Source organism: Niallia sp. XMNu-256, assembly GCF_036670015.1.
GTDB lineage: Bacteria > Bacillota > Bacilli > Bacillales > Cytobacillaceae > Bacillus_BD.
On the sequence record NZ_CP137636.1, the window covers coordinates 1,826,480 to 1,884,150 of the forward strand.

The 57,671-nt window shown below is 37.9% G+C and carries 49 protein-coding genes (1 of these 49 cut by a window edge); 35 read left to right on the forward strand and 14 right to left on the reverse strand.

From position 1 onward, the window contains the following. From R4Z10_RS09270 to R4Z10_RS09300, 7 genes are all read left to right on the forward strand, one after another. A protein-coding gene (locus R4Z10_RS09270) for an aldo/keto reductase (protein WP_338473204.1) crosses the window boundary here: on the forward strand, window positions 1–105 show its end. 678 nt of this gene lie to the left of the window's left edge; 105 of the gene's 783 nt are visible here — the last part of the coding sequence; its start codon lies beyond the left edge, outside the window; its stop codon occupies window positions 103–105. A 575-nt stretch (window positions 106–680) separates the two neighbouring features. Further along, on the forward strand, window positions 681–2,219 hold the full coding sequence (locus R4Z10_RS09275) for a GNAT family N-acetyltransferase (protein ID WP_338472888.1): 1,539 nt from the start codon (window positions 681–683) through the stop codon (window positions 2,217–2,219). Between the two features lie 357 nt (window positions 2,220–2,576). Next, window positions 2,577–2,726: a hypothetical protein gene (locus tag R4Z10_RS09280; protein ID WP_338472889.1), complete on the forward strand. Its 150-nt coding sequence runs from the start codon at window positions 2,577–2,579 to the stop codon at window positions 2,724–2,726. A gap of 139 nt (window positions 2,727–2,865) precedes the next feature. Further along, window positions 2,866–4,254: a class II fumarate hydratase gene (fumC, locus tag R4Z10_RS09285; protein ID WP_338472890.1), complete on the forward strand. Its 1,389-nt coding sequence runs from the start codon at window positions 2,866–2,868 to the stop codon at window positions 4,252–4,254. Between the two features lie 201 nt (window positions 4,255–4,455). Beyond that, window positions 4,456–4,668: a hypothetical protein gene (locus R4Z10_RS09290; RefSeq protein ID WP_338472891.1), complete on the forward strand. Its 213-nt coding sequence runs from the start codon at window positions 4,456–4,458 to the stop codon at window positions 4,666–4,668. Window positions 4,669–4,767: 99 nt separating this feature from the next. Next, window positions 4,768–5,223, forward strand: a complete 456-nt coding sequence (locus R4Z10_RS09295; protein WP_338472892.1) for a hypothetical protein — start codon at window positions 4,768–4,770, stop codon at window positions 5,221–5,223. A gap of 539 nt (window positions 5,224–5,762) precedes the next feature. Beyond that, complete coding sequence (locus R4Z10_RS09300) at window positions 5,763–5,975, forward strand: hypothetical protein (RefSeq protein WP_338472893.1); 213 nt, start codon at window positions 5,763–5,765, stop codon at window positions 5,973–5,975. A 328-nt stretch (window positions 5,976–6,303) separates the two neighbouring features. Here the strand turns inward: R4Z10_RS09300 and R4Z10_RS09305 are convergent, their stop codons facing one another. Continuing rightward, window positions 6,304–7,218, reverse strand: coding sequence for a VOC family protein (locus R4Z10_RS09305; RefSeq protein WP_338472894.1), 915 nt, complete (start codon window positions 7,216–7,218; stop codon window positions 6,304–6,306). A 204-nt stretch (window positions 7,219–7,422) separates the two neighbouring features. Here R4Z10_RS09305 and R4Z10_RS09310 point away from each other — a divergent pair, with 204 nt between their 5' ends. The 4 genes from R4Z10_RS09310 to R4Z10_RS09325 all read left to right on the forward strand — a co-directional run bounded on the left by R4Z10_RS09310 (window position 7,423) and on the right by R4Z10_RS09325 (window position 11,363). Next, entirely contained in the window at window positions 7,423–8,337 is a 915-nt protein-coding gene (locus tag R4Z10_RS09310; protein WP_338472895.1) for a LysR family transcriptional regulator, read from the forward strand. A gap of 72 nt (window positions 8,338–8,409) precedes the next feature. Continuing rightward, window positions 8,410–8,919: a GNAT family N-acetyltransferase gene (locus R4Z10_RS09315; RefSeq protein ID WP_338472896.1), complete on the forward strand. Its 510-nt coding sequence runs from the start codon at window positions 8,410–8,412 to the stop codon at window positions 8,917–8,919. Between the two features lie 711 nt (window positions 8,920–9,630). Further along, window positions 9,631–9,963 carry a 2Fe-2S iron-sulfur cluster-binding protein gene (locus R4Z10_RS09320; RefSeq protein ID WP_338472897.1) on the forward strand — a complete coding sequence of 111 codons (333 nt, stop codon included), beginning with the start codon at window positions 9,631–9,633 and terminating at the stop codon, window positions 9,961–9,963. Window positions 9,964–10,100: 137 nt separating this feature from the next. Further along, window positions 10,101–11,363 carry a glycoside hydrolase family 18 protein gene (locus tag R4Z10_RS09325; RefSeq protein ID WP_338472898.1) on the forward strand — a complete coding sequence of 421 codons (1,263 nt, stop codon included), beginning with the start codon at window positions 10,101–10,103 and terminating at the stop codon, window positions 11,361–11,363. A 434-nt stretch (window positions 11,364–11,797) separates the two neighbouring features. Here the strand turns inward: R4Z10_RS09325 and R4Z10_RS09330 are convergent, their stop codons facing one another. Then, on the reverse strand, window positions 11,798–11,923 hold the full coding sequence (locus R4Z10_RS09330) for a hypothetical protein (RefSeq protein WP_338472899.1): 126 nt from the start codon (window positions 11,921–11,923) through the stop codon (window positions 11,798–11,800). 1,016 nt (window positions 11,924–12,939) lie between these two features. Here R4Z10_RS09330 and R4Z10_RS09335 point away from each other — a divergent pair. Beyond that, on the forward strand, window positions 12,940–14,808 hold the full coding sequence (locus R4Z10_RS09335) for a GMC family oxidoreductase (RefSeq protein WP_338472900.1): 1,869 nt from the start codon (window positions 12,940–12,942) through the stop codon (window positions 14,806–14,808). Between the two features lie 933 nt (window positions 14,809–15,741). Here R4Z10_RS09335 and R4Z10_RS09340 read toward each other — a convergent pair. After that, complete coding sequence (locus R4Z10_RS09340; protein WP_338472901.1) at window positions 15,742–16,248, reverse strand: hypothetical protein; 507 nt, start codon at window positions 16,246–16,248, stop codon at window positions 15,742–15,744. 448 nt (window positions 16,249–16,696) lie between these two features. Here R4Z10_RS09340 and R4Z10_RS09345 point away from each other — a divergent pair, with 448 nt between their 5' ends. From R4Z10_RS09345 to R4Z10_RS09360, 4 genes are all read left to right on the forward strand, one after another. After that, window positions 16,697–17,545 carry an HNH endonuclease signature motif containing protein gene (locus R4Z10_RS09345; protein WP_338472902.1) on the forward strand — a complete coding sequence of 283 codons (849 nt, stop codon included), beginning with the start codon at window positions 16,697–16,699 and terminating at the stop codon, window positions 17,543–17,545. After that, window positions 17,545–19,317 carry a DNA/RNA helicase domain-containing protein gene (locus R4Z10_RS09350; protein ID WP_338472903.1) on the forward strand — a complete coding sequence of 591 codons (1,773 nt, stop codon included), beginning with the start codon at window positions 17,545–17,547 and terminating at the stop codon, window positions 19,315–19,317. Before R4Z10_RS09345 ends, R4Z10_RS09350 begins: the two co-directional genes overlap by 1 nt. Continuing rightward, on the forward strand, window positions 19,302–19,580 hold the full coding sequence (locus R4Z10_RS09355; RefSeq protein ID WP_338472904.1) for a hypothetical protein: 279 nt from the start codon (window positions 19,302–19,304) through the stop codon (window positions 19,578–19,580). Before R4Z10_RS09350 ends, R4Z10_RS09355 begins: the two co-directional genes overlap by 16 nt. Window positions 19,581–19,851: 271 nt before the next feature. Then, window positions 19,852–20,538 (forward strand): Ltp family lipoprotein, encoded by a 687-nt coding sequence (locus tag R4Z10_RS09360; RefSeq protein WP_338472905.1) that lies wholly within the window; start codon window positions 19,852–19,854, stop codon window positions 20,536–20,538. A gap of 350 nt (window positions 20,539–20,888) precedes the next feature. Here R4Z10_RS09360 and R4Z10_RS09365 read toward each other — a convergent pair whose 3' ends face one another. Beyond that, window positions 20,889–21,287: a (deoxy)nucleoside triphosphate pyrophosphohydrolase gene (locus tag R4Z10_RS09365; RefSeq protein WP_338472906.1), complete on the reverse strand. Its 399-nt coding sequence runs from the start codon at window positions 21,285–21,287 to the stop codon at window positions 20,889–20,891. 506 nt (window positions 21,288–21,793) lie between these two features. Between R4Z10_RS09365 and R4Z10_RS09370 the strand changes: the two genes are divergently transcribed. The 3 genes from R4Z10_RS09370 to opuFB all read left to right on the forward strand — a co-directional run bounded on the left by R4Z10_RS09370 (window position 21,794) and on the right by opuFB (window position 26,882). After that, entirely contained in the window at window positions 21,794–24,073 is a 2,280-nt protein-coding gene (locus tag R4Z10_RS09370) for an ATP-dependent DNA helicase (RefSeq protein WP_338472907.1), read from the forward strand. Between the two features lie 344 nt (window positions 24,074–24,417). Continuing rightward, on the forward strand, window positions 24,418–25,374 hold the full coding sequence (locus tag R4Z10_RS09375) for an ABC transporter ATP-binding protein (protein ID WP_338472908.1): 957 nt from the start codon (window positions 24,418–24,420) through the stop codon (window positions 25,372–25,374). Continuing rightward, window positions 25,371–26,882: an osmoprotectant update ABC transporter permease/substrate-binding subunit OpuFB gene (opuFB, locus tag R4Z10_RS09380; protein ID WP_338472909.1), complete on the forward strand. Its 1,512-nt coding sequence runs from the start codon at window positions 25,371–25,373 to the stop codon at window positions 26,880–26,882. The genes R4Z10_RS09375 and opuFB overlap by 4 nt, the downstream gene beginning before the upstream one ends. A 277-nt stretch (window positions 26,883–27,159) precedes the next feature. Here the strand turns inward: opuFB and R4Z10_RS09385 are convergent, their stop codons facing one another. Further along, window positions 27,160–27,519 carry a spore germination protein gene (locus R4Z10_RS09385; protein ID WP_338472910.1) on the reverse strand — a complete coding sequence of 120 codons (360 nt, stop codon included), beginning with the start codon at window positions 27,517–27,519 and terminating at the stop codon, window positions 27,160–27,162. Between the two features lie 1,429 nt (window positions 27,520–28,948). On the opposite strand from R4Z10_RS09385, the gene R4Z10_RS09390 reads away from it, so the two are divergent. The 4 genes from R4Z10_RS09390 to R4Z10_RS09405 are packed head-to-tail and all read left to right on the forward strand — an operon-like array spanning window position 28,949 to window position 32,018. Further along, a complete protein-coding gene (locus R4Z10_RS09390) occupies window positions 28,949–29,215 on the forward strand; it encodes a (2Fe-2S)-binding protein (RefSeq protein ID WP_338472911.1) in 267 nt (88 codons plus the stop codon). Next, window positions 29,212–29,613: a (2Fe-2S)-binding protein gene (locus R4Z10_RS09395; protein ID WP_338472912.1), complete on the forward strand. Its 402-nt coding sequence runs from the start codon at window positions 29,212–29,214 to the stop codon at window positions 29,611–29,613. The genes R4Z10_RS09390 and R4Z10_RS09395 overlap by 4 nt, the downstream gene beginning before the upstream one ends. Next, window positions 29,606–30,796: an FAD-dependent oxidoreductase gene (locus tag R4Z10_RS09400; RefSeq protein WP_338473205.1), complete on the forward strand. Its 1,191-nt coding sequence runs from the start codon at window positions 29,606–29,608 to the stop codon at window positions 30,794–30,796. Before R4Z10_RS09395 ends, R4Z10_RS09400 begins: the two co-directional genes overlap by 8 nt. Window positions 30,797–30,836: 40 nt before the next feature. Then, window positions 30,837–32,018, forward strand: coding sequence for an FAD-dependent oxidoreductase (locus R4Z10_RS09405; RefSeq protein ID WP_338472913.1), 1,182 nt, complete (start codon window positions 30,837–30,839; stop codon window positions 32,016–32,018). Between the two features lie 404 nt (window positions 32,019–32,422). Here R4Z10_RS09405 and R4Z10_RS09410 read toward each other — a convergent pair whose 3' ends face one another. Continuing rightward, complete coding sequence (locus R4Z10_RS09410) at window positions 32,423–32,650, reverse strand: hypothetical protein (protein WP_338472914.1); 228 nt, start codon at window positions 32,648–32,650, stop codon at window positions 32,423–32,425. A gap of 342 nt (window positions 32,651–32,992) precedes the next feature. Between R4Z10_RS09410 and R4Z10_RS09415 the strand changes: the two genes are divergently transcribed. After that, a complete protein-coding gene (locus R4Z10_RS09415; RefSeq protein WP_338472915.1) occupies window positions 32,993–33,433 on the forward strand; it encodes an SRPBCC family protein in 441 nt (146 codons plus the stop codon). Between the two features lie 297 nt (window positions 33,434–33,730). On the opposite strand, the gene R4Z10_RS09420 is transcribed toward R4Z10_RS09415, so the two are convergent. The 6 genes from R4Z10_RS09420 to R4Z10_RS09445 form a co-directional block, all read right to left on the reverse strand. Then, window positions 33,731–34,144: a hypothetical protein gene (locus R4Z10_RS09420; protein ID WP_338472916.1), complete on the reverse strand. Its 414-nt coding sequence runs from the start codon at window positions 34,142–34,144 to the stop codon at window positions 33,731–33,733. 199 nt (window positions 34,145–34,343) lie between these two features. Next, a complete protein-coding gene (locus tag R4Z10_RS09425; RefSeq protein WP_338472917.1) occupies window positions 34,344–35,432 on the reverse strand; it encodes an endospore germination permease in 1,089 nt (362 codons plus the stop codon). A 224-nt stretch (window positions 35,433–35,656) separates the two neighbouring features. Then, on the reverse strand, window positions 35,657–35,875 hold the full coding sequence (locus tag R4Z10_RS09430) for a hypothetical protein (protein ID WP_338472918.1): 219 nt from the start codon (window positions 35,873–35,875) through the stop codon (window positions 35,657–35,659). Further along, window positions 35,875–37,065, reverse strand: a complete 1,191-nt coding sequence (locus R4Z10_RS09435; RefSeq protein WP_338473206.1) for a Ger(x)C family spore germination protein — start codon at window positions 37,063–37,065, stop codon at window positions 35,875–35,877. The genes R4Z10_RS09430 and R4Z10_RS09435 overlap by 1 nt, the downstream gene beginning before the upstream one ends. A 5-nt stretch (window positions 37,066–37,070) precedes the next feature. Continuing rightward, window positions 37,071–38,648, reverse strand: coding sequence for a spore germination protein (locus R4Z10_RS09440; RefSeq protein WP_338472919.1), 1,578 nt, complete (start codon window positions 38,646–38,648; stop codon window positions 37,071–37,073). Window positions 38,649–38,919: 271 nt separating this feature from the next. Continuing rightward, a complete protein-coding gene (locus R4Z10_RS09445; RefSeq protein WP_338472920.1) occupies window positions 38,920–39,963 on the reverse strand; it encodes a C45 family peptidase in 1,044 nt (347 codons plus the stop codon). A gap of 446 nt (window positions 39,964–40,409) precedes the next feature. Here R4Z10_RS09445 and R4Z10_RS09450 point away from each other — a divergent pair, with 446 nt between their 5' ends. Then, entirely contained in the window at window positions 40,410–41,504 is a 1,095-nt protein-coding gene (locus tag R4Z10_RS09450; RefSeq protein ID WP_338472921.1) for a hypothetical protein, read from the forward strand. Between the two features lie 147 nt (window positions 41,505–41,651). Beyond that, window positions 41,652–42,821: an MFS transporter gene (locus R4Z10_RS09455; protein WP_338472922.1), complete on the forward strand. Its 1,170-nt coding sequence runs from the start codon at window positions 41,652–41,654 to the stop codon at window positions 42,819–42,821. Window positions 42,822–43,179: 358 nt separating this feature from the next. Here the strand turns inward: R4Z10_RS09455 and R4Z10_RS09460 are convergent, their stop codons facing one another. Continuing rightward, a complete protein-coding gene (locus R4Z10_RS09460; RefSeq protein ID WP_338473207.1) occupies window positions 43,180–43,896 on the reverse strand; it encodes a GntR family transcriptional regulator in 717 nt (238 codons plus the stop codon). A 351-nt stretch (window positions 43,897–44,247) separates the two neighbouring features. On the opposite strand from R4Z10_RS09460, the gene R4Z10_RS09465 reads away from it, so the two are divergent. From R4Z10_RS09465 to R4Z10_RS09500, 8 genes are all read left to right on the forward strand, one after another. Next, on the forward strand, window positions 44,248–45,420 hold the full coding sequence (locus R4Z10_RS09465) for a Xaa-Pro peptidase family protein (RefSeq protein ID WP_338472923.1): 1,173 nt from the start codon (window positions 44,248–44,250) through the stop codon (window positions 45,418–45,420). Next, window positions 45,413–47,542 (forward strand): hydantoinase/oxoprolinase family protein, encoded by a 2,130-nt coding sequence (locus R4Z10_RS09470; RefSeq protein WP_338472924.1) that lies wholly within the window; start codon window positions 45,413–45,415, stop codon window positions 47,540–47,542. Before R4Z10_RS09465 ends, R4Z10_RS09470 begins: the two co-directional genes overlap by 8 nt. Before the next feature lie 12 nt (window positions 47,543–47,554). Then, a complete protein-coding gene (locus tag R4Z10_RS09475; RefSeq protein WP_338472925.1) occupies window positions 47,555–49,267 on the forward strand; it encodes a hydantoinase B/oxoprolinase family protein in 1,713 nt (570 codons plus the stop codon). 192 nt (window positions 49,268–49,459) lie between these two features. Next, window positions 49,460–50,776: a Rieske 2Fe-2S domain-containing protein gene (locus R4Z10_RS09480; protein WP_338472926.1), complete on the forward strand. Its 1,317-nt coding sequence runs from the start codon at window positions 49,460–49,462 to the stop codon at window positions 50,774–50,776. Beyond that, window positions 50,773–51,369, forward strand: coding sequence for an aromatic-ring-hydroxylating dioxygenase subunit beta (locus R4Z10_RS09485; RefSeq protein ID WP_338472927.1), 597 nt, complete (start codon window positions 50,773–50,775; stop codon window positions 51,367–51,369). The genes R4Z10_RS09480 and R4Z10_RS09485 overlap by 4 nt, the downstream gene beginning before the upstream one ends. A 45-nt stretch (window positions 51,370–51,414) precedes the next feature. Then, a complete protein-coding gene (locus R4Z10_RS09490; RefSeq protein ID WP_338472928.1) occupies window positions 51,415–51,681 on the forward strand; it encodes a hypothetical protein in 267 nt (88 codons plus the stop codon). 30 nt (window positions 51,682–51,711) lie between these two features. Then, window positions 51,712–52,491 carry a gamma-glutamyl-gamma-aminobutyrate hydrolase family protein gene (locus R4Z10_RS09495; protein ID WP_338472929.1) on the forward strand — a complete coding sequence of 260 codons (780 nt, stop codon included), beginning with the start codon at window positions 51,712–51,714 and terminating at the stop codon, window positions 52,489–52,491. Next, entirely contained in the window at window positions 52,488–53,996 is a 1,509-nt protein-coding gene (locus R4Z10_RS09500) for a glutamine synthetase family protein (protein WP_338472930.1), read from the forward strand. Before R4Z10_RS09495 ends, R4Z10_RS09500 begins: the two co-directional genes overlap by 4 nt. 176 nt (window positions 53,997–54,172) lie before the next feature. Here the strand turns inward: R4Z10_RS09500 and R4Z10_RS09505 are convergent, their stop codons facing one another. Next, a complete protein-coding gene (locus tag R4Z10_RS09505) occupies window positions 54,173–55,216 on the reverse strand; it encodes a C45 family peptidase (RefSeq protein WP_338472931.1) in 1,044 nt (347 codons plus the stop codon). Between the two features lie 316 nt (window positions 55,217–55,532). On the opposite strand from R4Z10_RS09505, the gene R4Z10_RS09510 reads away from it, so the two are divergent. Beyond that, complete coding sequence (locus R4Z10_RS09510) at window positions 55,533–57,149, forward strand: thiamine pyrophosphate-binding protein (RefSeq protein WP_338472932.1); 1,617 nt, start codon at window positions 55,533–55,535, stop codon at window positions 57,147–57,149. Window positions 57,150–57,671: the final 522 nt, after the last annotated feature.

Genomic DNA, 57,671 nt, shown 5'->3' on the forward strand with positions numbered 1-57,671 from the left:
GCAGATATCTTTGATTTTGAACTAACGAAAGAAGATATGAACACAATCGATTCCATGAATACTAACCACAGAAATGGTCCAGACCCAGATAATTTCAATTTATAATGAAACATAGGGCTGGTTCTGGCCAAGTGTCAATGAAACATGGGGACGGTTCTCGCGTTTCACTTGTTGCCCAATCGTGATATGGGTGAAACATCAGAACCGAACGAGGCCGCTGAAAACTTTATATAAAGAGCGGTTTTAAAATGTATTCAATGAAAGAGTAGCTTATATAACTACTTACTCGATATGTAAATAGTTATATGAGCTTATTGACTTGGTGAATAAACAAATCAAGGACTACAGAATATATTGTACAGTCTTGAAATCATTGAAATGTTTACAGCCAAAACAGCGGACCGTCGCTGAAATGGTTTTGACCGTTGAATGACGAAAAATATAATTTACCAAAAAATGACAGGTTGTTTACCAAATCAAACTTTTGATGAAAAGATAAAAAGCATAGTTTTGAAAACGAAAATGTTCAAGTTGTTATAAACATTTGATTGATTTTCAATAAGGTTCGTCTTCCACAAACGGACCCTTAGAATCAACGGTACCTTGCATTGAACAGCTTTCTGATAAGGTTTGGTACCTTGTAATTCGGGTATAAAGGAATTATTAAAGGAGTGTACATAATGTCAGATAAACTAGATCTTTCTAAATTCGAGAAGAAAATTGAGATACGAAGTATTGAGTATAAAGATATTGATGACATCATCCAGTTACAATCGCTTTGTTTTCCCGGGATGGTTCCTTGGAATAGAGAGCATTTAGAAAGTCACCTTGAGCATTTTCCAGAAGGACAGATTTGTGCTGAATTTGAAGGGAAGATTATTGGCTCTTGTTCAAGTTTAATTGTCAATTTTGATGAGTACGATGATCGACATACTTGGGATGATATTACCGACAATGGATATATCACAAATCATAATCCTGATGGTTATAATTTATACGGAATTGAGGTTATGGTCCATCCGGATTATAGAAGCCTGAAAATAGGTCATCGACTGTATGAAGCACGAAGAGAGCTAGCAAGATTGTTAAATCTAAAAAGCATTATTATTGGTGGGCGTATCCCTAACTATCATAAATATGCAGATGAGATGTCACCCCGCCAATATGTAGACCAAGTGAGACTTCATAAAATTTATGATCCTGTCTTATCCTTTCAGTTATTAAATGAGTTTACCCTTATGAGAATTAATCCAAATTATTTACCGGATGATAAGGCCTCTCGCAAATATGCGACCTTAATGGAATGGAATAATGTTGATTTTCAATCGAAAACAAAGCGGTACTTCAAAACATCCTTCCCCGTTAGAATATGTGTGGTTCAATATAAAATGAAAAAGATTTCATCATTTGAAGAGTTTGCAAAACAGGTGGAGTATTACACAGACGTGGCTTCTGATGCAGGATCTGATTTTGCTGTCTTTCCGGAATTATTTACAACACAACTAATGTCGATTTCAAATGAAAAGATTCCAAGTAAAGCTGTACAGAGCTTGACACTATTTACAGAGGAATATATTAATTTGTTTACCGAGTTAGCGGTGAAATATAATGTAAATATTATTGGTGGTTCGCATTTTGTAGAAGAAAAAGAAAAAATCTATAATATTGCGTATTTATTCCGCAGAGATGGAACAATTGAAAAGCAATATAAGCTTCATATTACACCGAATGAAAGAAAATGGTGGGGCATTAGTCAAGGAGAGACGGTTAAGGTATTTGATACAGATTGCGGGAAAATTGCGATTCAGATTTGTTATGATATCGAATTTCCTGAACTTGCGCGAATTGCAACCGATAAAGGAGCAAATATTATTTTTACGCCGTTTAATACGGAAGATCGCCAAGGCTACCTAAGGGTCCGATATTGTGCACAAGCGAGAGCAGTTGAAAATCAAATTTATACGGTCATTGCCGGAACAGTTGGAAATTTACCAGAAACCGAAAATATGGATATTCAATATGCTCAATCAGCGATTTTTGCACCGTCAGATTTTGAATTTGCTAGGGACGGAATTGTTGGACAATGTAACCCCAATATTGAAATGGTGGTCATTGGCGATGTTGATTTAGAAATTTTACGAAGACAACGCCAAAATGGGACCGTTCGTCAATTAAAGGACCGACGTAAAGATGTTTATACCATTCAATATAAAAAATAAGCATAAGACAGGGTTAGACAGCAAATAAACAAGGGGACGATTCTTAAATGTTTTCCAAATTTTTTATGGTAAATATTAAGGGAACTAGAGATCCGTCCTAATCATTTCATAATGTGGTTGAACGACAAATTTAAGGGATCTGTTCCTAGTGTAGTGTACCCCCAAATCCCATTCGATATTCAATTAGGGGGCGCTATCCTCAAAAAAGGATAGCGCTCATTTTTCATTTAAGGGCCATTTAACGGAGGAAAAATACCAAGGAAAATTGAATACTTTAATTAACTAGATACTAGCTTTGTTTTTGGAGGATAAAAGGTGTAGAAATAAGCGATAAGGATATAAAAGGAGAAAATTATTGTGCCATGGATTGAATTCGCCGCAAAGAAATGTGGTAAGTTCGTATTTGTTCAAAGAAAAAATATGATTGAGGACGAAAAGATAGCAATGGAATACCACAATCAATTAGTCAAGGACATTAAAAGTTCATTCATTGAAGAAAATCAATAGTTTTAAGTGGCTATATTGTAAAGGCATCCTTACTATTAAATGGAATAACTTTATTTAAACTACCATCCATTAGCACGATAGGGGTATGCATGTTTTAGTAAAGTGAGAATGGACAATAGCGGGTGAAGGAGGAAGTGGAATGAACCATAGAATTGAAAAAGATACGCTTGGTGAAATCAAAGTTCCAGTGGATAAGCTATGGGGAGCGCAAACACAGCGCAGCAAAGAAAACTTTCCGATTGGTACTGAAATGATGCCGATTGAAGTCGTTCGGGCATTTGCTATTTTAAAGAAAAGTGCTGCGATCAGCAATCAGAAGCTTGGCAAATTATCAAAAGCGAAAGCGGAGGCGATTGTTCAAGCGGCAGACGAAATAATAGAAGGGAAATGGGATGAACATTTCCCCCTTGTTGTATGGCAAACAGGAAGCGGCACACAATCAAATATGAATGTGAATGAAGTCATTGCAAACCGGGGCAATCAAATCCTTGAAGGCGCAGGAAATAAAGATCGTCTTCATCCTAATGACGATGTCAATATGTCACAAAGCTCCAACGACACCTTTCCAACAGCCCTTCATATTGCAGGGGTTATTGCGATTGAAGACGAGTTGTTGCCTGCGTTAGGAAAATTAAAAGAAACGTTCAAACAAAAAGCCGAACAATTCAAGGATATTATTAAAATTGGCCGTACCCACTTACAAGATGCGACACCGTTAACTTTAGGACAGGAAATAAGCGGGTGGCAGCGTATGCTTGAAAAGGATGGTCAAATGATTCAGGAAAGTGTTCAATATATGAAGGAAATTGCCATCGGCGGCACGGCTGTCGGCACAGGGATTAACGCTCATCCAAAGTTCGGCGATTTAACAGCACAAGAAATTAGCCAGTTTACTGGAAAAATATTTACGTCAGCACCCAACAAATTTCATGCCTTAACCAGCCATGACGAAGTGGTATATACACACGGTGCATTAAAAGCACTTGCGGCAGATTTGATGAAAATTGCCAACGATGTTCGCTGGCTTTCAAGCGGTCCGCGCAGCGGTCTTGGTGAAATTTCGATTCCGGCAAATGAACCGGGAAGCTCAATCATGCCAGGGAAGGTAAATCCAACACAAAGTGAAGCATTAACAATGGTTGTCACCCAAGTCATGGGCAATGATGCAACAATCGGCTTTGCCGCAAGTCAGGGAAATTTTGAGTTAAATGTATTTAAGCCGGTGATCATTTATAATCTTCTCCAGTCAACAAGACTATTGGCAGATTCGATAACCGCCTTTAATGATAAATGCGCTGTCGGCATTGAGCCAATTCATGAAAAAATACAATATAACCTGCAAAATTCGTTAATGCTGGTAACCGCATTAAATCCCCATATCGGCTATGAAAATGCGGCTAAAATTGCGAAACTCGCGCATAAAGAAGGCCTTACATTAAAAGAAGCAGCGTTGAAAACAGGCTTACTGACAGAAGAGCAATTCGATCAATTTGTGGATCCGGCGAAAATGATTGAACCGAAAGAGTAGAACAGAAGTGAAAAACTATATATCCATCTTTAAACAGTCAAAGTGACCACTGTATCGACATTTCTAAGTCTTCGGAGAGGATACAGGGATGTCGAGTTATCAAGTGGGACTTAAATAGAACCATAAAAAGCTGCAACCGCAGCTTTTTATAATTATGGGATTAAAGTGGGCAGGTTGATGTAAGAAGGTTATTATGTATTAATGAATAATAAATTAGTAAAAGCAACAAGTGTTGATGCACATCTTAATTATAAATATGCAGGCTCAGGCCTGTGTACATTGTTGGAAAAATATAAAGAGTACAATACAAACACAGCAATTTGTGGTCATAAACACATCGTATATCGCTTATTATTAAATAAAGTGGGCTACAAAGTTCATTCTGCCTTGGATACTATTGTATTAGCTAATTAGACTGGTTAGAAATTTAGGAAAAAATAAAGTGCCATACGGAAATTATTGTTAAACAAGATTTTAATCCTGTTTCTGTTAAAAGTGCTAAGGAGGATTCATTTGAAAAGAACAATAAAAATAATTATTGTTATCCTAATTGCTATTCTTATATTTTTGGGCGGTTATTTTACTGGTATCAATAATAGGGAGGCCTTAGGGGAAATAAGAATAGGGTATCAAAATAGTGTTAATCCAAATGAAATTGATTACCCTACTATTTTCACAGATACGAAAAATCCAACCATTGTTCACAACTTCATAATGATATACTTACAGAAAGAGAAGATAGAGAAGATGGAGAACGTGGTTATTGATGTGGAAAATCCAGATATTTTTATTTTGGTGCTGAACCCAAAGCTATCGGTTGGGTTAATCGATTCTAGAGTATGGTTCACTAATGAAGGTGCCATAATTGCTGAACGTAGTGGAGAAAGCTGGGACCAAGTAGAATATTTTAAAATTGATGAAATGGACACTAACTATATCAAGGAAATGATTGATTACAAAGAAGGATGACATTCTTTAGACCAAGTAGGGTTAACGGACTTTTGTGGAATTGGTTTGATATTCTTAAGCATTGTCATTGATTATGAATTGTTTAATTTAGTTTACTATTATTAGAATAGTGAAATATTACACTTGAATTTTAAGGTGCGTTGATCCAGGCAGTCAACCGCCTTTCTTGTTAAATTCCTTATTGAACAAACGGGGCAGAATACTTTAACAAAGTGTTTGGGTTTTATGGTATGTTTATATAGTGCGTAGTTTATAAAGGGGAAGAATAAAATTGAGAAAAATGATTAAGTTTTTGCTCTTATCACTATTGGTAATGCTTTTTTAAAATGGGTGTAATTCATTTGACACAAATATAAAGAATGATATTTTTCAATTTAAAGATTCGTTCGTTGGTGATAACAGTACAATAGGAAACATTGCTAATCAAAATATCAGGTGCAGAGCATTTAAACGGTTTTGAACTTAAAACAAATGAAGAACCGTATTGAATAACCTTAATTTATGATTGGATAGGATCAGAGCAAGAGTACAAAAAAACAGTGATATCCAATGCAACAATTTTATTTACATTAGTTAAAAATGTTGATTGGGTAACATTTGATTCCGATATCCGTGAATATACAATTAAGAGAGAAAATCTACAAGAATGGTATGGTAAAGAATTAAGCAAGGTCCAAAACGAGGATGAACTTAGAAAACTTATACAAGAATATTTAGAAGACGAAAACAAAGTTAATCAGTTATTAAAATAACGGGTAATTAAATTTCACAAAAAGCCTGTCTAGTAATCTTTGGCAGCCATTTTATATTTTTACAATCATTAACTGTTTATCTTGTTATTTTATAAGGTACTTGAGTGGTTTCGTATCCCTTTACTACCATTAATCAGGCTTAACAGGCAGGAAGACATTCACCTTTAAATTCTAAAAAGAAGCTAGGTGGGGGATTAACTGCCTGTAAAACTCTGAATGGTGAAATTAGATTTATTTTTTGGCTTTAGCCCTTAATAAATCAATCAGGCTCTGCGTGACTAACCATCAGTGGGGGGAAAGAAAACCCCCATTGATGGAGGTTTTACTTTTATTGATTGACCTTTTCATGATCCTCAATGATCAACTTACCATGTTTCCCCCAACCAGGCTCCGGAGTTCCTCCCCATTCATCAAGTGTGATCTTACTTGGTTCCAAGCGACGTGGTTCCCTTGCTCCTTCTTCCGGGAATTCCTCCATCCCTTGGCTATATTCAAGCGTTAAGCCATCAGGATCAGCAAAGTAAAGGAAAATACTGCTAGATGGATGATGTTTTCCTGGTCCGAAAAGAATGGGAACATTTGCATCATTCAATCGATTCACTTGAATACCAATATCATCAACCCTTTCAGCTTGGTAAGCAAGATGATTCAATTTATTTTCAGAACCTTTCGTAAGGGCAAAGTCATGGTGATAGGGTGAAGGGAACGCTCTTAACCATGCCCATGCCGTTTCTCTACCAGAGAAATCGGATACCCTGAAGTGTAAAGTATTAGTGAAAAAGTCTAATAGCTCATCAAATTTATTTGTTTCATATACAACATGTAAAAATCTAGTGATTCTTGCTTTTTTAGGAACAAATGGTGACCCCATTTGCATCATTTCAACATAGAATTCATAGGTTACGCCTAAATGCGGATCTTTAAATCGCAATGTTCTACCTTGAGCCAAACTTTGTGTTTCTTTTGCGCTTAATTCTACTGGATCTAAACCTTTTTCTGTTAAATAATCGAAAACACCTTGAAATTGATCAGCTTTTTCAAGTTCATAAGCAACTCTCTTCAAACCTGCTTCTTGTGCTTGTTCAAGAATCAAATTATGATGGTCTCTACTGCTTCTTAAGAATACAATTTCACCTTGGCGTTCAACAAATTGCATTCCAACAATATCCTCATAAAACTTAACTGATTTATCAAGATCTGTTACATTTAACACAACATAACCTAATTTTTTATAACGAATCATTTAACCCTCTCCCTTTTGTAATTAAAGATTTATCTGTTTAATTATATTTTCGTAGATTTACAATCATTTGATCGGGTATACAGTTGCAAAGAAGTGTAATGATAACTGCTTCTAAAGTTAATTTACCTTATATAAATGGTATAAACAATTCCGATTAACACGTTATTCATTCCAATATGGAATAAATAGGAGGGGATTTAGATTATGGATATTGAACAATTAAAATATGTAATGGCAGTTGTAAAACATCAACATTTAACGAATGCATCTTATGAAGTCTCGATATCACAGTCTTCATTATCCAAACGCTTAAAAAAAGTGGAAGAAGAACTGGGCGGGGTTCAACTGTTTGATCGCACGACGCGAAACGTTAAACTGACGGCTGCTGGTCAAGAGTTTTCAAAATATGCCAGCCGCATTATTGCCGAATATGAAAATATGATGTCTGCAATGAAGGAATTCACCTTAATTGAACATGGGAGTCTTTCAATAGGTACTATTCCTGTTTATAGCAGTAGGGGACTCATTTCACTTTTTACCTCTTTTCAAAAAAAATATCCAGGAATTCAGTTAGAAATTAAAGAGAAATTGACAAATGAACTGATCGATCTTCTCAAGCAATCAAAATTAGATATGGCTATTATTGCTCTTCCTGTTGATATGAATCCTTTAAATACATTTACAACTTATCCGATGATTGAAGATGAAGTGGTTTTAATTACCCACAAATCTCACCCGTTTGCCAAGAAACGCTCGATTAACCTATCTGAAGCTGCAAATCAAAACTTTATCTTTATAAATCAAGCGAGTACACTGTATCAAATTTGTATGGATGCTTGTAAAAAAGCAGGCTTTACACCCAAAATTACATATGAAAGCAGTCAAATTGATATCATTGCAGGACTAGTTGAAGAGGGATTAGGAGTTTCGTTAATCACATTGCGAGAAGCCAAGTTTTCTAACCAAACCGATATTGCCATAGTACGACTAGAGACAACGGTTAAGCACACAACTGCTCTTGCCATCCGTAGCCGATTAAATCAATCAAATGCAATGAAGGCATTCGTTAAACACTCTTTAGAATGGAGTGAAACTGAAGATAAGTACTTAGAAAAATAATTGCACGTCACGCTAGACTATAACAATGAAGTTCCATGAAAAACAACAAGATAATAGGTCAAGGAGAATCATATGCTAACGATTTTACAAGAAGAACAATTTGAAGATCTTTATCAATTAATTGAAGAGTCTTTTCCTAGTGATGAATATAGGCCCTACCAAACACAACGTGCATTACTTTCTCATCCTAACTATCAAATTTATGTTTATAAAAAAGATCATGAGCTTGCTGCTTTTTTTGCCGCATGGAAAGGCCCACATTTTATCTTCCTAGAGCATTTTGCTGTTAAAGCGAGCTTTCGAAATGGTGGCTTAGGGTCGAAACTACTCCAAGTATTTCTTAAGCAGCAGAAAAAACCTATCGTGCTTGAAATCGAACCACCAGAGGGAGAGATTGAAAAAAGACGAGCTAGTTTTTATGAACGGAATGGTTTTATCCTTAGTCAGTGGGGGTATTTTCAGCCAGCACTCGCAAAAGAGCAAAGTCCGGTTTCACTTGTATTAATGTCTTACCCGGAGCCATTAAAAGAACAAGAATATCAATCCTTTAAAAATTGGGTATTTAAACATGTCTATTCATAATATGGATTTTTGTTGATGTTAAATTTGCGTTTTCCAAGCGTTACCTTATAAAAAACACGAATTAATGTGAGTACAGATTGCAATTTTTAATGGATTAATCCACCACTTCTACTATTAATGAACCAAGTTGTTATATCGAAACCATCATCTTAATTAGTAACAATGGACAAGTACGCTTTTTCATTAAAGGGCTTTCTTACACCGCAACCTTAGTTAAAAGAGGTCATGTTAATTTTTCAAGAAGATTGTTGAATACCAATTAGTCTAATTCCTCGGTAAAAATGTTGAGAAATTAGACTTTTATTAATTTCTCAAAATCTATTTTTGTTGACATTACTTCAATGGTAATCGCGTTGACAATAAGTGGTAAATTCATGACAAGAGGTGGAGGATCGACCATCCGAAAGCTCCGAGATTTGAATCCTTTCCATTAATTATCGATATACAACGTCGATTATTATATTTGCTTTGACGGCTTTCTTGCATAAGGAAGCACCCAAACTTTATGTAACGAGGAGGAATTTATCGGAAGAGTCTTTATCCCACCTTTTCGGGAAGAAGGTAAAAAACAGCCACCATATGCTTATTTATTCCATAACGTTCAGGTCTCTATTATTGATAAAGATATGTCTTTTTTTATCCGCTTCAGGTCATAACTATGTTAGAGGTTTTTTAGCAACTGTACAATACTTTTAGTTTGGGGGAGAAAAAATGCCTTATATAAACGTTTTAGGACATGGAACCTTTGAAGTGGAAGAAGGAAAAAAGCTGGTGCTGGCATTGGAGGATCAAGGCATACATATTCTTCATCGCTGTGGAGGACAGGCAAAATGTACAACCTGTAGAGTAGAAATACTCGCAGGTAACTACTGTGATCTTACCGTAATTGAAAAAGAGGCGTTTCAGACTAAGGGGATCGAGGGAGTCATTGAAGATAATTTACGTTTATCTTGTCAGATTCGTATTACGGAAGACCTAACTGTTCGCCCCATCCTAACAGCAGAAAGTTCCGGTCTTGATGCGGGGCCTAGACCGACTGAATAAATAGCTTGCCGAAATTGGAACAGCAATCGCTGTTCCTTTTTTGCGGGTTCTAAAATGATAAAATAATTTATAGACTATATAAGTTAGAAATAACGGAAAATACCATATTCTACAGCTTTTTGGATTGGGGGATAAGTATGTTTTTTCATGAGGTTCAACCAGGTGATTCGTTATTTACAATTAGTAATCGATATAGAATTTCCATAGATGAGCTTCGCCGTGTCAATGGTTTAGAAGAAACCAATCTTGTTCCGGGTCTTGCCTTGCTTATTCCATTATATACGTATATTGTTCAACCTGGGGATACTTTAATAGACATTTCCAGAAGATCTTACTTATCTTTAGAACAACTAACAAATGCTAATCCTACTGTTAATCCGGTTGCGCTCCAACCAGGAATAAGGCTCACAATTCCTAATATATCCAATTATCTTGCATCAGGGCTAAACTACTATGCTGTTCGAAGTCCAGATTTGGACCAGGCTTTAATAAGAAATTTCGCCCCTTACTCTACATCCATATCCATTTTTGAATATCACTTTCTGAGTAATGGAGATATAGCAAACACCTTAAATGATTTAACTGCTATTCAAACAACTTGGAACTATCGCGTTAGACCTCTTGTGACTATCACAAATTTAACACCTGCCGGTTTTAGTCCTGAACTAGTTCATCAAGTATTAAACAATCCTACAGCAAGAACGAACCTTGTTAATAATATTTCTTTTTTAGTGACTAACAGGGGGTATGGTGGAGTTAATATTGATTTTGAACGGGTTACGGCTGAAGATCGAGATCTTTTTACGGGTTTTCTAAGAGAATTAAGAGATCGTTTACAGCCATTAGGTCGTACATTAACGATTGCGGTTCCTGCAAAAACAAACGAAGATATACCATGGCTAAAAGGGTATGATTATGGTGGGATTGGTTCAGTAGTGGATTTTATGTTTATTATGGCTTATGACTGGCACCATGCAGGAAGTGCACCAGGCCCTGTAGCTCCCATTACTGAAGTTAGAAGGACGGTTGAATTTGCTTTAAGATATGTGCCTAGCAGAAAAATTATTTTAGGTGTACCTTTATACGGTTACGATTGGATCATTCCGTACCGTCCAGGAAGTATTGCGGCAGCGATTTCAAATCAAAATGCTGCGGAAACAGCCAGGATACACCAATCACCAATCCAATATTCAACTGAATTTGAGTCTCCCTTTTTTCGTTATAAAGACCAACAGGGGTTAACGCATGAAGTTTGGTTTGAAGATGTAAGAAGCATCGGAGCTAAAATGTTACTTATTCGTGAATATGAATTACAGGGCATAGGTGCATGGCAATTGACACTGGGATTTACGCAAGGACCATGGCTTTTAACAAAGTTTTTTACAATCAGGAAGGTATAGAAAATACAATACGAACAGCCTTGGAGGCATCTCAATTCAAGTCTGTGGAAGTAAAAGAATAGAATCATAGAACTATGGAGGAACAATAGTAGAGGATGTTGGTTTGGGTAAATTCTTGTAAGATCCATTATGTAAACTGTAAGTGAATAGTATGTGGCAGAAGTGGTTTGTGGCTGTAACTATTGAAAAAAATTACTTGAATAGTACGGTAGTGATGTATCGGTTGAAATTTCCTTTGATAATGCACACCAAGTGGGGTCTATGGATGGAATTGAACAAAGGAAGTATTAGAGATGTAGACTTCAGAAATCATTCTAAGTGAACACACATAAAGGTAAAACCACAAAGAACAAAATCCTTTGAAGCTTTACCTTTATGTGTGCTAATGAATTAAAAGGACGGGAGAAAGTTGTTTATTTTATTCAATGAATTTATCAATTCGGCTGTGCAAAAGTCGTGATTAATTTCCATCCGTATGACTTCAATTCTATTGCATAAGCTCTGTCTGATACTTTTGTTTGTTCCCCATATTCATTTTCTAATAGATAATAAGTTTTCATCTTGATTCCTCCTGGCTATTTATTCAAATTTCATTTTAGTCTCTACAAAAGGATTACCCTCTTTTTCTATGATTAAACAATTCAGGTTTTTATCCGCACAAAAAAGGATCTCCTACTCGAAGATCCTTTTAGTATATACAATGTTTCCCAAGTTCGATTGGATCCAAAACAGTGATGATGACCGTGACATCGAACGGGATATTATAATTTACATTTCACTATTTTAAATAGTAATTTCGATTTTCGAATAGGTTTTAACGAATGGCTTAATACTATTCTATTAGTTGGGGTAACTGAAGAAATTGTCTTTAGGGGTTTTTTATTAAGGAAACTTATGGGTTCTTTTAAATTTTGGGTAGCAAATACAATTACATCTTTACTCTTTGTATTTATAAAGGTCTATTTGAATTCCCTTATATTTTAAGCTCCTCAATAACAGCTTTTGCATTGGGTATTATATTTGGGTTTGTATATAAGAAAAGTAATTCTCTTTGGTCAGTAATTATCATTCATTCTTTGTATAATTTATTAGTGTCACTCTTTTACTAATGCGTGGGTTTAATTCAATTAGGTTGGTAAATATTACACAAAAAAAGCTCAGAAAAAAATCTGAGCTTTTTTATTTGTCATTCATATTGATAATTAACTGTTAAAACATATGTTAATTATTTTGTTGTTTGTATTGTTTTTAGCGTTTATCCTCCCGCCAACCGAACCTGTAAAAAAATATGCAGGTTTTTATTGGTACATGTGCATATGCATATTGCTGGTCAGGTACTGAAATAATCCCAATACATCCCCGATTTCCATGTGCTTTTCATTATAGACCCAAACGGTAAACATGGCTGCTCTAACAGAGCAGATCAAATTGTAGATTAAAGGATGAGATTTTAGTTCCTACCCAATTTTTACACTCATTTAAAAAATATAGGTTTCTGCCCCTACGCTTATGGTTAAAAAATCATACACTGTCCTTGAAGATTTGATATTTCTAAAACTATGAGAGAAGTGATTTTATGGGAGGAAAAAGTGGATCAAAAAGAAGAGTAGTATCTATGGGAAGAATGAAACCTAATTTTTTTAATCAAAAAGATGTTTGGGTACCCAAAATTGAAAAAGATCCCATTAATGATTCAACAATGGAATCTCAAGCTAAGGAAAATCACAAAAAACAAAATGTCTATGATTTTATAGTCATTGGCGCGGGAACTGCCGGAGGGGTTGTCGCAAAAGAACTATCAGATGATTTCGAGACTTCTGTACTCACACTTGAGCCAGGGACTAATATGAGAGAAGAGTTAAGCAGCGCCTCCAACGCAGGCTCAGGCGTGTTGGCAACTGATAACAGACACTCATTTAATGTCATGTCTACAATAGAACCAAATATTAATAGTCAGTTAAGGATTTCAAGTGGTCGAGCAATTGGCGGAAGCTCTGAACATAATGCCATGTATGCAGTTAGAGGAAGTCGTGAACTTTATGATCAATGGGGAGAACTTGTTGGACCTCAATGGAATTATGATCATGTTAGTTCTTTATTCAAAAAGAACGAGACGTATACAGGTAAATCACAAGAGCCAGATCAACGGGGAACAAAAGGGCCCATTCACGTTAGACAACAAATTATTCCTGAACGCAAGAATGGACTAACGAAAATATTGGCGCTGGCAACGTCAGAAGTATTGAATATTCCAATTGTTGAAGATTATAATACTGGTATAAAAGATTGCACATTTTTTAAATCACAGGCTATGAACAAAAGGGTGAACGGAAAATTTATTCGTTCATCAACAGCAACTGGATATTTAGGAAATGATGTGGTTACGCCAGGAAATGAGTTCCAACCCGATGAATTTGGGGTTCGTGGAAGACAGCTAACCATTTTCGCAAAAACAACCGTAAATAAAATTCTCTTTAAACAAAATAGAGGAGTTCATGTGGCAGTCGGTGTTGAGTATGTCAAGAATGGAATAACTGAAAGGGCCTATGCAAACAAAGGAATTATCCTTTCTGCTGGAAATTTTTCTTCGGTCATCCTTCAACGTTCTGGGATTGGAAGATCTACTGATCTAGCTAAAATTGGTGTACCAACACTGATAGAGAGCCCAAATGTGGGACATAATTTCCAAGCTCAATTCACTGGTGGAGTGGGAGTTGAAGTGGAAACGAGTCGTCTTTTAGAATTAATGCAGGCTGACCCTGACCTACCATTTCCATTAGGTGCCCATAAAGGAGAAGGTAAAACGGGAGGCCGACGCCTTCAAATTTATAGCAGTGTAACTCCTTCTTTTCTGCCTCCATCAGTTGTTTTTACGAACAACTGGGCATTTAATAGAAATAAAAGAACAAATATCATGAGTATTGGCCCTTTTGATAATAACCCGAGAAGTAGAGGAACGATTCTGGCTGCTCACAGTGATCCTGAAGCTTATCCATCCGTTAACCTCAATCCGTTGCAAGATCAGAATGACTTAGAATTTATGATCGACCAGTATATTAATATTTACAATATTATGAAGAAGGCGCAACAACTAGACCCTCAGGGCATTTATAAAGTAGTATATCCTTCGGAAGATGTCTTTGAAATAAAAAATGAAGCGAGAAAAAGAGCAGAGCTTGCTAAATATGTTAGAGCAACGTATCGAAATATTTTTCATTTTGGCGGACAATGTAGGATGGCTAGAAGTATTCAAGAGGGAGTTGTTGATGGGTATCTAAATGTTTTTGGTACTAAAAACCTAAAAGTTGCAGACCTTTCTATTTCTCCTATTTTACCAGATGGAAATACTTCCCTCCCATCGCAAATGATTGGTTTAAATTGTGCGCGGTTTATTAAAAAGGAAGCATTTAATTATAGTAAGTCTGAGTTTGAAGATATATACTGATCGCATATAAGATATCATCATGAACATTTCTTGAGATACAAACAAAACATTTAAAAGATATTCACATGACTTACTGTTTATTAAGGGGCTTTTCTCTACTAATTGTTCCGTCCTTACAAATTTATCTAGACCTATTTATAATATGACCTCTACTAACTTTTGATGGTTCAGCTACTTATCACTAAGTAAGTCATAAATAGCACTTCATGTATCCATCATACCTCCAGGGTAAAAGTAAAATCTTTCCTTCCACCTTCGCGGTTCGGGACTGAAACCCTAAAGTTTATACCCATGCATGGCGTTCCTTAGAAAAGCCTAAATCATAGTGATTTAGGCTTTTATTTTATAGATTATTCATCATGTATCGCCATGACAGCGAATCTACCTACATTACTATTCGGCAATCCTCATTATTTTTATCAATACTCGTCACCGACATCATCAAAAAAAATCTCCGAAGTCCTTATCTTCCTCTCTTACTTTCATCTTGTCAGGCTTAACGGGCAGTAAGCCCCCCACTGATGGAAGTTTCACTTTATTTGATTACGTTAATAGAACTCCCATAGGCGACAATCGAGAATTCTTCGTTATAAAATTTTCGACCATCATCATTCGAAGGTTGCGGTGCCATTGTAAAGCTTGTTGGGTATTCAACAGAAAATCCATAACGAGCATTCTGATAAGTCGTGGATTCAACAACTTCCTCTTATTCTGTCACTTCTTCTTCGAGCGCTGCCTCGCTGTCCTTTTTCTCTGGATTCGTTTCCGTTTTTAATGTCATTTGATTAGCATAATCCTTATACTCATTTTGGATATCATCCGTGTATTGGAGGCCGCTATAATACAGAATGCCATCTTCTATACGAAGGAGATCCGTTATCTGAATATCTTTATTGAATTCGGCGACGACCTCTCTTTTATGAGTTTCAACATTTATTCTATGATTGTCCCATGTGGAAAGCCTATGATGACTAGCACATGATCATCATCTTCCCAAATGACATCCTTCGGTTTATTTTCATAGTCCGTAGAGACCAAGACATGTTGGCTTCCATCTTGAAGGTCCACGATAAAAAGATCACTTAACTCCTCCCAACCAAAAGGGGATAGGTAGGCAGCCTTTTTGCCATTTGGTGACTTCACCGGTTCAGAAGGATCTCGGTCTGATAAAACAATCGGCTTCTCGCCAGGTTTTATTAAATTTACTGTATTTAATTTCGAGTTTAGTTGAATATCAAAGAGATCCTTCGGGCTTGCCGTTACTTCTTGGTCCTCTTGTGAATTCGTTCCTTCGGTTTTATTCTGAGTAGAGGGCTCTTGTTGTACAGGATTTTCCGTTTCTTTTTCAGCTGAGGTCTTAGAAGCCGTTTCTTGGGTGTTAGAGCAGGCGCTTACTATCAAGGTAATGGTTAATAGTATAAATAGTACATATTTTTTCAAAAGATTCCCCTCCGTAACAAATAACTAGTAATTTTATCATAAATATATCATATCTGGTGGAGAAATATGGAAAATGGTACCTTTTATTTCTATATGAATTCTAGACTTTCAATGACTTTCGAAAATATATCACCGTCTTAATCAACAAACCTGTTACAATAGTACTATAATACTTTCTGAGTCATTGAATTGTTTAAAAAGATGTATTTTTAATGAATTAGCTAAACAGATTTTAAGAAATTACCTAAACTTAAGAGACGAAAAAAGTAGTCAGTTAAATAATACTAATAAAATTCAGACCAAGAAATGCTAAGAAAACTGAAAATCTAGCTATACCTTCCTAAATTGTATCCCCTAATTATAATAAGTTCATTGATTTTTCTTTTGTTAGTCATTTTCAGAAACCTAAAAAATAATAATCGAAATACAAAAAGTTGGAGTGAAACCATTGTTAACGATTCAAATAAAACTAGGAAAAATTTTAAATAATGAAGACATTACAAAGGTATTTGGATGTGCGCCCCAAGGAGGGATGCGCCGTTCCCATAAAACCAATACACTTGTACTAGTGTCTGATCATACTAAGGCATTATATGAAGATCGTTGGGAAGGCCCGATCCTTCACTATACGGGGATGGGAAGGGAAGGAGACCAAACGTTAACCTCCCAAAATTTAACATTAGCCCAATCAAATTCAAATGGTGTTGAGGTTCATTTATTTGAAGTATTTGAACCTCAAAAATATGTGTACATGGGCATTGTTGAATTAGCGGGAAAGCCATATCAAGAAAAGCAAGTAGACACCTTAGGTCAACATCGTCAAGTTTGGGTATTCCCTCTACAACTAAAGGGGGAGAAGCAGAATGTAGCGATTCCTGAAAAGTGGATAAAAACCAAACAAGAGCTTCGCAAGAAAAAGGCTAAAAAGCTTAATGACGCAGAATTAGCCGCTCGAGCAAAAACAATTATCCATCATCGTGTAAAAAGGAAAATTACTTCTATCACTTATGAACGGGATCCATATGTATCCGAGTTTGCGAAGCGGTGGGCCAATGGGGTTTGTCAACTGTGTGAAAAACCGGCGCCTTTTCTTAACAAAAAAGGAGAACCACATCTTCATACCCACCATATCCAATGGTTATCTCGTGGAGGAGAAGATTCCATTGCCAACACAATCGCACTTTGTCCGAATTGCCACGATAAAATGCATGTTGTTGATGATCCAACTGATGTTGAAGAATTAAAGAAAAAGGTGCAACAACAGATCAATGAAATGAAAGAAGGTGAACAATTTTAATGGAAACAAAATATAAGATTGGAAACCTTTTGCAATTAACGGAAGGGCAATTTATTCGCGACCTCTATTGGCATACAGAGCGTAAACAATATACTAGATTTGAAGAGTGCCCAGAAGAAGATCAAAAAAAGATTCTATCATGGGTGGATAGTTTACGATTTTTGAAAAAATATTTCACTGAAGCCAATTTGGCTCTTATTCATGATGTCGACATTTATTTCGAATATCAAATTTTTGATTCAACCTGGATAGATGCTGTGATTCTCACAAAAAACAAATACATGATTTTAGAATTCAAAAGTGGTCAGGATCCTCGCGAGGAAACACTAAAGAGACATCGAATTCAAGTCAACGGATATTATAACAAAGTCACTTTGTGTAATAAAAATATTTGGGAAGAAGCGCAAAGAAGTCCTGAGTTCAAGGTTCAAAAATATCTCATTTATACTAATCCAGTCATGGCTGGAAGAAATGAAAAACTAGATTATATAAAAGTGGCCGATGAGTTTAGGGATGTCGTTAAGGAAATAAATGGTCCAGCAAGAGAAGATCAAGTAAAAAAATGGCTTAAATTTAATGAGAAACTAGATCTGACAACAGTCGGGGTTATGAAGGATATTTTAAAGAGGGAACTTCTACAGCAAATGTACGTGGATACAGAAAATGTTGCCACTTGCTCGCAAATCATTGATGAGTTAGCGGAAGATACAAAAAGGAATAATCTTAACTTAATATTTATTAAAGGTGCTCCAGGTACAGGGAAAACGGGAACAGGTTTTGCGCTTCTTGAAAAATATTTAGATCAGGGAGCCAAATATGTAACAGGCAATGGAAACTTAGCGGGAATTTTTAAACAGATGATTCGAAAAGAAAGAATTGGTGGCGCTGAGGCAGCTGCGGTCGGTTCTCTACATAATATCTATGATCTTAAGTATTTCTGTAGAAGGTATCGAGATGGTGATCAAAGGGTCCAAGAACCCAGCATTCACAATGATCTATTAATCATCGACGAAGCCCAAAGAATGTGGAATCCATTGCAAATGGCTATTGATAAAAGGGCCAATCATCCGAGAGAATATATCGATTATATCATTGAACGGGATGTCTCTGAGGTTTACATCATTTTACATAGTTTAGTTGTTTCCATGATACAAAAAAAGAAGAGTAAAACGATTGTATTTCTCATGGGATCAGGTCAAGAAATTTATTTAGGGGAAGAAGATGGCGAGGAAACTATTATTAAAGCGATTATCCAGCTTTGTGATGTCATTCATAGAGGAAGTCGAGATATCCAGGTGAATGTGTTTGTTCCAGATCAAGAAATGGCTATTCAACTAGGCGGGGATACCGTAAATCTTAAAATTAATCATTCCTTAAAACTAAAGGAAAATAAAAGAAACCATTACAGTCCAGAAGCATTGCCGTTTGTAGAAGCCTTATTGGATGGAAATAAAACACGGGCTAAAAGTCTTGCTAGAAATTTGAAAGATGCTTATTATCTCTTCAATGATTTTAATTCATCAAAGTCATCCCTTGATTCGGTTGAGGACCTTTTTTCTAAAGGATTCATAATGTGTAGCTTTGATGCCAGATATAGCAACGGCATTAGTAGTTATCAAATAAATGGTGAGGTTATCCGGGAAATTTCTAATCAAAATCTTTATGATTTTTATATTAAACAAAATAGCAATCAATTAAAGTCGTTTGCGGGTCAATTTAACTGTCAAGGGTTGGAACTGGATTATCCCATCCTTATTTGGGGAATCTATTAAAAATCCGCAATGGAAAATGGGTCATTGACGAACACAAGGAGATCTATCAAATTAGAAACTACTGCAAAAAAGTAAATGAAGTGCTTGATCGAAATCCGTTAATACGTCAGAAAGTACCGTACCTTACAGAAAAAGAGATCCGAAAAGTCTTTATCATAAACTGTTTCCGCGTACTCCTTACCCGCAGCAGAATTGCGACATTACTATATGTTGAAGATCGAGAAACATATGAGTATTTTAAGGAAATCTTGGAGTTGGAATGAAAATCTGGAGTGACGTTTCATATGTGTGTCCACTTGTATTTAACTCCTTGAAAACAGCAAGGTTAATTTTAAATATTCACTAATATGTAACCGTTTTCTTCAAAAAAACTGTTATAATAAGGCTATATAACTATGATAATAGACTTAGAGATTATGTGATATTACCTTAACAGATAGTAAGTTTATAAGTGGGCTTAAGTTTTAAGCAAAGGTTGGCACTTTTACTCGCCTTTTTTTTATAAAAAAACAGCAAAGAAAAGAGGAAATGATCATGAAAAAGTCACTGATTACTGCTTCTATTATTATTTCAGCTGCTTTAGTTCTCTCTGCCTGCGGAGGAACGACCGAAACACCAGTAGATTCTTCTGCAGAGGAAACAATCGCTCCTGTAGAAACAGAACAGACAATAGAGGAGGCCACCGAGCCTACAGAAACGGAACAAGCAACAGAGGAGGCCACCGAGCTTACAGAAACGGAACAAGTAACAGAGGAGGCCACCGAGCCTGCAGAAACGGAACAAACACCAGAGGAGACAGCCGCCCCTGCAAAAACAGAGCAAGTACCAGAGCCAGCTAAAGAAGAGGCTGCTCCCGTGAAACCTATAGAGGAGCCTGTAAAAGAATCTAAACCTACTGAAGAAGTGGTAAAACCAGAAAAAAGCCCAGAGCTTTCAATGGGGCAAAGCAATGCTATTCGACAAGCTAAAAATTATTTGGATTTTACAGCATTTTCACGTACAGGTTTAATTGAGCAGCTAGAATTTGAAGGGTACTCTAAAGAAGATGCCACCTTTGCAGTTGATAATATCGAAGTAGATTGGATGGAGCAAGCGGCTAAATCGGCTCAGAACTATTTAGACTTCACAAGTTTCTCAAAGCAAGGCCTAATTGACCAACTTATATTCGAAGGTTTCACTAGTGAACAAGCGGCTCATGGTGCTGCAGCAGTAGGTTATTAATAGTTTGAGAACTTTATAAACAACAACTTAATCAGCAATTACGCTTCTTTTATCAGCGATAGTCATAGCTTTTATCTGTTACCACTGAGTTTACAAATAGGGGAATATTTTAAAAAGGTGAAAGTAAAAAAGCCTAAATCATCCTTTTTAAGTGAAGATTTAGGCCTTTGCTATTCACCATATCGTCCGGTTATGGAATAAAGTAATATATTCTCTCAACCATTAGTTAAAATAAGGAGAAAATCAATATTATCGTTAAACGCAATTTCAATCCCAGTAAAAAACTATGTAATGATGATACATTTTCAAAGGCCGTAATCAGTAAGGATCTGACCCTGATCCTGTACCAACTATTTTTCATTCATCAATTGTTCAACAGCAGGTACATCCGCTGGTGCCCATTTTAAGGATTCTAAGTTTTCCCGTTTGAGCCAAATGAACGTTGAATGTTCGTTCGCAATGGGGGAGCCCTTTATAATCTTGCATTTTATTGAAACAAGTTGGATTGTAAAGTTGTCATATTCGTGAATATTTTCATTAAAAACTTGATTATTTGTTTCCGCTTTACACCCTAACTCTTCGTATATTTCCCGTTTTAGTGCTGAAAAAATATCTTCACCTTCTTCCACCTTACCACCAGGAAATTCCCATCTATTTGGAATAGACATGAGAGGCGATCTAAGCGCACATAAGATTTCATCTTGTTCATTTTCGATGATAGCTGCCACAACTTTTATGAGTTTCTTCATTATTATCCTCCATAATAACTCTAATCATCTTAATCCTATTAATTTTGAATGAAATTATTTTTACTATATTTTCTCTCTTACCATTGAAATGAGTTAATTACTGCTTGTTATATTATATACTTCCAATCTTTCTCGTTCACAATTATGAATAAAAATAATGAAGCCTTTAGTTTTTGAAAGTAGAGTAGAATTTCCAAACAGTACAATGTTAGCCTATGTAACCTTTAAAAATGTGAATTTACCAAGCTGAACTTGGAAAAGTATTATTGACCGATATTACTTATCTCTATTATAGTAATGGCCATAGGACTTATTAATCCGGTGTGAAAAGATGTACGCCTAAAGAAATCAATCCTTACCCACCATTTATGCACATCCTTACCCACCATTAGTTTTTAACAACTTTGAAACTTCTAGTTCCCCAATGGCCTGTACATGTTTGGGACAGAGATAGACAGCTTTATTAGAGATTGTTCAATTTTTATAAAGAAATAGGGGGTGATTAGATGTCAAATGAAATACGTCTTTCAGTACGGACACTTGTTGAGTATGTATTCCAAAGCGGAAGCATCGATTCACGGTTTCGCTCCACATCAACGTTACTGGATGGAACAAGAATTCACCAAAAAATTCAAAAAACGTACCAAGAAACCGACCAGAAAGAGGTTTACCTTCGAACTGAAATTCCGCATCATCATCTTTCCTTCGTAATAGATGGTCGCTGTGATGGGCTTTTGTTTCACGATGATGAAGTAATCGTGGATGAAATTAAATCCTTTTCTAATACTCTTGACAAGGAAGGCGACGGGTATCCCGTTCACTGGGCACAAGCCAAAATGTATGCCTATATCTATTCGAAAGACCATGACTTTATGGATATGACAGTTCAGCTTACCTATGTTCATGTGGAATCAGATGAAAAACTCTATTATCGAAAGAAATTCACTTTTTCAGAGTTAGAGGGGTTTGCTTTAGAAATGATCGAAGGTTACGCGCCATTTGCCATCCAGAAGCATGAACACCGCATCGAGCGAAATGAAGGGATTAAAGCACTCTCTTTTCCATTTGAAACCTACCGTGCGGGGCAGCGGAAATTAGCAGGAGCCGTATATAAGTCCATTCTAGACGGAAAAAGTCTATTTGCTCAAGCTCCAACTGGAATTGGTAAGACCATTTCAACTCTCTTTCCAGCTGTAAAGGCAATAGGAGAAGGTCACTTGGATCATATATTTTACCTCACAGCAAAAACAATCACCCGAACAACGGCTGAGGAAGCATTCACCAAGATGCGTTCGAGTGGTCTTTGTTTTACTTCCCTTACGATAACGGCAAAGGATAAGGTTTGTTTTAAAGATGAGACCATTTGCCAAAAAGAGGTTTGTGAATATGCAAATGGTTATTATGATCGAATAAATGAAGCCATTCTTGATATTTTAAAAAATGAACAGGGGATCACACGAGAAGTGTTGGAAAAGTATGCCCGTAAGCATCAAATCTGTCCGTTTGAATTTTCGATCGATCTTGCCTATGAGGTAGACGCCGTCATTTGTGATTACAATTATATATTTGATCCGCGTGTCTCCCTGAAGCGGTTGATAGAGGAACAAAAGAAGTCAACCGTTTTATTGGTTGATGAGGCACATAATTTGGTTGATCGAGGTCGGGAGATGTTCTCTGCTACCTTACATAAAAAGACATTTCTTCAATTAAAGAAGGAATATAAAGGTACAAGTCAAGCTATTTATCATTCTGCTAAACAGATAAATGCTTGGTTTATCGCATTAAAAAAGGTGAAAGAACACAATGAGTTTGTGTTGGATGAACTTGAGGATCAATTGAAGCAGCTTCTCCTTCCTTTTATGGAGGTTGCTGAACAAGCTTTAAAGACCGATCCATCCTCAAATCTATTAGATGCCTACTATGAAGTGAAGAATTTTTTGAAAGTCGTTGAACTTCTTGATGATTCTTACGTTATTTACGGGGAGAAAGAGAAAAGTGATTTGCACATTAAATTATTTTGTATGAATCCGGCCAGACCCCTTCATCAAATGGGGAAAGGGTTTCGCTCCAAGGTTTTTTTCTCAGCAACGCTTTCGCCGCTCCCGTATTATCAAGATATTTTAGGGGGGCAAAAAGAAGATTACAAACTTACTCTTCCATCCCCTTTTTCTGCTGAACAGGTAGATGTAGTCATCAAACCATTGTCAACTCGTTATCGGGATCGAGATCACACAAAGACTGAGATTGTTTCAATCGTACAAACCTTACTTAAAAATCGTCCAGGCAATCATTTAATCTTTTTCCCGTCTTATCAGTATTTGCTTAGCGTATATGATCAGTTCCAACAAGAAAATAATGAGATTCATACACTGATTCAACGTACAGGAATGACCGAGGAAGAAAGAGAGGCTTTTTTAGCTGCCTTTAAGCCGAATTCAAATGAAACTTTACTAGGATTTGCGGTCTTAGGTGGAATTTTCTCTGAGGGAATCGATTTAATGGGGGATCGTTTAAATGGTGTCGTAATTGTTGGTGTAGGATTGCCACAGCTAAGTTTTGAACGAAATCTGATCAGGGATTATTTTAACAAACAAGGAAAAAACGGCTACCACTATGCTTATGTGAATCCAGGTATGAACAAGGTTCTCCAAGCGGGAGGAAGGCTAATCCGCTCGGAAAAGGACCATGGATCCATAGTCCTCATTGATGATCGCTTTTTGCAACAGCCGTATCAACAACTCCTTCCAGAATTATGGAAACAACCGGACAGTTTGCGACCGTTATAAAAACTTGACCATCATCATACTTCTTTTACGCTGTATACTAAATACAACATCCTTGCCAGTTGGGTCAGTGAACCTGTCCCTCTGGCTCACCTCTGACCCAGTCTATAAATTTACGATTTAAAATAATTGAATCAAATGCAATTTCAAGTTAATCTAAAATAAGCCTCCAGGATGATCTGGGAGGCTTATTTTCTAGTGTTCGCATTCATTGTTAAAATTTTCGGCTTTTAAAAGGTCTTCGTTATGCTGATCTGAATGGAAAGGTTTACAATGGGGGTTGTGAATTCAAACGTACATATTGTAGATGACGAACAGCTTGTTCAAGGAACGTAAGGGGGATGCAGATGATTAAATTTGAGAATGTATCAAAAAGGTATGAAGATGGCACGGTTGCGGTTCAATCTTTAGATCTGGAGATCAAACAAGGGGAATTTTTTGTTTTTATTGGGCCCAGTGGTTGTGGAAAAACGACGACACTGAAGATGATCAATCGGTTGACACCTCTATCAGATGGAACTATTTACATTAAGAACAAAAAAAATAGTGAGTATGACATCCAGAAGCTACGGTGGGATATTGGCTATGTTCTTCAACAGATAGCCCTTTTTCCCCATATGACGATCGAAGAAAATGTATCGATTGTGCCTGAGATGAAAAAATGGCCAAAAGAAAAAATAAAGATAAAAGTCACGGAATTGATGAATATGGTAGGCTTGGATCCTGGAACCTATGCCAACCGAAAACCACATGAACTATCTGGCGGTCAGCAGCAACGAGTAGGGGTAATTCGGGCACTAGCCGCGGATCCTAAAATCATCTTAATGGACGAGCCTTTTAGTGCTTTAGATCCGATCAGCCGTGAAAAACTTCAAGATGACCTGTTGGAACTCAAGAAAACACTCAAAAAGACAACCGTTTTTGTAACCCATGATATGGAGGAAGCGATAAAACTTGCTGACCGAATTTGTATCATGAAAGAAGGGGAAGTTGTCCAAATCGGGACTCCTCATGAACTTGTTACCAACCCTGCTAACGATTTTGTTAGAGGATTCATTGGAAATAAAAGGATAGCTGATTTCAATTTGGAGGATTTATTTTTACCGGTGAACGAAAAAGAAATCGAACAAACATCTTCTGTTCAGGTACCTTTGTCAACTCCACTGGAACAGATATTAGGGATCCTATCAGAACATGAACAAGTCGCTGTCGAAAATGAAGGGAAAACAATTGGCTTTATTAATCGTAGATCTGCTATCCACTATTTATCTAGCAATCTACCGAAAAAGGAGGTTAGCAAATGAGGGAGTTTGGAGAAGTATTTCAAGATAGAAAAGGGGAGATCGTGAATGCCTTAGTGGAACATATCCAGATCTCTTTCATTGCTCTTTTCATTGCCGTTTTGATTGCGATTCCACTTGGCATTTATATAACGAGACATAAAAAAGCAGCAGAAGGGATCATAGGAATCACATCTGTCATTCAAACCATTCCTTCTTTAGCTCTATTAGGGATTCTTATTCCTTTATTCGGGATTGGTAGAGTGCCTGCCATCATTGCTTTAGTTGCCTATGCATTATTACCTATTTTAAGAAATACATATACAGGAATAAAGGAAGTTGATCCTTCATTAATCGAAGCGGCCCAGGCGATAGGGATGAACTCAAGGAAAAGATTAATCAAAGTGGAGATGCCGCTTGCCATGCCTGTCATCATGGCGGGTATTCGGACAGCCATGGTATTAATCGTAAGTACCGCCACCCTAGCCGCCTTAATCGGTGCTGGAGGACTCGGAGATATCATCCTATTGGGGATTGATCGAAATAATTCGAATTTGATTCTACTTGGAGCCATACCAGCTGCATTACTAGCGATCTTATTTGATTATTTACTTAAAAAATTTGAACGACTTTCCTATAAAAAATCATTAATTTCAATTGGGATCGTTGGGATTTTGGCTCTCACGATCATGGTGGCTCCGCTAATTAGCAATCAAGACGATAAAATTGTGATCGCTGGTAAACTCGGGTCAGAACCAGAAATTTTAATCAATATATATAAAATACTTATTGAGGAAGAGACAGATTTACAGGTAGAATTGAAACCTGGCTTGGGAAAAACGTCATTTGTTTTCAATGCCCTCCAATCGGGAAGCATTGATCTCTATCCAGAATTTACGGGTACAGCGATTTCTGAGTTTTTAAAAGAAACCGCAAAGAGCACCGACCGTGAGGAAGTGTATAAGCAAGCAAAAGTAGGATTGATGGAACGATTTAATATGGTCTTACTGGATCCGATGCAATTTAACAATACTTATGCATTGGCCGTATCAAAAGAGCTTGCCGAACAATACGAGTTAGAAACCATTTCAGATGTAAAAGCGATTGAAAATGAAGTGAAAGCTGGGTTTACATTAGAGTTTTCCGATCGAGAAGATGGATATCTGGGCATTCAATCTCTGTACGGGATTCAGGTTCCTAATCTCGTTACAATGGAACCGAAACTACGTTATGTTGCCGTAGAATCCGGCGAAATCAATTTAGTTGACGCCTATTCGACCGACAGCGAGCTGCGCCACTATGAGCTCAAAGTGTTAGAAGATGATCAAAACTTGTTCCCGCCTTATCAAGGTGCACCTTTATTAAGAGAAGAAACAGCCAAAAAATATCCTGAAATGGTAGAAGCTTTAAATCAACTGGCTGGAAAAATAACGGACGATGAAATGAGAGAAATGAATTACAAAGTGAATGTAGAAGGTGAAAAACCTTATGATGTTGCAAAAGATTATTTGGAAAAAGAGGGGCTTAAATAAGCGTATAGGGTCAGAGGGACAGATCCCTTGACCCAGATTTTATTAATTCAATTAAAGCTGTAAACTATGAAAAAAGCCGTATATCCCCTTTGAGAAGGGATACACGGCTTTTTTGGCATATTCATTTGGGAGTTCCTATCATACCTTTATCTTTGACTCTTTTTAGGGTAAGGGTACTTGTTCCGCAATTCTGTTTCATCAAAATCTCTCAGCAAGATCACTGTGCCGCCCCGAAATACTTGAACTAATGATCACTTTACCGATGATTTTAGATTGTTCAGCTTGAGGTGACTGAACCAAATGGGTTTGCAGGTGTAGTACTAGGAATGGTGATACTTGGTGGTGTCGGTGCTGAAATTCCTGTACCAGCTGTTGTTGGACTTGTGATTGTTAAACTAAAACCAGAATTAGTAATGATGAGCATCCCTTCATTCTCAGCACCTGCACCTGCAGTTGTTTTTGATAAATTATTTGGAGCTCGGTTAATAATATTGCCAAATTGAACATTAGCAGAACCACTCACATTTTGTATTGAAACAGAACCGATACATATCACGTAAATAACTCCCTTTCCAAGTGGAATACCTATTGTACATGCTATGTAAACAAGTTCTAATTGGAATGGACAAATATTCATTTTAAGTTAAATAAAAGAAATTATTAGGATAATGGGATGTAAGACCCCCACCTCAAGATTCCAATTGCAATAAATGAAGAAAGGTGGGGGAACCATTGCCCATAAAGCTTCGAAATAATGAACACAGACTAATACGTCTAAGGCAACGCCTGCTTGACCAGAAAACTGTTGGCCTGTGGCTTTCCATCACTGTGGATGACAAGAAACCCACTGATGGAAGTTTCACTTTATCCTTAAATGAAAAAGATTAGGGAATTAAGCAGTTAGATCAAAATGAGGCAGAACAAATTTTTAAATGGCCTAAAATCATGGAGAGATAGAGGTATTAAAAATTACAGTTGACATGCTATTAGAAGGTTTATGGGATCGAGCTGGTTACAAAAGTAATTAAACTGGAACGTAAAGAAGTAGAGAATCTAAAGAGAACACGTTAAGTTTAATGTACTAGTTAATTACTGTTGGAATCCATCAATCAAAATAAGGGCGGATCTCATGTTTCGAACTGAAACAAGAGATCCGTTTTTTTGGAATTAATTGATGTCGAAGTAACAGGGACGCCCCGGATAAAATAAAATATAATCTTAAATTTTTAGAATATGTCGTTACTATAACACTAGTTTAATACAAAACTTATTTCCGTATATTGACCCTATATTACTATTGTTAAGAAATAAAAGAGTCATATCGTTTTGAAACAAAAGTATTGGTTTAGCGCGAAAGAAAAGGCTAACTCAGGAATATTCAATATCTATTTTACTAATGAAAAACTTTTTTAAAAAAATATAACATAATAGTTAAATTTTTCAGAATATATGTTATAATAACGATAGTTTAGTGTTTAGAACGTTCGTTCTTTATCCTGAGCTAAAACTACTTCAATATAAACTAAAAGAGGTGAGGTTTTGACACAAAAATAACGAGTTCCTGCTCAATTTGCTTACATAGATATAACTAGATCTTTAGAAATAGGGAAACTTGAAGGTCTAGGTAGATTGTAAAAGTTACAGGAGATCTTTTTCACTTCGATCATCCTAGAAGCTCTTAGTGCAACCTATTTTCGTTCATTTACTATTTTACTAGCCTTTTACTTAGTAGTTGAAAAGGTTCCCTTTGTATGCTTCTGCAATTGATAAAGTCCAATGATTTCAATACGTCTTTACTTAACTTGAAAACTATCGTCTAGAAAATTGACAGCGCTTACTATACATACCTTAAAGGACATAGATAAATTATGGACACAATTGGAAACAACAAGACAAGAAGGACATAGTTGTGAGGCTTAAGAAGTGGCTCTTGAATTTTTGGTGTTGCTGTGCAGGTATACAATTACGAAAATAGGATGATTGCCGGCACTAATATTTTGATAATTGGAAATAGATTAAATATAAACAAATGATTCGCAAAGATAGCAAAGAGAGGAGACCCGACTATGGATCAGACTATTATCTGCAGATGTGAAGAAGTAACTTTACATGACATTGAAAATACCGTAAATACATACAACTGCTCTGCTCGTGAAGTTAAATTGCGAACGAGAGCTGGCATGGGGCATTGTGGTGGGCGCACATGCAGGCCAGCAGTAGACGCTGTATTAGAGGCAGTCACAGGCGAAAAAGCGGGACATGATATACCTATGAAAGTCCAACCGCCAGTTAGACCTGTATCACTATCTATTTTGGGGGGACAAATGAAATGAAGACGAACCGAATAGTAGATCATCCTGTTCTAGGCGAATTGGAGAACCAAAAACCTGTCACTTTTACTTTTGATGGGACAACCTATACAGGTTTTGAAGGGGATACCATTGCATCGGCACTTCTAGCAAATGGAATTAGGAAACTCCGTGTTCATGAACAAAGTGGGGCACCGCGAGCGATATATTGTAATATTGGACATTGCTTTGAGTGCCGTGTCACGGTTAATCAAGCACAAGGCGTTCGTGCATGTATGACACCTATTACAGAGAATATGGTCATCGAAAGTGGCCAATTACAACCAACGCCATTTGCATCGACACCTGATGAATGGCCGCGCACCTATGCGGATTACGAGAAAAAGAACATGGATAAAAAGGTCGGTGGATCACATGTATGATGTTGTCATAATCGGCGCGGGTCCCGCTGGCTTATCTGCCGCAATCGCATGCCGTGAGTCAGATTTAAATGTTATAGTCATAGATGAATTTCCAAAGCCAGGTGGCAGGCTGCTTGGACAACTTCACCAAGAGCCAAGCGGGGAATGGTGGAATGGCATTAAAGAAACCCAAATTTTACTAGATAAAGCAGAAAAACTAAACACAACAATTAAATGTGGCGTTTCTGCCCATCATATTGAAAAAACAGAACACGGCTATGGGGTTCATACGAATATAGGCGTTCTCAACACGACAAACCTATTGATTGCTACGGGTGCGGCGGAAACATCTGTCCCTATTCCCGGCTGGACACTTCCTGGTGTCATGTCGATCGGTGCAGCACAAGTAATGACAAACGTACACCGTGTTCGCGTGGGGAATAAAGGTGTTATTGTTGGTGTCAATGTCTTGTCTGCAGCCATCGCCCGTGAACTCCAACTTGCTGGTATTAAATTACATAGTATGGCTCTGCCCGTTTCTAACTCTGTCACGAAAAACCATGCCAACCCAAGACGGGTTATGGATGGATTGGTACGCATAGCTCATTTGGCACCTTCCGCTTTCCTTCGTTTTGGAAGTAAGTTTGCGAAAGCTTCTTGGGTGCGTAATCTCGCTGTCAAATTTTATCCTAAAGGCGGCGTGAAAATGTGGGGAATGCCCATCCATATTCGTAAAGCGATCGTTGGAATAAATGGTACAGAAAAAGTAGAATCCGTTACCATGTGCGATATTACCCCTGATGGAGAAATCATTGCAGGCAGTGAAAAAACAATTGAGGTCGATTTTGTTTGTATAGCCGGAGGACTTTACCCGCTTGCAGAGCTTGCGGCTGTCGTTGGTTGTCCATTCCAGTATGTCGAAGAGTTAGGTGGTCATGTTCCAATACATAATGAACAAATGGAAACACCTCTGAAAGGATTATATGTCGCTGGTAATATTACAGGGATCGAAAGTGCAAAAGTTGCTCGTGCACAAGGATCACTTGCGGGATACTCGATTGCGAAAAACGAAGTCAAAATCCAACAAGCCATGCAAGATGTCAAATCAGTCCGTGATTCAGCAACCATCCAATTCCACCCAGCTATTGTTGAAGGGCGCGAGAAGGTTCAAAAGTCATTTCAAGAGTATAGAGATGCAAACTAAGCCTTCAACTGAAACAATTTTAAATAAGGAGGATTTTGGAATGTCAAAGAAAAATCATACAGAAGTCGCTATTATTGGTGGGGGGATTGTCGGTTGTGCGATCGCTTATTATGTTGCAAAATCAGGGATCGATTGTATGTTAATCGAAAAAAATGATATTGCAAGCGGCACCTCCTCACGCTGTGATGGAAACGTTACAATTGTGGATAAAGACCCTGGGTTTGATAGTTTAATGTCTTGGAAAAGTCAGGAATTGATGATTGAATTGAGCCATGAACTGGATTTGCCATTTGAATATCGAGCACTTGGCAGTTTGCTTGTTTGTGAAAATGATAGAGAAATGGAAGCGGCGAAAGAATGGGTGGACATTCAAAATGCTGCTGGCTTGAAATTCAAATTACTCGATCGAGAGGATCTTCGGCAAGAATCCCCTTACTTTGCAGATGATATTCCAGGCGGGTTAGAATGTGAAACGGACTCACTTATCAATCCATATCTATTTTGCTACTCGCTAATAGAGAAGGCAAAGCAGTATGGACTTCAATTGCAAACCCAATCGGAAGTCATAAATATTACTAAGAATGATTATTTTACTATTGAAACGTCAAATGGAACCTTTACGGCAAAGAAAGTGGTCAATGCGGCTGGCGTTTGGGCACCTTTCATCGGAAAAATGCTTGAACTTGATATCCCAATTATTCCAAGAAAAGGACATATTATGGTCGGGGCCAGACAAAAGCCGGTCATGATGCGAAACGTCATGGAATTTGGTTACTTGATGAACAAATTTGGCCGAGAGCGAATTGCCGATGAAAGAACGGAGAAACACGGTGTCGCTTTAGTGCTTGAGCCGACGGAAAGCCAGAATTTCTTACTCGGAAGCAGCCGCCAATTCGTCGGGTATGATGGAAGAATTGATATCAATGTAGTGGAAACCATGGCAAGAAGAGCGATGCGTTTCTATCCGAAATTGAATGATTTCACGATGATCCGTGCGTATACGGGTTTTAGACCATGGACATCCGATCATTTGCCAATCGTTTCAGAAGTTGATGAAATTCCTGGGTATTTCATTGCTGCAGGGCATGAAGGGGATGGAATCAGTTTAGCGACCGTTACAGGGAAATTAATTGACGAATTGATTCGCGGGGTCTCTGAAACAATTATTCCAACAACCCCATTACGATATGATCGTTTTGCTAAAAAGCCTGTTTTACAATGAAACATGGGGACGGTTCTCACGTTTCATTCTTGAATAATGGATGGTAAAGAATTTCTATAAAGTAGACCGCTAAATAAGGGGAAAAAATTTAATTTACCTCTAATTGAAAGCAAATATTTAAGATTTGTATTAGAAATGAAGAGCTGGAACCGTCCTAGCGTTTTAATAGTAACCTCTACAAACCAGCATAGAAACTGATCATTCTATTTAGAGCGCAATTCTTCAGCAAGAATTGCGCTCTTTCTTTAGGGAAGGTCCGTTTGACGTATCACAAAATCTTGTTTTACGTATCAGACGAAATTTAAATAAAGCTTCAGCGAGCACTGCTAGGTATTGTTCGCTGACATGGATTAGCTGCACATAAAACGAACCATAAAACATGGAGTTTAAACAGCATCATATGACTATATTCTCTTTTTAACATCTTCTCTTATTGATTCAATAATATAATCAGATAAATCCGCTGGTAAGGACGAACCATCTTTAAAAATCCAAGTATTAATGATTTCAAGGTCTGCTTTTTTGAAAGTAATGCTGTACTCATTATTTTGATAAGCAAAATTAGTTGTCACATGCTCTTCACCATTAAATTCATCATCAATAATCATGTTATTTATTTGATAAGGCTTCATGAATGATCTCCTCGTTTAACTTTTTTAATTATAGACTTAGCTTTAATCAGGATGGTTATTCACTAATAAAAATCAACCTGCACAGATGATTATAAAAGCAGCTCATCCATTACTTATGTAACGCACGATGGCTTTGAAGTTAAGCAAATAATTACAAAACTTTTTTCGATACTTGGTGTATTTGAAACAAGTGGTTTCGAAACTTGGTCATTTCCAACATTCCTCCATATGAAAGTAAGAAAGCTATGTCTCATTATTGATGTAAGTTTAAGCTTTTTATGTAATAATTAATTTCTAGAAATGGAAAGTTACAATTCATGAGTATGGAAAGTGGGGAACAGAATGGCAACAGGAATACATACAGTAGAAGTTCCAGTAGATGTACAAGCGGTGTGGGATTATGTCAGTGATCTTGAAAAGTGGGCAACGACAGTACCAGCCTACAAAGAACATAAAATCATAAATGACAAGGAATCTATTTGGACATTTGAAGGTAGTGTAAAAGGGATTAAAAAAACAATACGAGCGCAAGTAAATATTACGGAATGGAATGAACCTTCGAATATTAAGTTTGAAATAAAAGGTTTATCCGATAATTTTACCGGGAGCGGTCAGTTTACCGCAGAAGAGGTTAATGGTAAAACAATCATGACTTGTACGGTGGAAGTCCATGCTGGCGGATTATCGGGTGCGGTGTTATCACCCATTATTAAATGGGCCGTACCAAAAGTAGCCACTCGTTTTACAGAGTCGATTGCAAATAAAATTGTAGTTTTCTCATAGTTTTCAGAAACAGAAACATCGATTCATTTTGAGATCAAATAAGGAATCAAACGCTTGGATTTTAAATTAACAGGTTCGGATATTGGGAGAAAATAGTAAATAACAGTGGAATTAAAGACACAATTCGCATATGAATTCGTGTCTTTCTCTTTGTTGTTATATCAATAAATATTTTACTTTAATCTATAATTTAGTACATTAATTAACACATGAATTTACATTACTTTTAAGGTGTTTTTCCCAGCCAACCGAACCCGTATATCCAGGCGTTTTGATTTTCATAACATTTGTTTTTTATTATTTTAAATAACCTCTTCTAGTTCCGTATCTTCTTCGGTAAACGAATTTTCTTAAATCAACGTCTTTTAAATTTCCGTCATAACACAAGAAGAGTAAAGATTGCAGCTCTTTATAGTTCTCCATGACAAAAAGAGCAAACTCTTTTCGTTCGCTCTTCATTTTCAATTTCATTTCTTCCTTTGAAAGAATGTTGTCAAGCTTGTCTTGGTAATAGCCCTTTGTATCTTCCCATTTATCTTTACGATTCACCAAAATATCCTGACCATACTTAGGTAATTTTTCAATCACAAGGTCGATATATCCCTCTGACCACATTAACATTTTATCCTTTTCTGGAAGCTCAAGCACCATTCTTAATAATTCCGTTTCATCCATATCTTTTTCAATTGCATATTTTCCGACACGATTCATTTTCCCACCTCAAATAGGAACCTTTTGGTCTTAGTTTGCAACAAAATAACCAAATTAAGTGAGGAAGTATTTTCCGGACCTCTATCAAATGATTGGATGGAGATGAAGAATATAAAAAGGTTAGCACGTTGATAAATGTTTGAATGAAGTTTCTTATCTACTTATGTTGATAAGAAACTTCATTGATTAAATAAAGGGGTCATTTTAACTTTTTCCTCCTTATGAGTGCAACACATAAGAGGAAAATTGGAATGACTAGCTGAACCGATAAGAAATAATAAGGCATTGTTGTACCCATCCCTCGAATCATTTCTCCAAACGAGGGGACTGACCAAACTGAAAATAAAATAATTAAAAAACCAATCGGTAATACAAAGGGTTTATAACTGGGCAGTGCCAACCATTGGGATGTACCAAGTACAAGCATGTAAAAAAAGGCGGAAAGTTGTACAAATGCACCAAGAACCCAAAAGGCGAGAACGATTGACTCAATATGCTCAAAAAAAGAACCAATACTGATATATCTTGCTGCCTCAAACACAGGGAAATGGAGGTTAGAAATAATTTTTCCAAATAAAAATAGATTTCCTAGATTAATAAATACCATCGTTAACACACAGGCAATGACAGAAAACATCCCCCATTTCAACACCTTTTGGCGCTTCGTTAACAACGGAATCAGGAATGACATCAAGGAAAATTGACTTAGCCAGGCATGTGGTGCAATAGATCCTTTAAGGGAAGGCATGATCCCATCTTGCAAAATGGGAAAAATGTTTTTTACATTTAAGTCAGGAATCAGAAAGACATAGATCAGGATATAGAGAGCGAAAACAACCGGCAAAAAGATGAGAGCACACCTTCCAATGGTCTCAATGCCCCCGTGAACAGCAATGGCACACGAAAGGGCAATACTACCGGTAACCACAATGATCGGCGTTTTATGTAAGAATGCACTTTCGATAAACTCACCATATTCTCTAAAGGCAAGAGCCGTATTGTGTAATAGAAAAAACAGGTAAATGAACGCGACGATTTTGCCAAGGAACCGCCCGAGAATCATCTCACCATATTCAATAAGTGTTTTCCCTGGGTATAGCTTAGAGAGCTTTATAATAATCATAACGATCAGAAAGCCACTCAAAGAACCCCATATGGGTGACAACCATAAATCACGCTTTGCATGTTGGGCGGTGATATATGGTATGTAAAGAATGGCCGTGGCTACAACAGTTGAATACATTATAAGGGCTAGTTCCAAGTAGGAGATTCTACCTTTTTCAATCATGGTTGTTCATTCCTTTTCTAAAACGAGTCTATTTATCAGGCTCCACCTCAAGATTCTACGTATAATAAAAGAAGATTGGTGGGGGAATCAACTGCCCGTAAAGCTCCGATTGGTGAAATAAGATTTATCTTTGGGCTTTAGCCCTAAGATAAATCAATCAGGCTTGGCGTGACTAACCATCAGTAGGGGGATGAAGGAAAACCCCCACTGATGGAAGTTTCACTTTACCAAAGCGGTTTAAATGAGCTGTAAATGAATTCAATTAATTGCCCAGGTCCCGGCATTTCTGGAAAAATGATGAGTAAAACAGCAAGAATCCAGTTCACCAGCATCAACGAAAGAAAAGCTGCTTTTACTTTTCTGCTATTTTTCTTTAATTTGGGCCATTGATATAAAATGATCAGCATCCAGATAACGGTTACTCCTAATACCCCTCCAATCATCAGTGTTCAACACCTTTATTTTTTTCACCAGTTGCCAAACCGGTTCTTTCAACTTTTACCCTCGTATCAAAAGACACATCCACTTCTGGGAAAATTTCATTCCATTCTTCTCTCTTTTGTTTCCATATCTGTGGATATTTTCTTTGAAATTCATCTGCAAAGCCGAAAACATCAGCCTGTAACTTTTTTTGTACTAATGAGAAGGCTAAGCGTTCTCTTGCTTCAATTTCATTAATCACCTTTTGTTCGACTTTGTTTATGATCTTTGGATCAAATAAGTCTAGTTTGGTCGTGTTTTGTACAACTTCAAGGTCTGCGTTTGTTTTGATGTTTATTCTCCAATGATTATTCTTAATGGAAGGGGTCAACTTTGTTTGGCTTCTTAATAAATTTAAGGAAATGTAGCCTTGTTCGTTTTCAATATTAATGGTAATCACACCTGATTTAATCTCATTTCTTGGCCAAAGAATCCCTCTTATTTCTTTATCATCTAATTTTCCTACCATTTTTCCTTCTTTTAAAATGGCGGTCCCTTTAATGATTGGTACTTCCTTTGACTTTGAATCCATTTGAGATGGGGGTAGGTTTTCAACATAAGGAAGTACGGCTGCATTTGATTCACCCGATAGCATCTCTGATAAATCCTTCACAGTTACTTTTACCCCTATATCTGTTTGGACGATTTTGCGTAGTTGTTTTGCGGTGTCTCTTTCCAATTCAGGCATCGCCCCCAAAACCTTCTTAGGCCTTTCTTTCGAAACAAAAACGTTGGCACGTATCCGAGGTTCCGAGTGCCGCATCCAAAAGTCAATGTGTTCACTTATTCCTTCCTTTGCTAACTTTTCACCGATGATGAGTACCTCATTTTGCCCCCAAAAAATCTCCCTTGTTAGTACTACCTGGAGTTGTGCCATCGCATCCGCAATGGTTTCTCCTTCAGCTGATCGAACAAATGACTGTCCGCCGCTAGACCCGCCGCCGGACATTCCGGATTGTCCGCCTTGTGAGCCTTGCGGGATATAGATTTGGGCCGATAATTCGACATTATTGTCTTTGCCCTTATCGATTCCCGCTGCCAGAATGAGAGCTAAATCATTTACCTCTGTGCGGTCCCAGCATCCTGTTAGGAAAATGGAGGTCAGGCAAAGCAGAAGCGTAAAAGTTATCGCCTTTTTAATCAGTCTGATCATATTACTCACTTTTCTTCTCCACCTTTGCTTGGACCGGGCTTTAAATGACTGGACTGACGCCTTAGGTGACCAGCATCCTTTGAAAAAAATTCAGGACGTGTCTCCATGGCCGACCAGGGGGCTCGTATCAGGACATCCTTCAAGTTTTGCATCTTCAGGGGTGCGATTGGATTGAAATAAGGTACACCAAAGGACTTTAGAGTACACATATGTGCGACAATTGAGGTAATACCGAGCATAACTCCTAATAACCCTAACATTCCAGCCAAGATCATAATGGGAAAGCGCAGGATTCGAATGGATATGCCGGTTGCGTATCTTGGCAATAAGAAAGATGCGATACCGGTAATCGCGACGACCATAACCATCGGTTGTGAAACCAGTCCTGCTGCCGTCGCTGCTTGTCCAATAACTAGGGCTCCGACAATACTCACAGCAGCACCAACCTGTTTTGGTAACCTCACACCTGCTTCCCTTAGTGCCTCAAAAGTGACTTCCATGATAAACGCTTCCACCAATGCAGGAAAAGGGATTTGTTCACGGCTTTGAGCGATGGTTAAGAGCAGGGTGGTTGGAAGCATTTCTTGATGAAACGTTAAGATCGCCACATATGCGGATGGTGCAAGCAAAGCAATAAACAAGAATAGGTATCTCAGCCAACGAATAAGCGTACTAATGTAAAAATGATTATAGTAATCTTCGGGTGCCTGTAGAAGACTTGCGAACGTACAAGGTGCAATTAAGGTAATCGGTGTGCCGTCAATCAGGATCACAACACGCCCTTCCAGAAGGGAGGAAGCTGCAACATCCGGCCGTTCCGTTGTTAAAACTTGGGGGAAGGGAGAATACGGATGATCGACAATCAATTCCTCAATGTATCCACTTTCTAAAATCCCATCTATTTTGATTCGCTTTATCCTGCTCATCACTTCATCCACTAATTCGTTGTCGGCAATGCCTTCAATATAAGCAACCACAACTTGTGTTTCTGTGTAACCGCCAATATCCATTTGTTTCATTTTTAATAACGGATGACGAATTCTCCTCCGTAAAAGGGAGGTGTTGACTCTTACCGTTTCAATAAAACCTTCTCTTGGTCCGCGTATAACCGGTTCCGCTTCGGGTTCGGCAATACTGCGTTTTTCAAACTTTGATAGCCCGATCGAAATTCCTTTTGTTTCGTTTTCAATTAGAATGATGGAGTTGCCAATTGAAACTTGTTTAAAAACATCATTAATGGAGGTAAAGTCCTTCACATCGGTAACTGATATTTGATTTTTTATGATTTCAAATGTTACACGTTGTTCTTGGTTTTTCATCTGATTAAGCGACGCAAGCACAAGCTGATCGATCGCTTCCGTATTTGCAAGTCCATCAATGTAAAGAAGAACCGCTTTCATACTGCTGCCGATATTAAATTCACGAAAAACTACATCAGAGCAATCTTTATAAGCTGATTTTAGGATATCTATATTTTTATTTAACTCCGAATGGAGAGGGATCTCTTGTAAGCTATCCAATGATTTATTTAATTGTATATTTGAAAAATAATCTTTCTTTGTCCGTCTCCCCAACAATTTCATTAACTGGTACCCCTTGGTAAATTTTAAGAGTATTCTTTGCCTATTCTGTTAGGATTATGCAAGCTACACGTTTATACCTTCAATCCTTATTTCATCCTATCTACATAACGGGGTGTTTTAATTAAGAAAATTAAGAGTCAAATCTTTCAACCCTGACAATAACAGGTTGATCGATTTGACTCTATCAATAATAGATTATTATTAATACAGAGGAGGAATTCCATAGAAGCTTGTTTTTTGCGTTCTTGATCCTTCCTATGATTCTTACCATTTATATGTTTATAAAAGGTAGGGTCGTATCAAGCTCACCTCTGACCTGTTTGATGCTAATCTTTTCTCCACTAAGCCATCGATCAAAATCAAAGATAACCGGCCGTCTGTCTCCACCAAGGGCAAACCAGGTTTTTCTACTATTCGGGAAATAACCCGCTGTATGCAAGGTTCCCGCCCATGTTCCATACTTTTTTGAGAATACCCCTTTGTCCGTACCGTTCATCAGTTGAAAAGCGGTGTTGGCATCTAGAGAATGATTTTCCTGACGCTTTATTGCTTGATATCTTTGGAGAGAGTCGTCAATACGGTAACGATTCTCATGAGTTAATATTTCAAAGTGATTGGTACAGATATTGGCCTGGTGGATGATCACTTCTCTTGGAGAGGCTTCGACAACGATAGACTTTCCGGTTTGATCAAGCAGCACGTAGCTGAACGAACGACGATGAGGAATTTCTTTCAGAAGTGAAGTGGCTTCCTCAACATTGGCGCATGTTTCTAAAACCATCCGTCCAATCATATTGCAAATAAACCCGCTATCTGATCTCACACGATTGATGAGGTTATATCCCATCGTTAATCCTTTTTCGTTCATCCCATCTGTACGCCCTGTTATTTGCATAGATGGACCCATCGTTGCATAGCCCTGGTCTGTCGGTTGATAGAGAACATATCGACCTTCATAGGAGAGGGGATCCTGATCATAGTTTCGCATAAGAAAATCGGTATTTGTGAAAATGGAGCAACCACTTTTCCCATATTCAAGATAATAGCCTCCAAATTGAAGAATGGTGTCGTCCATCTTCATATTTAAAGAATCTGACAAACCTATTAACTCATCCCAAATTCCGGGAGCATAGGAAAGAATCATGTTTTTAACTTCTGTTTCATCAATCGAATAATTGTATTTTATGGATGGCTTGCTCCAAAACTTTTCTCGATTTGCAAGAAGACGAGAATCTTTTAGTAACCCACCTTGCTTATAGCCAAAGTCATAATGATTTCCTCGAAACTGAATGACATCACTATATACATTTATCATCAATTTTCCTCCAGTTACCGTCCGGTAAAGAAATTTTACAAGACGAAGGGAAGAAAATCAAAATATAGAGTGTCTTCACAGAAAGGATCTTATAATGGAAAACATCATTACAGTGATCCTGCTGAATTCTGGGTTTATATGCTTAATGTAAAGTGGTTACAGTTGTTAACCATAAATCAAGTGTTATAAAAAATAAGGGCGGATCTTATGTTTCGAACTGCGACAAGAGATCCGTCTTTTTGTGGTTAATCGTGTCTATATGAAACATCCATTACGCCAATTGATTATTTGGTAGTATAATATAGAAAAATAGAAGAACTTGGAGCGGTTATTATAAGGCTGAATTTAATACTATTTTAAGAAAAGATGACAGAAATAGTAATGGAACATCTACTACTAGATTTGATGGCAGTAGATTAAGAGATATGTAAGGAGGTTAGGTTAATTTGTATGACTCTCTTTCTTTAGAGGAACGAAACGAATTATTATCCCTTGTGACACCAGAGCAAAGGGAATTTTTAGAGAATAATGTAAAACGAGGTCGCACCACTATTTTTGCTCGATTCATGACTTCCGAAAAGGTACAGGCGATCAGGAAAACGGATGAAATTGAATTAACGGATGAAGAAAAAGAGGTGGTAGGCTGGAAAATTGTGAATTACCATGATTATGGCAGTCGTATCGGTACTTGTGCTTGTAATCGATCCATACGGTATGAATTCACTGTAGAACATACGATAACGAAAAAAAGAATTACTTATAGTAAAGAACATTTAGCTGAATTTTTAAGCCTTAAAATACGGGATATTGATGAAGTCATGAATCAGATCTGGGAATTCGATCTCGAATTAGATGAATTGTTAATAAAAATAAGAGATAAAGATTATGGCTATGAAGTTTTAGATGTTTTAAACGGAAAAATAGAAATTCCTAAGGATATTCAAGAGCATGTAGATCACCAGATCCCTTTATTAGATAACCAGCTAAAACGCCTTGTTAGAGAAGCGGAAAAAATAGAGGAAGAGGAAGCGAGAGAAAGCCGGAGAAAACAGCGTGAGAATGCGAAGAGAGCTGAAAAAGAGCAAATGGAAGAATCTTTAGCTCAGGAGAAATTTATCCATGAGCAAAGAGAGGCTTACCAAAAAGCTCAAAAATTAGTAGAAGAAAGATTGGATTTCAAACAAAAGGAAAGACAGGAGAGAGAACAAAAGCTAGTAGAAGAAGTACAGACGGAGCTTCCTGTTCATTCCACGATTGGTGAGATGGCTTATATTCTTGTGAAACACGGAGTTTCTAGCGCAACTAAAATCAGTCATATGATAAGGGATCACTATCATGCTGATAAAGAACTTTCCAAAGGGATTTATAATAGACCTAGAATGTATCCGGAAGTTTTAAGAGCTTTAATAAAGTATTCAGAACAAGGGAAGATATTTTTTGACAAGGAATCGTCAAGTGTACAGGATTGTATTTTTATCTTTAATCAGGAAGAACAGGTTGAAGAACATACCATGATTGAGATGCAGACGACTTTATTTTAAGTGAAACGCTGGGCCGGTTCTAATATGTTTCAAAAACGGGTTCTTCAATAGGTATTGTTATCTTTCGAGCACTGATTACCATAATTGATGGGCAAACGAAACGCGAGAACCGTCCCCATGTTTCAAAGAAAGGTGAAATAGGAAAAAATGAGGGTTCGTTTTTGGATTTTAGTTATTATGGTAGCAGTGTCAGGGTTCTCACAAGGAATGTTGCTTCCTCTCATTGCTATTATTTTTGAACAAGATGGGGTATCATCTTCCATCAATGGGCTTCATGCAACTGGACTTTATATTGGAATGTTAATTGCTTCGCCTTTTATGGAGGCTCCATTACGGAAGTTTGGCTATAAACCTCTTATTTTAATTGGGGGATTAATCGTTGTCTTGTCATTAGCTTTATTTCCATTATGGAAATCGATTGTATTTTGGTTTTTGTTACGTTTATTGATTGGAATTGGCGATAACATGCTGCATTTTGGTACGCAAACATGGATTACTGATTTCTCACCGATTCATAAAAGAGGCCGTAATATTTCCGTTTACGGTTTATTTTTTGGCCTTGGATTTGCAGTAGGGCCTTTAATAACGCGTTTTGTCGTGTATCATGAATTTCTTCCATTTATGGTTTCATCCGCAATCAGCTTATTAATATGGCTAACGGTCTTTTTTCTAAAAAATGAATTTCCAGAGAAAACAGTAGAGAAAAATTCATTGCTTGACACGTTCCGTCGATTTAAACAAGCATGGAAATTTGGTTGGATTGCTTTTTTATTTCCATTTAGTTATGGCTTTTTAGAAGCATCTCTAAATGGAAATTTTCCCGTATATGCGTTGAGAGTCGGCATTGATATCCATGCTGTATCCATCCTTCTGCCAGCATTTGCCCTAGGGAGTATTGTTTTTCAATTACCTTTAGGAATGTTAAGCGATCACTATGGTCGGAGAAATATTCTGATGCTTGCTTTATTGATCGGGATAGGATCGTTTATTACAGCAGGTGTCTTTCGTGAATCAGTAATTGGCTTATTTATCTGTTTCTTCATAGCAGGGATGCTTGTCGGTTCTACTTACTCTTTAGGGATTTCCTATATGGCGGATTTACTGCCAAGAAACCTTCTCCCAGCTGGTAATATCATGTGTAGTATTTTATATAGCTTTGGTAGTATTGGTGGACCTTTTGTAGGAGGATTAGTATTGGAGTATTTAGAAGGCGGCCTCTTTTATACAATAAGTTTCATTCTACTGTTGGTTTTTATCCCACTTCTTTTCTTTAAACAAAAATATGATTGGAAAGAGGTTTATAAGTCGGTATCCTGATTAATAACGTCAGAGACTGAGTCACAGTGACGCCTCGAAAAGTTTCACAGATAGAGTCAAATAGGCCATACTTGATTGTAAAAGGTGTGGCCTATTTGATTGTTTGTATCTAAATATCCGTAAATGATTAAAAGGAAGGCTTGTTCACGAAAGAATCTTATTGATGACCCTATTATTTGAAAATGTCTACGAAACAATTAAGGTAAGCATTTTTTCAGCAGTCTCGAACGGTCCCCATGTTTCATTGAAATACGATCATAAATCAAAAAGAAAGCCGATTTTACTAGTAGTTAAACCAATCACACTTTTATAAAATAAACTATTTGGAAATAGAATTCCGTTCGTTTATTTATATCACTTAGTTCATAAGTTGTTTTATTTGCAAATAAGTTCTGGAATAATATAGATGCTCTTCCATCGCTTTTTTAGCATTGATGTCATCTTTTTCAATAATACACTCAATCAAATCTATTAAACCGATTAAAATAAATTTTTTCTCTTCTTCTTGAATATTAGGTGTCCGTTGGTGATACGTCTTAATAATTGCAGTCATGATGGCTTCTGTTAAATGATTATATGTACATTTTGCAAGTAGAACATGTACAGAGCTATCAATAGCTAACATTTCTTCTACTGAAAGATTTTTGGTACGAATATCAGACAAACATTTCTCTAAATAAAGTAGGTCTTTGTCTGTTCTTCTTAATGCAGCTAATCCAGCGGCAGGGATTTCAATTAGCTTTCTTAATTCAAAAATATCAGGATGTGTGATTGTTTTTGAATGGAGAGAGAGCATGATTAATTCATAAATGTTGTTGCTGACTTTTTCTGGTAAGAAATCTCTCACTTTATAACCACCTACTTGACCGTTAAAAGGCTCAATCACCTTTTGGCTTGTCAAGTACATAAAGGCTTCTTTCATGGTCGGCCTGCTCACACCAAATTGTTTGGCAAGGCTCAGTTGTGATGGTAGAGGATCACCTGGCTTAAACTTACCTTCCACAATCATCTGACGAATGGAATTGGCAATTTGTTCTGGGATGGATAATAGTTCAACCTCACTAGACCATAACATATACAACCTTCACACTCCTTATTATGATTCGATTATTAGAATGATCTTATGACTTATACACAATTACACAAGGCCGTTTAACTACAAATAATAGAATGTTCGCTTTCTTTCATCCTCCCAGGTGTAAAAATTTTTTACAATCGATTCGATAGGGTGCAAAGTTTTCTTACAATAAAACGGGTTGCTTTAAGACTTAACTTTCTGTAAATTTAAAACATAACAACGAGGTGGTAGAAACTAGAGTTAAAATATGAATGATTTACTTCTAGGAAACCACTATGGTCAAATTATTCTGAATATAATTATTTTTCTATTAATAACATTATTAATTTTATAGGAGAGGTGTTTGTTATGTCAACTATCCAATCAATTGAAAGTAATAAAAAAGAAATTATGAATCAACGCTGGAACAGGCTTGAAAAAGAAATGGAAGCATCAGGCTTAGATGCCGTGATAATTTATGGAAAAGGGATAATTACACAATATGGAAATTTATATTACTTTGGAGGGTATTACCCGATATTAAGACACGGCTTTGTTATCAAAATAAAGGGACAAGAGCCGATTGTTTACTACAATACAAGAGCCGATTATTATTTAGCAAAAGAAAAAGGGACGATAAACGATGTGCGTTATGTTGGAACTGGGGATGTGATTCAAGCAGAAGATCCGCTGCTAGTTGAAATTACACAAGTAATTAATGAAACATTACCTAAAAAAATTGGTGTTGTCGGTCTGAAAGAAAGTATGAATATTAAACAGTATGAGTACTTAATGAATCATATAAAAGGTGAAGTGGTAGATGGTACAGCCATGATCGCTAAAATAAAAAGTGTTAAATCTCCAGAAGAAATAGAAATGATTAGACTTTCATTTGATCTTGCTGAGAAAAGTTTTGCAGCTTTTGAAAAAGCGATCCAGCCAGGAAAAACATGTGCAGAAATTGCTGGTGAAGTTGAAAAGATTGCACGGGGAAATGGGGCCATCGACACATTAGTTTTTATTGAGGAAGGACCATATTTCCTGCGTAAGCCGACAAATACAACCATCAGTGAAAATGCCCTTGTCACCTGTTATGTGGAATTAATCGATGAAAATGGATATTGGGTTGAAAAGGGCGCTATCTTTGCAGTTGGAGAGATCAGTGAAGAAATGAAAGCGCATGCAGATGCTTGTGTTCAAGCGATGGAAGAGGTGAAAAAGGTAATAAAACCGGGCAACACCGTATCTGATCTTGCGAATGCGATTCATCAGCATATCAATCATCTTAACGTCAAAGTCGGAATCTGGCATGGACATGGGGTAGGTGTCGACCATGACTTACCTGTTATTTCAGATAACGGGACAGATGTGATTGAAGAGGGAATGGTTCTAAGTGTTCATCCAAATTTCGCTAATGAAAAAGAAGAATTCGGTGCAAGTATTGCGGATGTGTTTATCGTCCAGGAGAACGGTGCTGAATCGTTAAGTAAACTTCCTTATATGACTTATCTAGCGCAAAAGGAGAGTGAAAGAATTGGATAAATTTACAATTGGCATTGACGTTGGTGGTACATTTACAGATTTATTATTGATTAATATGAATACAAAAGAACAGATAATTGATAAAACCTCCTCCACACCAGCAGATCCATCAATCGGTGTAATAAATGGACTTAGTAATCTCGCTCAAAAGATAGGAGTTACAACTCAGGAACTATTGGAGAATACAAGTTTAATCGTACATGGTACAACGGTTACAACAAATGCTGTATTAACAAATAGAGGAGCAAAGACAGGATTATTAACGACAAAAGGCTTTCGTGATGTTTTGCAGATGAGAAGAGGGGTTAGAAGTAAACAACATCTTTACAATAATAAATACAAGGCTCCCGATCCATTAGTGACACGGGACTTAGTTGTCGGCATTGATGAACGGACGGATGCAGATGGAAAAATAATCAAAGGGGTTAAAGAGCAAGAAATCATTGAAGCATTAGATTGGTTTAAGGAAGAAGGGGTCGAATCCATTGCAATTTGTTATATGCATTCTTACGCCAATCCAGAAAATGAAGTGATGACGAAACAAATCGTAGAAAAATATATTCCTGAAGCGTATGTCACCATATCAACGGATGTTTCCTCCATTATTCGTTTGTACAACCGAGTTAGCACATCTGCCATGAATGCTTATGTAGGCCCCATTTTAAACACGTACATGGATCAGTTAATGGGAAAACTTGAATCAAAAGGCTTTACGAATGGTGAGCTCTTAATCATGCAATCAAATGGCGGTGTTACAAATCCTGTCACGGTTTCTAAATTACCAGCTACTACCGTATTATCTGGTCCAGCGGCAGGGCCTGTGTCTGGAAGCGCATTTGCTAAAGCGTCTGGATTTGATAAAGCTATCGTTGTTGACATGGGAGGAACTTCGTTTGAGGCATCCATTATAGAAGATGGTGAAGTCAATATCGGAAAAGAGGGGGAAATTAACCGTAATTTAATTTCCTTGCCAATGGTATCGATTCATACCATTGGATCGGGTGGGGGAAGTGTTGCTTGGATTGACTCTGGTGGTTTACTACAAGTTGGTCCGCAAAGTGCAGGAGCCTCGCCTGGTCCAGCATGTTATGGACGAGGGGGACAATTGCCGACTTGTTCGGATGCTAATTTGCTATTAGGATATTTGAATCCAGGCTTTTTTCTGGGCGGAGGCATGTCACTAGATCTTGATTTGGCCACAAAGGCTGTGAATCAACATATCGCAGTTCCTTTAAATATGAGCGTTGAAGAAGCTGCTAAGGGAATCTATCAAATTTCCAATTTAAATATGGCTAATGGGATTAAAGAGGTTACCATTCAAAATGGACAAGATCCTCGAAACTTCCCATTGGTTGTAGCCGGCGGTGCTGGGCCGATCCATGCGGCTATGATTGCAAGAGAACTTGAAATTTCGGAGATCATTATCCCAACATTTTCATCTGTACTATGTGCAGTTGGGATGCTTGCCTCACAATTACGACATGATTATGTGAGAAGTTTCCACAAAACATGGGATGCTGCTCACTTTACAGACATCGTGTCTATATTGGCCGACGATAGAGAGGAAGGAACACAAGCATTAATCGCTGAAGGAGTTTCCAAAGAGAAACAAATGATAAAGATCGGGCTAGATATGAGGTATGTTGGACAGCACTACGAAGTGACGATTGAAGTAGACGAGGATATTATTTTAACTAATGACAAGGAATTAGTAGAAAATGAGTTTCATAGAGAACATGAAAAATTATTTGGTTTTGACTTAAGAGGACACGAAATAGAGATTATCAATATTCGGTTATCATGTCGTGGGGATTTCGTACAATTTTCACCTAGAATCATTGAATCAATGAATCCAGACGAGGAACTTTTAGTGAAGCAATATCGACACATGTTCGAACCTGTCCAAAAAACAATGGTAAAGGCTCCAGTCTTTGATGGGGATCATATGAAGGCAGGCGCATATATAGAAGGTCCAGCTATTGTGGAATTAACAACAACGACCATTATTATTCCAAGTGAATTTGAAATGAAATTAGATATGAATGGGAATTTTATCATGGTCGACACAGCCTCTATTGTGAAACATTTAAACTTGCCATTTGTTACAACAAAAATTAACTAAGGAGGGGAAAAAATGGATTCCATCATCGTATCCGTCATATCCAATCGTTTAAGAGCAATCGGAAGACAAATGGGAGCGGTTATTGAAAGAAGTGCACATTCGCCTTTACTTGTGGAGGGACGAGACTTCTCTTTAGGTATCTACACAGCATCTGGAGTATTAATTGAACAGACAGAGTATATTCCAATTTTGGGTTATGCTGCTGCGCCTGGAGTCAAGGCAGTCGTAGAATATTTCAAGGGAGATGTTCATGAGGGAGATGTATTTCTTCATAATGATCCATTTACAGGAGGTAATCAAAACTCAGACTGGAAAGTGATGAAACCTGTATTTTTTGAAGGAAAATTATTTGGCTGGACTGTTATTACTGCTCATCAGGCCGATGTAGGCGGAGCCGTACCAGGATCCTATAATCCATATGCTACCGATCTATGGCAGGAAGGCATTCGGATCACCCCTGTAAGAATATTTAGCAAAGGGAAAAAAATAAAGGATGTTTGGGATCTTATAATGGGAAATATTAGACTTCCGGTCGTTGGGGACGATATTCTCGCTATGATCGGCGGATGTACCGTAGGGGAAAAAGAACTCGTCAAACTCATTGATCAGTATAGTATGAATACCGTTAACGAGGCGATTGCTGAAATCTTTGATTCTACTGAAAAAATGGCAAAGGTAATTATTAATCAGATTCCAAACGGGGTTTACGATGGGGAATGGTTAGTAATGGATGATGGTTTTGATCATGAAGCAGAGATGAAGATCAAAGTAAGAGTAACCGTGGAAGATGATCATATGCATTTTGATTTTAGCGGGACATCTCCACAGACGAAAGGCTATGTAAATGCCCCATTGCCTGTAACGATTTCTTCTGTCATGATTTCCTTTTTCATGCTGACGGAACAAGAGATCGCTCATAATGAGGCAATTCAAAGATGCATCAGTGTCCATGTTCCTGAAGGGACGATGTTAAACCCTAAATTCCCAGCTGCATCAGGTTTTGGTAACCACTTAAGTGATCAAATTTGTTCCGCTATTTTCATCGCACTTTCTAAAGCGTTACCTGAGCAAGTGACTGCAGGCTGGAATTCATTGTTATGTGCCATTATAAATGGAACAGATGAAAAAAGGCAAAAACCTTTTGTCGATATTCTTTTGAATGGAAGTAAAGGGGGAAGTGGTGGAACGAAAGGTGCGGATGGATATGATCATATTGGTTTAATTGCTTCAGGAGGTGCTTTGGCGGCTCAGGATCCTGAAATGTTTGAGCTCACATTGCCTGTTACTCTTCAAAAATATGAATATGCCAAAGATTCTTGTGGTGCTGGTGAATGGAGGGGAGGTTTAGGAGTAGAAGTTGAATTTTCCATCAATGCGGATGGTGTTCAAGCGAGTGTGTTTGGCGACGGAGGGAACGAAGCCACCGCGGCTCCTGGTATTCTTGGAGGAACAAATGGTGCGGTGAACACGATTGTCCTTGAATATCCAGATGGTCGAACCTACAAAAGCTTTACGAAAGATTTGATTTCCGATATTCCAAAAGGGACAATTTACAAACAGCTTGCAGGCGGAGGCGGAGGTTACGGAGATCCCAAAAAACGTCCAGCAGATATCGTAGCCAAAGAGGTCCGATATGGATATATTTCAAAGGAATACGCGAAAGAAAAATATGGGGTTGTGATTTCTAATGAGAAGAAGGGTGAAATCGTAGAGATATTAAGATGAAGTGAAACTTCTTTCAGTTAGTGGGGGGCATCCCCCACTGACTGAGGGTTAATCACGCAGAGCATGATAAAATTCTTGTCTAACTGATTTAATGTTGAAGTATTCTCTATTGATAGATCAAGGTTAAATAATTAATTCGTTTAATTTACAGAATATTATGTCTGTTTTAACAAAACGATAGGGGGATGAATCATGAATTGGGAATATTTTGTGCAAGAAGATAGAGTACACCAGTCGGTTTATACAGATCCAAACATATTTCAGGAGGAAATCGTTAAAATCTTTGGTCACAATTGGGTCTATTTGGCTCATGAAAGTGAAATTCCAAATCCGAATGATTTTAAAACAGGCTATTTAGGAAAAAGGCCGATTATTATTACTCGGGACAGAAATGGAGACATTCACTCTTTTCTGAATCGGTGTATGCATAGGGGAGCAACGATTTGCCGGGTCGAGAAAGGTTCAGCAAAGCAATTTACATGCCCTTATCATGGATGGGCCTACAGCAATGATGGCCGTTTGGCAGGAGTACCTTGGCCAAAAGGATACGGGCCCAACTTTAACAAGTCAGAATTTGATTTAATCGACGTCCGGGTTGAAAGTTATAAAGGATTTATCTTTGGGACCTTGAATCAAGAGGCTCCTGATTTAATCGATTATTTAGGCAATGCAAGCCCATTACTCGATCAATGGATTGAGCATAATGGAAGTCCGGAGAAACTGATCGTGCGAAACAATGCTCACAGAATGGTATTAAATGGAAATTGGAAGTTTGTATACGATAATGCAGGGGACGGATACCATGTCGCCTTTTCCCATCGTTCCTTATTAGCCATCGACCAGCGCTATGAGCAAGAAAAAGACAATGAAGATAACGGAAAGGATATGGTGTACTTTAAAAATGGTCCCGATGAAGGGCCGATGTATGTCCAGTATCTCGGAAATGGTCATATCTTTTTAGATCAGCGCCCTGCCTATGGAAATAAAAAAACTGGTGATCTATGGAAACAGCAGCGCCCGCAACCTGGTAGGGAATATTTTGAAGGAAAGTTAATCAAGGAATATGGAGAGGAAAAAGCTTATCAATTTCTTGATCGAGCCGTTGGGGCACAGATGAATTTATCCATTTTTCCAAACTTGCTTCTCATAGGGAATCAAATCCAAGTCATTGAACCCATTGCAGTCGACAAAACCCAAATTTCCTGGTACGCCACCACCGTGGAAGATTTACCAGATGAAATCAATCAATTACGGATGAGATCCCAAGAGGATTTTCCTGCCTTTGGTGAACCGGATGATGTAACTAATTTTGCTGAATGTCACAGGGGAGTGTCGATCCCAGAAGTGGAGTGGGTCATGTTAAATCGGGGCTTTGATAATCAACATCAATGGAATGTAGATGATAAAGGAATTATTACGGCTCCAGTAACAGACGAAACTCCGATGAGAGGATATTTCCAAGAGTGGAAAAAGAGGTTAAGCGCGAGTAAGAAGGAGTTGAAAGTATGAGAAATGAGGGAAGTCTAGACACGGCTTATTATTCTTACTATATAGATGATGAATTTTATGATCAACTTACACAAGATATTGAAAGTTTTTATGGTGATTTTAAGCCCTTACAAGATCGGAGCATAGAGGATGAATGCAGGAGGTTGATCTACAAAGAGGCCCGATTGCTTGACGAGTTGAAGTTAGATGAAGTGTTGGACCTATATAGCAATCAATGTTTATATTGGATTCCGATTACACCTGGGGGTGGTGACCCAAGGAAAGAAGTATCCCACGCTTTTGATGATCGAAGACGGTTAGAAGACCGGATTTACAGATTGAAAACAGGCTATGCCCATTCCCAGATTCCGATGTCAAGAACGCGTAGAATGCTGACCAATATCGAATTTTCACAAGGAAATCACGTTAATGAGGTGCGAGTCCGTGCTAATTTTATCCTCTATGAGTTACGGACAGGAACCGTAAGAAGCTATGCAGGATGGTACGGATATAAGGTAATAAAAGAAAATCAAGAATGGAAAAAAGTCGACCTCAAGATGGTCAATTTAATCGATTGTGATCAAGGTCATGAGAATTTGACTTTTATGCTCTAATGGATCCATTCCTATACAAGGCGGTGTCTAGAAATGGAGGGTGAAATGAACGATTCCTTTTTTCAAAAAGAAAGTTATGAATCTATGAAAAAGAAATATGAAAAAATGCTCGAACGGCAGCAGCCCTATGAAAAGTTAGTTGACCTTATGAAGCAAATTAATGTATGGGATTATAGCATCTATGACGAGACCCCTGGCGACGATTGGGTAGCTCTTGATCGAAAAGATTACGAACAAATCGTTACCCTCATGCAGGAGTTTTATCAGATTAGTCCCTGGAAGGAAAAGATTGAAAGAAGAATAGATTCATAAAAAAAGTGTAACGCAGAAGAAGGTGTTGATATGAAACCGTTAGTTGGAATTGTGGGGATTGTTTACGATCTAGAAACACCCTTGAATCATGAGGTTAGAAAAGCTGGGGCTGATCGCACAGGATTTACTACTGAACATACTCTTTACACAAACCATTGTTATCATAAGCTTTTTCATCAATTAGATTGCCATTTGCTTGTGATTTCTCCTGAAAGTGATCCGGAAATAATAACCCGTTTGGATATGCTGTTGATTCCCGGCGGCCCTGATATTAATCCGGCAATTTATGGTCAAGAACTCCATCCAGAAACACAATATGATCCTCTTAGAGATGTTTTTGAAAAAAAAGCGATCGAGATTGCGATCGAAAAAAAGATTCCTCTATTAGGTGTATGCAGGGGGTTTCAGATGATCAATGCTGCATTGGGAGGGACGCTTACACAACATTTGCCTGAGTGGTCTACGGACGTTCAGCATCGTCCGGAGGTAGGGCCTCAACTTCATTCACACACCGTTACAATGGAGGGATGGCTAAAGGGATTGTTTGGAAATGAAATGAAAGTAAACTCCTGGCATCATCAAGGAATCGATATATTAGCACCAGAACTGGAGGCTTTGGCGTGGTCCTCAGAGGGACTGATTGAAGCCTATCAATCTACCGATCATTTGTCTCCTATTTTTGCGGTTCAATGGCATCCAGAACTTCTGCAGGATAAGGAAAGTCTTTTACTAGTATCTCGTTTTTTAGAACAAACATTATTCAATAAAAAACAATCCAATCTATCATATAAAGGGAGCTGGTACTTTTGACTAAGACGGTGAGCATAGGTAAAAAAGGTTTTATTGACATGCATGGGTTATGGACGGATGAGCAAAAAGAAGCAGCTGAGCGAATTAAAGCAACGATAAAGGAACAAGATATTCGCCTAATTCGTGTAGCATGGACAGACCAACACGGGATCTCTAGAGCTAAAGCGATGACGGTTGACGGGTTTCTAGGTGTTCTCGAGAGTGGTTTGGAATTTAACACGGGTCCTCTTTTCTTTGATAGCGGAAGTGATATCGTCTTTAATCCATTTATGGAAGGCGGAGGATTTGATCTTGAGGAAATGAATGGATGCCCTAATTACCGACTTGTCCCTGACCCATTAACATTTAAAATTTTACCTTGGGCACCGAATACCGCATGGATTTTAACGGATGCTTATTTAAAAAGCGGAAAACCACTTCCGTTTGATAGCCGAGGAATTTTACGAAAAGCCATAAATGACTTTAGAAATGCTGGATATGATTTTATTGCAGGAATTGAAGTGGAGTGGACGCTAACGAAAGTAGAGGATGAGCGATTACGTCCAGAACTCTTGGGGGCACCTGGTTTCCCGGCCGAAACTCCTTTAGTTATGCCTGCAGCAAGAGGATATCAGTATCATTTGGAGGCACATCTTGATGAGATGAATGAGATTATTCATATCATTGCGGACAATCTTCAAAAGTTGGGACTTCCTTTAAGTACGATTGAAGATGAGTGGGGACCGAGTCAATTGGAATTTACGTTTAGTCCGATGTCCGGTTTGGAGGCTGCGGATGCGATGCTTCTTTTTAGAACGGCCGTGAAACAAATTTGTAAACGTCATGGTTATATTGCCTCGTTCATGTGCCGACCCCAATTACCGGGATTCTTCTCTTCTGGTTGGCATTTGCACCAATCGATTCGAAGTTTAGAAACAGGTGAAAATCTGTTAAATCCGACTAATGACGGAGATGTAATTTCTGAGATTGGTAAACATTATATTGGAGGATTATTAAAACATGCACGTGCAGCAAGTGTCTTTACAACACCTACGATCAATGGATATAAACGTCTCAAACCAAATTCTCTTGCTCCAGATCGAGCTGGCTGGGGAGATGATAACAGAGGCACCATGATTCGAGTGATCGGCTCACCTGGTGAAGGAAATACCCGTTTTGAAAATCGGATCGGTGAACCCGCAGCAAATCCATATTTATATCTAGCTTCTCAAGTAATGGCTGGGCTGCAAGGCATTCAAACACAATGCGATCCAGGGATCCCAAGCAGAGAGGCTTATAATGAAGATCGCGAACCACTGCCGCGTAACTTAATGGAAGCGGTTGAAGCTTTAAAACAAGATGACTTGTATTCTAGCAAAATGGGAGACTTATTTATTAACTATATTTCGAGAATGAAAGAAAATGAATATACACGTTACGAAAGGTTTATTCAAGATCACAATATTGAGAATTCTAATGACATTGTGACGGAATGGGAACAGAGAGAGTATTTTGAAATTTTCTAATTAATTTTAATGCAACACGGGGACGGTTCTCGCGTTTCAAAATAGAGACTGCGTCACAGTGACGCCCCGAAAAATCTCGTTTCATAAAATGTTTCACAGATTGAGTCGAATAGGCCATACCTGGTGATAACAGGTGTGGCCTATTTTGATTGTTTGTGAAACGTCCCCATGTTTCTTTACATATTTCCAAAGGGTATGGTAGTATCAAGCTCGCCTCTCACCCGCTTAACATTGATCTTTTCTCCAATAAGCCATTGTTCAAAATCAAAGATAACAGGTAACCTGTCTCCTCCAAGGGCAAACCAGGCTTTTCTACTATTCGGGAAATAACCAGCTGTATGCAAAGTTCCCGCCCATGCTCTATATTTTTTTGAGAATACACCTTTTTCCGTGCCATTCATCAATTGAAAAGCGGTTTTAGCATTTAATAAATGATTTTCCTGGCGTTTTATTGCTTGATATCTTTGGAGAGAATCCTCCATCTGGTAACGATTCTCATGAGTTAATACTTTAAAGTGGTTGGTACAAATATTGGACTGATAGACAATTACTTCTCTTGGAGAGGCTTCGACTACGATGGACTTTCCGGTTTGATCAAGCAGCACATAGCTGAATGAACGACGATGGGGAATATCTTTCAGAAGTGAAGTGGCTTCTTCAACAGTGGCACACGTTTCTAACACAATCCGTCCAATCATATTGCATATAAACCCGGAATCTGATCTTACACGATTGATTAGGTTATATCCCATAGCTAATCCTTTTTCGTTCATTCCATCTGTACGCCCAGTGATTTGCATAGATGGACCTATCGTTGCATAGCCCTCATCTGTGGGATGATAGAGAACATACCGACCTTCATAGGAGAGGGGATCCTGATCATAATTTCGAATAAGAAATTCGGTACCTGTGAATATGGAACAACCGCTCTTCCCATATTCAAGATAATAGCCGCCAAATTGAAGGATGGTTTCGCTCATATTCATTTTCAAAGAATCTGATAAACCCATTAACTCAGCCCAGATTCCAGGAGCAAAGGAAAGAATCATGTTTTTAACTTCTGTTTCATCTATCGAATAATTATATTTAATGGATGGCTTGCTCCAAAACTTTTCTCGATTTGCAAGAATACGAGAGTCTTTAAGTAGCTCACCTTGCCTATAGCCAAAATCATAATGATTTCCTCGAAACTGAATAACATCGCTGTATACGTTTATCACCATTTTTCCTCCAGTTTCCGTTCAATAAAGAAATTCTACTAGACGAAGGTTGGGAAATCAAAATATAGAATACTTCACTGCCATTTCCTTCAAAGTAGTAATTCAACATCCATTCCAATAAAAATGAAACAAGAGAATCGTCCCCATGTTTCACACGCATGTTTCACAGTACGACACGACTTAATCCTCATTTTACCTTGCATTTACAAAATGAGGATTAATCGGTGCTATTTCGGGAAAAAACCATATGAATGAAAAATAAATAGATGCTTTATCCCGGCAGGTTGGAAAGTTCTATCAAGGAGGTTCATATGTTATGGAAAAAACAGAGCGAACGGTTGCTGAATTGATGTTGGATCAATTGTCTTTGTTTGGAGTACAACGGATATATGGGGTAGTGGGCGATGCTACCATCGGGTTCATCGATGCAATGGCCAAGCAGGATAAAATTAAATTCATTGCGGTCAAGCATGAGTCGACAGCTGCTTTTATGGCGTCTGCGGAAGCAAAGCTGACAGGTAGGCTAGGAGTGTGTACCGCGACGATGGGGCCTGGTGCAACGAATCTGCTAAATGGGCTCGGTGATGCACATTTAGACAAAGCACCGGTACTCGCAATCACTGGACAGGCACCCAGCAATAAAATTGGCACGGAATATACGCAGTATATTGACCAGCAGGAACTTATGAAGCCTTTTGCTGCTTATTCAGCTAATCTAGCCAGTCCAGATGCGACGATTGAAGTTCTTCAAAAAGCAGCGCGAACATCACTTGGACAGCAGGTTGTAACCCATTTGTCCGTTCCGAAGGATATCTTCACGATGCCGGCTACAGGGGAACCGCGACCATTCCCGGATGTTATAGAAGGTACTTCTATCTTCACGAAAGAAAGCTTGGAACAGGTAACAGAAATGATGAAAACAGCCAAGCGGCCAATGATCCTTGCAGGCTCCGGAGCCTCTTCCGCTTCAGAGGAGTTAGAGAAACTTGCTGATGTGTGGGGAGCCGGCATCCTAGTAAGCTTAGGAGGGAAAGGATTGTTCGACGAATCTTCCCCTCAAGTTTTGCAAGGGATTGGCGAAGGCGGCAATCCTTATGCCTCCGAATTATTTAAGGAGGCAGATGTGGTCCTTCTTGCGGGCACGACATGGTGGCCGGAAGGGTATGTGCCAACGGATTCACGGATTATCCAAATTGATCGCCACTTCGATAAGTTTGTAAAAGACATCCCAGCAGAACTTGGAATCATCGGAAAAACAGAAGAAGTCCTTCCATTCTTAACGGAGAGCCTGCAAGGATTCTCCCGTTCTGAAGATTGGTTAGCTCGTTGCCAGGAAGTAAAAGAGAAATGGGCCAAGCAAAATGAGAAGGAAGGCAGTACAGCGGGTTATCCTGCCCATCCTGCACGAATTATCCACGCCCTTGACCGAACAGTGGAACCGGACGCGATTCTTGCACTGGATACAGGGGATAATACAGTATGGATGAATCGTAACTTCCGGCAAAAAGAACAAACTGTTTTATTCTCCGGTTACTGGCGGACAATGGGCTTTGGTCTTCCAGCCGCAATGGCCGCTAAGCTTGTAAAACCTGAAAAACAAGTCGTTGCGGTAGTGGGGGACGGAGGACTTCAAATGGTGCTTGCTGATTTATTAACAGCTGTCCGCTATGAACTCAATATTACAGTCGTTGTCTTAAATAATGAGACCCTGCAAATGGAGAGAGATAAAATCAAAGCTGAAAAGAAGAAAGAAGTAGGGGTAGATTTAACCAACCCTGACTTTATAAAATTAGCAGAAGCCTGCGGATGGAAAGGATTACGCGCCACCTCTGACACCGAGCTGGAATCAGTGCTGCAAGAAGCACTCAATACAAATGCTCCCACACTGGTCGACATACACACAGCCCAGGTGTACTTCCCGGAAACTGAATAATGCAACATGGGGACGGTTCTCACGTTTTAAAATTGTCTTTTTGAAACATGATTACCGTCCCCGCTGTTTTCTAATAGACTGATTTATATTTGTGATTAGTTTAATAGGGAGGTTTAATCTATTTAAGATTGCTGGCAAGGTGTCCACCGATAAAATATTGATAATAATAAATTGAATTTCAACGGATGATCGACTCGGAACTAATCAGCAAATTAAAGAATTTCTATTAACATCATTTGTAATTGAAATGACAGACACATATGACAGTTGTGTTTGAGTTTTTCATAATTTCATGTGTAGTCCATATTCACTTACCCATTTAAACCAAGTATAACAGGTGAAAATTAGGCAAAATCATTAAGGAGAGTGGTGAATGGAAACAGAAGTTTATTATTAAATTACTTACTGTTAAGCAGAGTATTAATATGTGGACAAAGATAAAAGCAAAATGGAGAGTTTTAAAGAGAATATTTTTGAAAACACGTTATGATTACACACTTTGTTTAGGACTAAATAAAACTT

Coding starts and splice junctions, on each gene's coding strand:
- R4Z10_RS09410 (WP_338472914.1), bottom strand. CDS start 32,650: ATGAAGCCTTATCAAATAAATAACATGATTATTGATGATGAATTTAAT.
- R4Z10_RS09425 (WP_338472917.1), bottom strand. CDS start 35,432: ATGATTGAAAAAGGTAGAATCTCCTACTTGGAACTAGCCCTTATAATG.
- R4Z10_RS09460 (WP_338473207.1), bottom strand. CDS start 43,896: ATGTTATGGTCTAGTGAGGTTGAACTATTATCCATCCCAGAACAAATT.
- R4Z10_RS09445 (WP_338472920.1), bottom strand. CDS start 39,963: ATGATAAATGTATATAGTGATGTCATTCAGTTTCGAGGAAATCATTAT.
- R4Z10_RS09310 (WP_338472895.1), top strand. CDS start 7,423: ATGGATATTGAACAATTAAAATATGTAATGGCAGTTGTAAAACATCAA.
- R4Z10_RS09405 (WP_338472913.1), top strand. CDS start 30,837: ATGTCAAAGAAAAATCATACAGAAGTCGCTATTATTGGTGGGGGGATT.
- R4Z10_RS09490 (WP_338472928.1), top strand. CDS start 51,415: ATGAACGATTCCTTTTTTCAAAAAGAAAGTTATGAATCTATGAAAAAG.
- R4Z10_RS09360 (WP_338472905.1), top strand. CDS start 19,852: ATGAAAAAGTCACTGATTACTGCTTCTATTATTATTTCAGCTGCTTTA.
- R4Z10_RS09320 (WP_338472897.1), top strand. CDS start 9,631: ATGCCTTATATAAACGTTTTAGGACATGGAACCTTTGAAGTGGAAGAA.
- R4Z10_RS09415 (WP_338472915.1), top strand. CDS start 32,993: ATGGCAACAGGAATACATACAGTAGAAGTTCCAGTAGATGTACAAGCG.
- R4Z10_RS09495 (WP_338472929.1), top strand. CDS start 51,712: ATGAAACCGTTAGTTGGAATTGTGGGGATTGTTTACGATCTAGAAACA.
- R4Z10_RS09350 (WP_338472903.1), top strand. CDS start 17,545: ATGGAAACAAAATATAAGATTGGAAACCTTTTGCAATTAACGGAAGGG.
- R4Z10_RS09420 (WP_338472916.1), bottom strand. CDS start 34,144: ATGAATCGTGTCGGAAAATATGCAATTGAAAAAGATATGGATGAAACG.
- fumC (WP_338472890.1), top strand. CDS start 2,866: ATGAACCATAGAATTGAAAAAGATACGCTTGGTGAAATCAAAGTTCCA.
- R4Z10_RS09435 (WP_338473206.1), bottom strand. CDS start 37,065: ATGATCAGACTGATTAAAAAGGCGATAACTTTTACGCTTCTGCTTTGC.
- R4Z10_RS09455 (WP_338472922.1), top strand. CDS start 41,652: ATGAGGGTTCGTTTTTGGATTTTAGTTATTATGGTAGCAGTGTCAGGG.
- R4Z10_RS09385 (WP_338472910.1), bottom strand. CDS start 27,519: ATGAATATTTGTCCATTCCAATTAGAACTTGTTTACATAGCATGTACA.
- R4Z10_RS09485 (WP_338472927.1), top strand. CDS start 50,773: ATGAGAAATGAGGGAAGTCTAGACACGGCTTATTATTCTTACTATATA.
- R4Z10_RS09335 (WP_338472900.1), top strand. CDS start 12,940: ATGGGAGGAAAAAGTGGATCAAAAAGAAGAGTAGTATCTATGGGAAGA.
- R4Z10_RS09330 (WP_338472899.1), bottom strand. CDS start 11,923: ATGAAAACTTATTATCTATTAGAAAATGAATATGGGGAACAAACAAAA.
- opuFB (WP_338472909.1), top strand. CDS start 25,371: ATGAGGGAGTTTGGAGAAGTATTTCAAGATAGAAAAGGGGAGATCGTG.
- R4Z10_RS09290 (WP_338472891.1), top strand. CDS start 4,456: ATGAATAATAAATTAGTAAAAGCAACAAGTGTTGATGCACATCTTAAT.
- R4Z10_RS09510 (WP_338472932.1), top strand. CDS start 55,533: ATGGAAAAAACAGAGCGAACGGTTGCTGAATTGATGTTGGATCAATTG.
- R4Z10_RS09430 (WP_338472918.1), bottom strand. CDS start 35,875: ATGATTGGAGGGGTATTAGGAGTAACCGTTATCTGGATGCTGATCATT.
- R4Z10_RS09370 (WP_338472907.1), top strand. CDS start 21,794: ATGTCAAATGAAATACGTCTTTCAGTACGGACACTTGTTGAGTATGTA.
- R4Z10_RS09390 (WP_338472911.1), top strand. CDS start 28,949: ATGGATCAGACTATTATCTGCAGATGTGAAGAAGTAACTTTACATGAC.
- R4Z10_RS09325 (WP_338472898.1), top strand. CDS start 10,101: ATGTTTTTTCATGAGGTTCAACCAGGTGATTCGTTATTTACAATTAGT.
- R4Z10_RS09305 (WP_338472894.1), bottom strand. CDS start 7,218: ATGATTCGTTATAAAAAATTAGGTTATGTTGTGTTAAATGTAACAGAT.
- R4Z10_RS09400 (WP_338473205.1), top strand. CDS start 29,606: ATGTATGATGTTGTCATAATCGGCGCGGGTCCCGCTGGCTTATCTGCC.
- R4Z10_RS09395 (WP_338472912.1), top strand. CDS start 29,212: ATGAAGACGAACCGAATAGTAGATCATCCTGTTCTAGGCGAATTGGAG.
- R4Z10_RS09465 (WP_338472923.1), top strand. CDS start 44,248: ATGTCAACTATCCAATCAATTGAAAGTAATAAAAAAGAAATTATGAAT.
- R4Z10_RS09375 (WP_338472908.1), top strand. CDS start 24,418: ATGATTAAATTTGAGAATGTATCAAAAAGGTATGAAGATGGCACGGTT.
- R4Z10_RS09365 (WP_338472906.1), bottom strand. CDS start 21,287: ATGAAGAAACTCATAAAAGTTGTGGCAGCTATCATCGAAAATGAACAA.
- R4Z10_RS09440 (WP_338472919.1), bottom strand. CDS start 38,648: ATGAAATTGTTGGGGAGACGGACAAAGAAAGATTATTTTTCAAATATA.
- R4Z10_RS09315 (WP_338472896.1), top strand. CDS start 8,410: ATGCTAACGATTTTACAAGAAGAACAATTTGAAGATCTTTATCAATTA.
- R4Z10_RS09480 (WP_338472926.1), top strand. CDS start 49,460: ATGAATTGGGAATATTTTGTGCAAGAAGATAGAGTACACCAGTCGGTT.
- R4Z10_RS09475 (WP_338472925.1), top strand. CDS start 47,555: ATGGATTCCATCATCGTATCCGTCATATCCAATCGTTTAAGAGCAATC.
- R4Z10_RS09275 (WP_338472888.1), top strand. CDS start 681: ATGTCAGATAAACTAGATCTTTCTAAATTCGAGAAGAAAATTGAGATA.